Raw genomic sequence first — 57,671 nt, 5'->3', positions numbered from 1 at the left:
AAGCAGGCGAGATGGCCGGCTACGTGCATGGCAGCACTGAACTTGAACTGCTCGTGACAGAGACGGGCATCAACCAGACGATTCTCCAGTCGGTGCTGGATCAGATCAGGAATGTCAGCGCGTCCGGCATCCCTTTCCAAAATTTCGACTATGATCAGGAGTACATCATTCCGAACAGCCAGAATGCTGAACCGGAAACCGTACTGTTCTATGCATTGATCAGCATGATCTCCATCTACGGCATGTTTTCGGCCATCGAATTCGTTTCAACAGTGCAGCCGAACTTGAGCCTGATGGGCGCACGATTCTCAGCCAGCCCATACAGCAAATACAAATTCCTCTTTTCAAGTGTCGCCAGCTCTCTGCTGCTGAATGTACTATCCAATACAGTTGTCCTCTCGGCCATCGCCATATTCTATCAGATGTCGCTCTTCACCGAGCTGTGGTCGACCCTTCTGTTGATTTTCATTGCCAACATGACCGGAATCGGCCTTGGACTGTTCATCGGTCTGATTCCAGGCATCAATGCCAATATCAAAACGACCTTTGCAGTCATCTTCATGATTACTCTGTCGTTCCTGGCCGGGCTGATGGGTCCCGAAATCAGAACAATCATCGGTGAAAATATGCCGTGGCTGAACACCTTGAACCCGCTTGCCAGAATGACGGATACGATGTACAGGATCAACTTCCTCGGCAACTACAGTGACTACCTGCCAACAATCGGTCTGCTCCTGGCATATGCACTGCTGCTCTTTGGCGTGACACTACTTGTATTGAGGAGGAAACAATATGACAGTATTTAAATCCATACTCCTCCACTTCTGGAAGTATAAGTACCTGATGCTGATTTTTCTGACCGCCTTTTTCATCTTTGCATTCGGATTTTCACAGAACAGCGGCCGTCAGACTTATGAAAGTGAAGCGCTCGACCTGAAAGTCATCGACCAGAGCCGCAGTGAAATCAGCAGAGGATTCATAGACTACCTCTCTTCGGACAATACTGTGGAGGTGGTGGATGACAGTACGGATCTTGGCGCACTCGAAGAAGAGATATTTCTTGGTATCAGTGACGGCATCATTCGAATACCTTCCAATCTCGAAGAACGGCTTGCCGATGCCGCACCGGCTGTCGAAGTCATCAGCGATCAGAGGGGCATGGCTCATCTGCAGATTGAAAACGTTGTGAACCGCTATTTCATCTTCCTGGACGCTGAACAATCGACTTCCAGTGAAGTGGACATCGAACAGATGAACGCACTCCTTGCGGATGGAGTTCCCGTAGAGCTTCACGAGTCTGTGGATGTCGCCTCCCAGAACAACTTCAGCTATATGAGTACCTTCATCAGCTTCGCAGGCTACTGGATCATGCTTTTCCTGCTCATCATCGTCGGCAACGTCATGTCCGAGTTCAATACGACAGAACTGAGACAGCGTATCGACGTCTCCCCTATGCCGACCCGGACTCTGATGGTCCAGATGATTTCGGCACAGACAGTCATCGGACTGTTCGTTGTATGTTTCATGCTTTCTGGTGGCATCATGCTGAGAGCAGGACATCTTGAAGGGATACCGCTTGTAAAGATGTTCATTGCACTTGTGCTGATTACATCATTCACCTTGTCCATCCACTATGTCATCGGAGCTCTGACGACGAACAAGTTCATCATAAACGGTCTCGCCAACTTCCTTGCCATCGGCATGGCCTTCATGTCCGGCATCATGGTCCCGCTTGAAATCATGGGAGAGACGGCTCAGAATATTGCACACTACCTGCCGCTCTACCATTTCACCCAGATTTACGCAGAACCGGATATTTCATGGACTGACAGCAGCTTTCCGATATTGATTGTCGTCCTTTATACAGCGGCATTCCTGATTATCGGGATGATTCTCGAGAACAAGAAGAAAATCGCTTCATAGACAATGAACGCCCCTGGAGCTTTGCTCCAGGGGCGTTCATTCTACTGTTGTACTGCTTCGGGCAATTCTATCTCACCTACATCATTGAAGGATGTGAACTCGACATCTCCGGAGAGTTCATATGTACCTTCCGCGTCTTCACCTTGCGCTTCATAAGTGATCGACTGGATGAGTGAATCGTCTTTGCCGACAACAATTTCTACATCGTTCTCCACTTTTGAAGTATCGATATTTCCGAATTCCACTGCAAACAGTTCTTCGAACGTTTCAAACACTTCGTTGCTCTGTCCTTCAAGCGTATAGATCACCTGGTCTCCATTTTCCTCCGATTCAAGTTCACTCTTGATATCGGCAAATGACAGGATTGCGTTCCTGTAGGTGACGTGATAGAGCTGATCCACATTGACCGAATCGGATATGTCGATCCAATCCGTACCATTATTGTAGAATGTCGTCCCATTCTTTGAGATTGTACGGTCCTCACCTTCAGACATCAGATGAAGGGATGGTGGTTCTTCATCCTTGAACCTTACCTCCGCTTCGAGCATTTCAGGCTGTCCGCCATCGACAACAGCAGTAAGGTCAAGTGTCGCCTGATAGCTTTCGATCGTCTCGGCCTGCTCGAGAATCGCCGACAGCGACGCATCGTCCGTCTCTATTTCCGAGAGCTGCCTGTCTTCCGTTTCCGCTGTCGCTGTTTCGGTTGTTTCCTGTGCCGCTTCACCTGATGTCTCCTCTATATCACCCTGCTGTGCATCCTCCTGGCAGCCGGCAAGAATGGCCGTTGCCGCCACGGTGGCAAGCAGATACTTTGGTACATTCATATTTCCTTACTCCTTAGAACGCTGATTTCCATAAATCATATCACGATTTTTTTCAATTCACTAATAATATGCTAGTAGCCCGCGCGCCTTCTCGGTGTTTTTCGAGCCTGGCTGCGCATTTCCCTGAATCGGCTGAATGTGTAGAGCGCAAGCCCGCCCCATATGAAGATATAGGCAACGGTATGGATATCCGTAAAGGCCTCTCCATACATGAAGACACCAATCAGAAGCATGATTGTCGGTGCAAAGTACTGCAGAATGCCGATCAGTGACAGACGGATGCGCTGTGCACCGAGTGAGAACAGCAGCAGCGGGATTGCTGTGATGACACCTGTACCGATCATGATGAGACTGTCCATATTGATGCCGAAGCTGCCGACGCCACTGCCTTCGAGGAACAGGATATAGATCAGCGCAAATGGCGCCAGTACAAATGTTTCGACAGCAAGTGCAAATACGGCGTCCATATTGATGACCTTCTTGATCAGGCCGTAGACGCTGAATGACAGTGCCAGATACAGCGAAATCCATGGCGCTGAACCAAGACCGATTGCAAGATATGCCACCCCTGCAAAGACGATGATGATTGCAACCCACTGCAGCTTTGAAAAGCGTTCACCGAGAACGACGAAACCGATCAGAATGCTGATCAGTGGATTGATGTAGTAGCCGAGGCTCGCATCCAGAATATGTCCATTATTTACAGCGATGATGTACATCAGCCAGTTCGAGGTGATGATGACCGAAGCCGCAAACAGCGCAATGATCTTCTTTTTTTCTTTGAAGATGAATTTCAGATCTTTGTAGAATAGATGCATCCTGTTTGTCACGATGATGAAGACGATCATGAATATGAATGACCAGAACACCCTGTGGGCGATGATTTCATATGAAGAAATATCTTCAACCTGCTTCCAGTAGATGGGCAGGAATCCCCATATCAGATAGGCTCCAAGCGCAAACAGAATGCCTTTTTTATTTTCGCTCAATTGCGCACCTCCGTTTTAGACACTACTGCAATTCTACTCCATGCACATGCCATTTAAAATATAAAAGAAGATTGAAACCGAAGTTTCAATCTTCTGAACAGGATCATACCTGAGGCTGGGCCTGGTGCTGCTGATCCAGCCGGTCACGGCCCTTGAAGTAGTAGGCTGTGATGCTGCCGACCATGAAGTACATTACGATGAGGTAGGCGATCAGCATGAACAGGACCCCGGCCGAAAGCAGTACGATGAAGGCCGTCTCTGCGAAGAAGCCGCCGAGCAGAACTGCAGCAATGATGAAAAGTGCATAGACGATGATCGGCACCACCCATAGGATCAGATTGCTGAATATCAGCTTCATGACACTCTCTCCACTGCGGAACATGACGTCCCAGGCCATCTGGAATTTTTCAGTCGTCGGTGTCAGCGGTTCATCGATGTAGGCCATATAGACCAGGAACATGTAGATGGTCACCAGCACATATGGAATGTATGAAAGCAGGACAACCAGCAGATTGAGCACGATCACTGCAACGACCGAGCCTGTCTGGCCGCCTGTAGACGTGCTTTCCATATTGGAGGGATCAAAAACCGCCAGCAGTGGTGCATTGACTGCCATGGTAAGCACCTGGACGATCATACCGACTGCGAAAGAGAAAATGAAGTAGCCGATGAGTGTCAGCAGGCCCATCTTGATGACTTTGCTGTAGTTCCCTTTGCTGAATACCTTGAAGACATCTTTGAATCTGAAGTTTCGACCGCGGTATGCGGCGGCAAAATAACGCATGATGCCGACGGCTAATGGATAGAAGACAAAAATTGCTGTAAGTATCAATAGCAGGAAGAGTGCGATGGCAGGCAGTACTGCGAGGCCGGTGTCGAGTACGAAGAATGGCACGATCATGAGCAGCCCCAGCAGGATGCAAGCCGCATAGATCAGGATAAAAACCAGTACGGATGACCAGAACGTTTTCATGTGAAGATCTCTGCCGTTGTCCTTGTAGGCGCCTTGGTATTGGAACATGGTATTTCTCCTTTATATATCATTTTTTCCAGTATAGCATGACAGTATTTGCCTTTTAAAACATAACATATGTTTTGTCACGATTTGTGTGCCAAACTCGCTTTTTGTTTATATTGTAAGCGTACACGTTACACGCTATCATTTAGTTACAAACCAATTATTCACAAGGGGGAAAACACATGTCCGAAGAAAAGAAAGGCTTTTCACGCAAAGTTCAGGCGTTCGGTTCATTTTTGAGCAGCATGATCATGCCGAACATCGCCGCCTTCATCGCCTGGGGTCTTATTACTGCATTATTCATTGAAGCTGGCTGGTGGCCGAATGAGGACCTCGCCGGCATGGTCGGTCCAATGATCACCTACCTGCTGCCACTGCTTATTGCATATACTGGTGGTAAGCTTGTCCATGATGTACGTGGTGGGGTTGTCGGCGCCACTGCGACAATGGGTATCATCACTGCATTTCCGGATTCACCGATGCTGCTCGGCGCTATGATCATGGGTCCACTGGGTGGCTATCTGATCAAGCAGCTCGACCGTGTCCTCGTTCCTAGAATCCGTCAGGGACTTGAAATGCTCGTCAACAACTTCTCTGCAGGTATCCTTGCATTCCTGCTCGCACTATTCGGTTTCTACGGGCTTGGTCCAGTCGTATCATGGCTGACCAACATGCTCGGAAACCTCGTTGACATCGTCGTCGAAGCAGGACTGCTGCCACTGGCAAGCATATTCATCGAGCCTGCCAAAGTACTGTTCCTGAACAACGCTATCAACCACGGTGTACTCACACCGCTTGCGACCGAGGAAGTGCAGGAAGCGGGACGCTCCATCCTGTTCACGCTGGAATCGAACCCGGGACCTGGTTTTGGTATCCTGCTGGCCTACATGGTATTCGGTAAAGGTACAGCCCGCGCAACAGCACCTGGTGCAGCCATCATCCAGTTCGTCGGTGGTATCCACGAGATCTACTTCCCGTACATCCTGATGAAGCCGATACTCGTTGTTGCAGCCATCCTTGGTGGCGCGTCCGGCATCCTGACATACACGCTGTTCGATTTCGGTCTTTCCGGCCCACCGGCACCAGGCAGTATCATCGCCTACGCCGCCATGACGCCAAGAGGGGATCTGCTCATCATGCTTCTCGGTGTATTCGCAGCAACACTTGTATCATTCATCGTCGCTTCACTGCTGCTCAAGTTTACAAAACAGCCTGATGACGATATTGCAGGCGCAACGCAGAAGATGGAAGCGGCAAAAGGCAAGAAGTCCACTGTTGCAGGTACACTGAGCCAGTCGGAAGCGACAGCTGATGAAGCGGTCGCAACAACGTTCGACTACAGCAAGGTTGATAAAATTGTATTCGCTTGTGACGCTGGAATGGGTTCAAGTGCCATGGGAGCGGGTATGCTTAAGAATAAGTTCAAGAAAGCAGGACTCGACATCGAAGTGACGAACTCTGCAATCAACCAGCTCAAAGGTGACGAAGACATCATCATCACCCAGAAAGTACTGACTGAACGCGCTGAAAGCAAAGTGCCGACTGCCAAACACATTTCAGTCGACAACTTCCTGAACAGCCCGAAATACGATGAATTGACAGAAGAACTGAAGAAACAACAATAGTCTGAATGAACCAAAGGAGGTACCATTATGATCAGCTCAAGAGAGAAGAAAATCATCAACGAGCTCATATATCATAATGGTACCTTTCTACTTATTAAAGAGCTCTCGGATAAACTGGGTGTGTCGTCAAGAACCGTCCACCGTGAGCTGAAGAATGTGACAGAAACACTCGAACAGCTTGGTATACAGATGATCAGGGAGTATAGGAAAGGTGTCAAGGTGATGCTTGATACATCAGAAATCGATGCACTTACAGCCTTCATCAATGCCCATGCGGACAAGGACCTGAGCAACGAGGAGAAAAAAGTGGCGCTCATCTACAACCTCATGCTGAACTCGGAGGGCATCAAAAAGAGTGCACTTGCTGTGGAACTCGGGGTCAGCGAGCATACAGTCGATGAACTGATCGGACAGATGACGGAGAGGCTTCGCACATTCGAACTCGAAATCACCAAGATCCGGTCGGTCGGCATCCGGCTTGTCGGTGATGCGCTGAACAAGCAGAATTTCCTGGCCGACATGATGGTCAATGAACTCAACTCCAACAGCATCTACTCCGTCATCGAGAACAACTTCGTGTTCAGTTCCCTCGTCAATAATAAGATTATGGGACTGCTTGAAGCCGACAACATCTTCAAGGTGGAACGGCTGCTCATGGATGAACTGGATGTGCTGCCCTACCAGCTGACCGAAAACGCTTATCTGAATCTGACGCTCCATATCGTACTGGCAATAGACCGGATCGAGCATGCCAACAACGTATCGGTAAAGCAGTCGCTGAAAGACGAATTGAGGGAAACCCAGGAGTTCGAAGTGTCCATGGCACTGACCAGCAAACTGGAAGCAGAGTTCTCGATCACTTTTCCAGAAGAGGAGGTCTACTTCATATGCATGCACCTCCGGGGCAGCCGCAGGAAGTACCAGTCGGAACGGGACACGGATTCCATCGAGTCATCGACCGAACAGTTCATCAATGCTGTCAGCCGGAGGATGGACTATCCTTTCTACGCCTACCCTGAACTCAAGGAAGGACTGATTCTTCACATCGAACCGACACTGCATCGGATGGAGTCCGGCATCATCACCGTCAACCCGCTGCTCGATACAATAAAGGAGAAATATCCGGCACTATTCGAAGTCGTCGGTGAGAGCTTCAAGCAGCACTTTAAGACACGCAAGCTGAACGAATCGGAGATCGGATTTCTGATCATCCATTTCGGCGGCATCCTGCATGCCAACCCGAAGATCGAAGTGACGACGGTATGTTCAAGCGGTATCGGCACGAGCCGGATTCTGGCGAACCAGCTGAGGACCAAGTTCAACAATATGTATATCCGACAGGAGCTTTCCATATCCGAAGTGGCGGATACCGAAATCCATGATAACGAGCTGGTCCTGAGCACCGTTCCGCTCGACCTTGAAAATTATATCCTTGTCAGTCCACTGCTTGATGACAGTGATGAAAAGAAGATCATGGCGGCCATCTCACGTCTCGATGCCGCCCCGCTGCCGAGTGTGCCGGAGAGGGAAAAAGTGGCGGTAGAGATCGATCCGGACCAGGTCATCCAGGCATCGGAACTGTATCTCAACCGGCATTATATTACAGATGAGGAGCATACCGATGCCATCGCCTCGATCCGGAATGCACTTGTCTCTGAAACACACATGTCACAGGACGACATCTCGGAAATCATCACAATGCTTGAAGAACGGTTCGAAACAACCGGATTCACCGTTGGAGAAACTGGTTTTTCCTATCCGCATATCCGATCTCCGGTCATCAGAACCCATCGGATGGTGTTTATTCACAACCAGGCGGGTATAGAAGACCGGAACTACAAAGGAGATGCAGTGACCGTCAGTCACCAGATTCTGCTGCTTGTTCCAGAAGATACACTGATTGCTGACATGATCAGCGACGTAAGCATACTCTTTGGAGAGCACCACCTCGATATCAGCCGGGTGTTTGAATCTCCGGATGAAGTGGAAAATATAATAAAAAACTATATTAGGACAATCTACAAATAGAAGGGAAATGATTTTAGATGATACAGAAGGAAAATATTGTACTGAACCAGACAGCAGGCTCAAAAGAGGAAGCAATCAGGAAAGCTGGACAGATCCTTGTCGACCAGGGGGCTGTTGAGGAAGCGTATATCGACTCCATGCTCGAGCGTGAGAAAGTGGTTTCCACATTCATGGGTAATGGGCTTGCCATCCCGCATGGTACAGATGAAGGCAAGACGTCCGTCATCAAGAGCGGACTCTCACTCGTACAAGTACCGGGCGGCGTCGATTTCGACGGCAACGAGGCTAAAGTAGTGCTCGGTATCGCCGGCAAGAACAACGAACACCTCGAAATGCTGCAGAAGATTGCTGTGCTGTTTTCAGATGAGGAAAATGCAGAGAAAGTAATCAATGCGTCATCTGCCGAAGAAATCATCGACCTGTTCGAAAACGAGGACCTTTAATATGAAGGCTGTTCATTTTGGAGCAGGCAACATCGGTCGCGGTTTCATCGGCAAAGTACTGCACGATAACGGCTATGAAGTGACATTTGCAGACGTCAATGCGGAAATCATCGATGCATTGAACACGGATCATGAATACACGGTCCATATTTCGGAAGAAAATGGTGCATCCTATAAGATTAGCGGCGTTTCCGGCATCCACACTGCCAATGACACAGCAAAGCTGGCTGAAACGGTAGCTGAAGCAGACATCATTACGACCGCGGTCGGCGTCAACATACTGCCGATCATTGCGAGAACACTGGCACCTCATCTGGCGAATCGTACGACGGACAGACCTTTGAATATCATTGCGTGCGAAAATGCAGTACTGGCAACAGATTCACTGAAGGCAGCCGTTCTAGCGGAAGTCGATGAAGTAGCACTTTCAAACGTCGGCTTCCCGAACTCTGCTGTCGACCGTATCGTACCGATACAGAAGAACGACAATATACTGGATGTAAAGGTCGAGCCGTTCTATGAATGGGTGATTGAGAGAGGCAAGTGGGCAGGCGAAAACAAGCTTGAAGGTGTAAATTATGTAGAAGACCTCATGCCGTATATTGAACGGAAGCTGTTCACGGTAAATACGGGACATGCAGCCATCGCCTACTATGGCAAGACGCTCGGCTATACGACCGTATCCGAAGCCATGGACGACGAAAAAGTCGTCGCCTACCTGAGAGAAGTACTCGGAGAGACGACGCACTACCTGACCGAGAATTATGAGTTTACAGAAGCTCAGCAGAAAGAATATATCGAAAAGATCATCGCCAGATTCAAAAACCCATATCTGTCGGATGATCTCGACCGTGTTGGACGCGGTGTTCTGAGGAAGCTCGGCCCGAATGACCGGATCATCAAACCACTTGTCTATCTGCACGAAAACAATATGGATCACGAGGCATTATCGAAACTCGTCATGTACACATTGCAGTTCGATAACAGCGAAGATCCGGAACAGGTCGAGATGAATGCCAGAATCGAATCAGCTGGAACAGACGGGTTCCTGGCCCAGCACAGTAAACTTGGCAGCCAGCTTATAGAAGAGATTAAATCCAGCATATAATATAAATTCCCGTGCATTCAGATGCACGGGAATTTATTATTTTACCCCACTTTATAGTCGATGAAACCAGGCAGCATAAATATGTGTAATCCCCTCTTGCAACTGCTAACATGGCATGGAAGATATCATTTTCCAGGAGGGCTTATCATGAATAAGAAAAAAGAAGAACTGCAGAAAAATACGATTGATAATACAAAAAAAGCGAAAATGACGACAAATCAGGGTGTACCGATCAGTGAGGACGAGTTCTCACTGAAAGCGGGTGAACGTGGTCCGACCCTCATGGAGGATTTCCACTTCCGTGAAAAGATGACCCATTTCGACCATGAGCGTATTCCGGAACGTGTTGTTCACGCGAGAGGGTTCGGGGTACATGGTGAATTCCAGGTCTATGAATCTCTGGAGAAGTATACAAAAGCCGACTTTCTTACAGACCCGAGTAAGAAAACGCCTGTATTTGTCAGATTCTCCACAGTTGCCGGCAACCGTGGATCCATGGATATCCCACGTGACGTGCGCGGTTTTTCAACGAAATTCTATACGGATGAAGGCAATTATGACCTTGTCGGCAACAACATGCCTGTATTCTTCATTCAGGATGCAATCAAGTTTCCGGACCTCGTCCATGCTGTAAAGCCTGAGCCGCATAATGAAATTCCACAGGCCGCTTCGGCCCACGATACTTTCTGGGATTTCGTTTCACAGAACACGGAAAGTGCTCATATGATCATGTGGCTGATGAGTGACCGGGCCATTCCACGGAGCTTGAGAATGATGGAAGGCTTCGGTGTCCATACATTCAGACTTGTCAACAAGGAAGGCAAGAGCCACTTCGTCAAGTTCCACTGGAAACCGAAACTCGGTGCCCATCAGGTTGTCTGGGATGAAGCCCAGCTGATAAACGGCAAGGACATCGACTTTCACCGCAGGGATCTATGGGAAAACATCGATAAGGGAAATGCCGTCGAATTCGAACTCGGACTGCAGGTCATTCCTGAAGAGGACGAGTTCAACATGGACTTCGACGTGCTTGATCCGACTAAAATCTGGCCGGAGGAGGATGTTCCGGTCCAGCTGGTCGGCAAGATGACGCTTAATCAGAATGTAGACGACTACTTTGCAGAAACGGAGCAGGTTGCCTTCCACCCTGGACATGTCGTGCCGGGCATCGACTTCTCCAATGACCCGCTGTTGCAGGGCCGGCTGTTCTCATATACCGATACACAGCTGATCCGACTCGGTGGACCGAACTTCCATCAGATTCCGATCAACCGTCCCGTCTGCCCGTTTGCAAACAACCAGCGGGAAGGCTACAATCAGATGAATATTACAAAAGGACAGACATCCTATCATAAGAATGCTCTGAATGATAATCAGCCCGAACCGGCCAGTCCGGAAGAAGGCGGCTTTGAACACTATAACGAAAAAGTCGAAGGCAGAAAGATCCGGGCCAGAAGCGAGAGCTTCAAAGATCATTTCAGTCAGGCAAAACTCTTCCTGAACTCCATGCAGCCGCATGAAAAGCAGCATATATTCGATGCCCTGAGCTTCGAGCTCGGCAAATGCAAGAGCATGGATGTCAGAAACAATGTCCTGAAGGAAGTCATCAATAAGATCGACCGTGAGATGGCTCAATATGTTGCGGATAAAGTCGGTGCGGATCTGCCTGAAGCGGTGGAGGAATCCACGTACGATAAAAGCTCCCCGGCACTCAGTATGTCCAACACCCCTGCTTCGCTTGAGACACGCACCATCGGCGTCATGATCACACCGGATGTTGCGGAGCAGACCCTGAAGGAAACAAAAGAAAAATTTGAAAAGCATGGTATTGAAGTCAGCTTCATCGGGGATAAGATCCACAGCATCGGAGACGTAAGAGTTGAAGAGACGTTCGATACTGTACACTCCGTACTGTTCGATGCCGTGGTTGTACTGAAAGGTAAAGCACAGCTGCAGCCGGAAGCAATCGAAAACCTCGCCGTCGCCTTCAAGCATAAGAAAGCGATCGGCTATGGCATCGATGAAGGAGATATTTCGGATGCGCTGCCGTTTTCACTGGATGCAAAAGGCGTCACGGATATCGAAAAGGACGTCGACCAGTTCCTGGAAGACGTCAAAGCACACCGCATCTGGGACAGATAGTCATCATAATAAGGAGACACCCTCGAGGTGTCTCTTTTTTTATTCCTTACATAATTACAAAAGTGTCACATCTTATCTTTTGACCCCGCCCCCCTCTCTCATGCTAAACTGTGGTATATTTCATTTAGTTGAGCATGCTCAACAATTAAGCGGGGCTGTAATACATGATAAGAAAAAATGATATCGTCCACAACTTGAGGGACATATACGGTTATGGATACACGCAAGTGTTCAACGATGTTACCGACTCTGTTGCAAGACTCCATATTTCCAAAACCCAGATGGACATCATCCAGTACATCTATCTGAATGGTCATGCGACGCCTTCCGCGCTGGCACTGGAACTGAATGTCCAGAGAAGTGCCATTACGCATACGGTCAAGAAGCTTGAGCGCAAGAAGCTTGTCACCATCAGGCAGAACGAGCTGACGCAGGATAAGCGCTCCAAGCTGATCTGCATGACCGAGGAAGCGGAAGAGCTGCTTGAGGAGTTCATGGATAATATTCTCGGCAAGATCAGAGCGGATGTTTCCTATCTTACGCAGGAAGAAGAAAGAAAGCTTTACGAAGCAACACTCACAATTTTGAAGTATATACCTGGAGGTACCCACGATGAAACACATTCTTAAGTTCAAATGGCCGATTACAGTATTGATGCTCATCTTTACTGTTGCGACCTACATCCTCTCGCCCAACCTGACCCAGTTGGCAACAGAAAAAGGGGATATCCAGCTATCCGATGATTCTCCAAGTGAACAGGCACGACAGTTCCTTGAAGAGTACGGACAAGATAAGGAAACAATGTCCCTGGTTCTCGAGTTTGACGATGAAGTCGATACACACGAATCCGACATTGTCTCGTACATTGAAGAAATCAGGTCCCTTGATGAAGTGGACAATGTCATCAATCCTTTTACTTATGAAGAATCTGTCCAGAGCAACTTCATCAACAATGAGAATGGTGTCATCATGATTCCGATGGATTATGTTGGTCCACTGAACGACATCAGCAGTGTTGCGGACTCGATAGAAGAAATGAATACAACCGAAGCCAGAACTTCCCTGACTTCAAATGAACTGATTCAGGCTACAGTCGAACAGGATGCCATGGAAGGCATCCAGTCCACCGAATTATTTACAGTCATCATCGTTGTCGGTGTACTGCTGCTCATGTTCCGGTCCATCGTAACACCACTTGTACCTGTAGCAGTTGTCGGTGTTGCCTATCTGCTCGGCCAGTCCTTTGTCGGATGGTTTGTACATTGGTTCGGTTTTCCGATTTCGCCACAGACACAGAGTTTTCTGATCGTCATCCTGTTCGGTATCGGTACCGACTACTGTATTCTGCTGCTCAACCGCTTCAAGGAGGAGCTCGAGCATCGTGAAAAGTACGATGCCGTCATCCGCACCTTCTCCACTGCCGGCAAGACGGTATTCATCAGTGGTCTATCCGGCGCCATCGTGTTCGGTGTGCTTTATTTTGCAAACTTTGAAATATACCGTTCCGCAGTCGGTGTGGCACTCGGTGTCGTCTTCCTGCTGCTGGCGATCTTCACACTGCTGCCGGTACTGATGTACCTGCTTGGCAGATACATCTTCTGGCCGAACATCAAGAAGACGGAATTCAAGGAAAGCAGACTATGGACACCACTCGGCATATTGTCGTTGAAGTATCCGACACGGATCATCTTCTCCATTTTCGCAATACTGATTGCGATTGCTCTATTCTATGATGATGAAGTGAATTTCGACTCCATCGAAGAGCTGGATGATGGCTACTCCACCGTGCATGCGACCAATGTCGTCAGTGAAAATTTCGACGAGGGACAGCTGTTCCCGGTAGAAGTCATCATATCCAATGGCGATGACCTGCTGAATCAGGAAAGCCTGTCGAGGCTGGATGCCGTAGCTTCCACAGTAGCAAGTCTTGACGGTGTAAAAGAAGTGCAGACGCTTACACGCCCTGCCGGTGAAGCAATTGAAGATCTCAATGTGCGCAATCAGCTCGAGCAGACAAATGAAGGTATTGCTGACATGCAGGATGGCCTGGCGGAAATATCCACTGGTCTGACTGAAGCAAGTGACAGCCTTGCCAATACAGGCACATCAGGCGGTGACCTGTCGCAGCTTGAGACGGGAATCAATGACATCAACAGCAATATCAGCCAGATCACCCAGTATATGACCCAGACAGGGGATGCCGAAGGAGCCGCACAGCAGCTTTCCCAAGTACAGGATGGGCTGACGACGCTATCCGAGGAAGTGGCTGCTGCCAATACCCAGCTGACTGAACAGCAGGCTGCAGCAAGCGAGCAGCTGACCGAACTCAGCAATGGCCTTGCAGATTCGGCCGCAGGCATCGACGAGATCCAGAACGGTCTTGAAGAAGTATCCACCCTGCTTGAGGGCATCAGCACCAATGAGGCCGTTGACCAGACCGGCATCCACGTGCCCCAATCCTTTATAGATAATGAAGAAATTCAGGACGCGGTCGACCAGTATGCATTCGGCGACAGCAATGAAGCGCTCATCATGAACGTCGTTCTTGCCGTCGATCCATACAGTCATGAAGCCATGTCGACCTTGAATGATATCGAAACAACGGTGGAGGATGAGCTCCAGCGTCTTGGTCGCGAGGATACTGACGCATACTTCTCGGGCGTCACAAGCATGAACCGTGATCTGAACCAGATTTCAAATGATGACTACAACCGTGTTGTAACGATATTCATACTGACGTTATTCGTTGTACTGGCCATCATTTTCAGATCCCTGATCCTGCCGATCTCAATGATCAGCTCGATCTTCATCACCTATTTCGCGTCCGTAACCATTACACAGTGGCTGCTCGGATTCTTCGGATATGGTGAACTGAACTGGGCGGTACCATTCTTCAGTCTGATCATATTCGCAGCACTCGGCATCGACTACTCGATATTCATCATCGACCGCTTCCGTGAAGAATTGACCGGGCGCAGCATCCGCGATGCAATCGAGCAGTCCATCAGACGGATGGGTGGCGTCGTCATTACGGCAGTCATCATCCTGTCCGGTACATTCGCCGCACTGCTTCCGTCCGGCATGATCATACTGATCCAGGTCGCAAGCATCATCATCTTCGCCCTGCTATTCTACGCATTCATCGTACTGCCACTGCTCGTTCCCGCATTCGTCATCACATTCGGACGCGGCAACTGGTGGCCATTCAGAATGCCTGGTGGCAGAGCGCGAGAGGACAAGTTTAAAGACAAGGAATAAAGGGTATGTATAATCTGTTAAGAAAACTTGAGGAGTGAAAACATGCCTTCACAGAAAAGTTCCGGTGTCGCAGCTGTCCTGAGTGCCCTGATTAACGGACTCGGGCAGATATATAATGGCCAGATCCTGAAAGGGATCATCATCATTCTTATCCAGATGGTAAATGGTGCTCTGACTTTTGTACTTGTCGGCTATATATTCCTGCCGATTGTCTGGATTTACGCTGTTATTGATGCATACCGCAGTGCCGAGAAAATAAATGCCAGAAACTACCGTAGATACGGCAGATAAAGTAGGCCTTCGGGCCTGCTTTTTATTTTATGGTATTCTCGAGATATGGTATAATTTCACTGAAGGATGTGAATAAACATGGAAATAATTGGTCTTCTAGCTGGTCTTGCCATCGTCGGTATACTGCTGTTCATCTTCTTTTCACTGATCGGCCTCGTCAAATGGCTGCTGCAGGGATATTTCCTTTTCCGCGTTGCTGAGAAAAAGAATCTTGATATGCCGCTGCTTGGATTTGTTCCTTTCGGTACATTCTATCTTGGCGGTCAGATGTATGATGGACATGTCATCGACCGGGGCAGGTTCAATCCTAAAACCATCGGAGTCGCATTTGCCATCATCGGTATCGTCGTATATCTGATGGGACTTTCGATCGGCGACATCGCCATCACTTACGTTCTTATGGAATCCATTGCGTTCCTCGGTATTTTCAAAGCCTATACGAAGAACTTTGGTACAGCTGCCCTGCTTGCTCTCTTGAACATGCTCACTGTCGGTATCGCAGCCATCATCATCCTCTTCCTCTACAATCGTAAACTGGAAGAAGATGCGATGGGCATCGTTGATGAAAGCAGCATAAACGAAGAGCAGTATAAGAGTATATAATCAGAAAAATCCTGGACTGTGTCCAGGATTTTTCTATTCCAGCGGTATTTCAAGCAGTCGCATGCTGCGAGCATGATCACCAGGATGAAGACCGCGCATCTCTTCCCCATCCCTTCTTTCATGGAGTTATTGTGCATTCACAATGGCACGGTACAGTATTTCAGTACCATTCTGCATTGCCGAATGTTCAAATGACATGTACGGATGGTGCAGACCCGGCTTGAGGTCGCAACCGATGCCGATCATCGCCCCTTTCAGATTTGGCAGTTTGACAGTGTAGTAATGGAAATCATCCCCACCGCTTGTCACAACCGGCTCCAGGCATTTCTCTTCCCCGAGTACATCCACAATGGATCTGCGCAGTATTTCAATCGCATCAGGATGACTCTCGCTTGCGACGATTCCAGAAAACTCCTTATCTTCTATTTTGACGTCGTAGAATTCCTCGATGTATTTGAGGATATTGAAGACCCGCTCCTTCAGCTTGTCCATCTGTTCATTTGTCTGGGCACGCATATCAATGCCGCATTCCGCCACACCCGGTATAATATTCAACGACTTCCCGCCGGCGAGAAACTTCGTCATTTTGACTGAAGAGGGAATGACCGGATTGATGTGTATCTTGGACAGCATATTGACGATATCCGCCCCGACCTCAATCGCATTATGGTTCAGATGCGGTCTTGCGCCATGCGCATCTTGACCGACAATCCTGAACTTCAGCGAACCGGCAGCACCATGCTCGATGCTCGGAGTGGCAAAACCGTTCGTCGCCTCCTCGATCGGTCTCAGGTGGATGCCGAAAAAGTAGTCCAGATCGTCTATCACCCCTTCATCGACAACAGAGAGTGCTCCTGTCCCGACTTCTTCGGCAGGCTGGAAAATGAAACGGACACCTTTTGCTTCAAGCGCCGGATCGTCTTTTATCTTCAGCATCGTGCCGATGACCATTGCGGTATGTGCATCATGCCCACACGAGTGGTTCGCCTGCTTGATGCCGTTCACTTCCTGATACAGTGCATCGATATCCGCTCTGATGCCGACGATCAGGTTTCCGTCTTCAAAGCTGCCGACATCACAGTAGAGTCCTGTCGTATTGCTGAACTTGACGGGTTCAAAACCTGCCTCTTTCAAATAGTTGTATATGTACTCGGTTGTCTCCGTCTCCTCATAGCTCAGTTCCGGGTGCTCGTGTATATGTTCAAATACTTCCTGAATGTTGTCTTTCAGCAAAATAAAACTCCTTCCATGCAACTTATTGAATAATCATTCACTGTCTACTATAATATATTTAATTGCTTGAAAATTCAAATAGGAGGTATTTTATGACGGATAAAAACAGATCCACTGAAGAAAGTGAAGTGAAACAAAGGAAAAAGAGAGGATTCCGCATGCCGGATGCCTACGCCATACTATTCTTCTTCCTTGTCCTTGCAGCTGTCGCTACATACATAATCCCAGCAGGTACGTTTGAAACGGAGGAGTCATCGGAAGGCATCGATGTCATCATACCCGGCACGTTCAGTATCATCGATTCCAACCCGGCCGGATTCCTCGATGTCTTCGGCGCCATCGTCGAAGGGCTTGTCAGTACCTCGAATCTCATATTTCTCGTTCTGATCATCGGCGGTGCGTTTGCCGTCATCGAAAGAACGGGCGCCATCGATGCGCTGGTAACGAAAATCATCCGCATCACTAAAAATAAGGAATGGCTGCTCATTGCGCTCGTTATGATCGTCTTTTCCATTTTCGGTACGCTCGGCATCATCGTAAATGCCGTCATCGCCTTCATTCCGCTCGGCATCATTCTTGCGCGCTCCATGAAGATGGATGCCATCATCGGCATATCCATCATCTATCTGGGTGCCTATGTCGGTTTCGGTGTCGCCGTACTGGACCCGCTGACGATCGGCTTCGCCCAGCAGATTGCTGAAATCCCGCTCTTCTCCGGTGCACGAGAACGTGTCATCATGTATGTCATTGCACTGATTGCGACCATGGCATACGTCATCTGGTACGCAAACCGTATCAAGAAGGATCCGAGCCGCGGTATTCTGAAAGAGAATCCATTTCCTAAAACACCTTCAGAGGGACAAGAGCTCGGCCAGCAGGACATGAAATTGAAGCACATCCTCGTACTGCTGGCATTGGCAGGCGGAATCGGTGCCTATGTCACTGGTGTGTTTGTTGCCGAGTGGAGTCTCGGTGAAATGTCTGCGGTTTTCCTCATCATCATGGTGGCTGCAGCCATCATCGGCAGAATCCACGTCAACGACATGATCTCCACCTTCATCGAAGGGGCCAATACGGTGCTCTACGGTGCTCTGATCATCGGGATGGCCCGTTCGATCGTCGTCATCCTCGAGCAGGGTATGGTACTGGATAGTGTCGTCAACTTCATGGCGATCATCATGGAACCATTCTCCAGCACGACCGGTGCCATCATCATGTTCCTGGCCAATGGACTGTTCAATCTTATTGTCACATCAGGCAGTGGCCAGGCAGCAATAGTCATGCCGATCATGGCCCCGCTCGCCGACATCATGGACTTCCCGCGACAGGTCGCTGTACAGGCCTATACGATGGGGGACGGCTTCACCAATATCATCACCCCGCTCTCCGGTGTACTGATGGCAAATCTCGCCATTGCCGGTGTACCATATACAAAATGGGTCAAATTCGCCCTGCCGCTCGTCCTTATATGGTATGTTCTTGGTATCATCTATTTGATTGTGCTTGTCGCAATCAACTGGGGACCAGTATAGGAGGAAAATGAATGAAGATTACAGAAATCAGACTGCATCAGCTGTCGATGAAGATGAAAACACCATTCACCACAAGCTTTGGTACACAGCAGGACCGCTTCATTACGATTGTGGAAGCCATTGATGAAACAGGCCGCTCCGGTTTCGGGGAGTGCGTGTCCGGGGAGGATCCACTCTACTCGGAAGAGTTCATGGATGCATCCATCATTGCGATGAAGAAGTATTTTGCACCGATGATCATCCACAATGAAATAGATCATCCGGACGAAGTCTGGGAACTGTTCAAGCCCTTCAAAAAAAACAATATGGCAAAAGCAGCCATCGAAGGCGCCGTATGGGATCTGTACGCCAAGCAGAACGATATGACACTGGCTGAAGCCATCGGTGGACAGAAGACTCAGGTTGAGGTCGGAATTTCACTCGGTCTCGAGGAGACTGATGAGCTGCTGCTCGAGAAAGTCAAGGAGAAGGTGGATGAGGGCTACAAGCGCATCAAAGTGAAGATCAAGCCCGGACGAGATGTCGATATGATCCGCAGGATCAGAGACCGCTTCGGTGATATCCCGCTCATGGCCGATGCCAATTCCGCCTATACGCTGGATGACATCGAAACTTTGAAGGCACTCGATGCATTCGATCTGATGATGATCGAGCAGCCGCTTGCTGCCGGAGATCTGATCGACCACGCCAAACTGCAGAAACAGATCTCCACTCCGGTATGTCTCGATGAAAGCATCGATTCCTATCAGGCCGCCCTCGGTGCCATCGAGCTTGGCAGCTGCAGGATCATCAATGTGAAAGTTGGACGTGTCGGCGGCATTACACAGTCCATAAAAATCCACGACCTTGCACAGAAGCATGATATTCCATTATGGTGCGGCGGCATGCTTGAAGCGGGTGTCGGCCGTCTGCACAATATCGCCATCACGACACTTGGCAACTTCACACTGCCTGGTGATACGGCATCATCAAGCAGATACTGGTATGAAGACATCATCACGCCTGAGGTCGTTGCCAAAGACGGTGTTGTACAAGTCAGCAGCGCGCCCGGCATCGGAGCAGAAGTCGATTTTGACAAGATGCAGCAATACTTGAAGCAGACCGACGTGATCACAGAGGCGGATGTCCCGGACATGAACTTCTATAACTGATTTCAAATGCATGAAACCCGTAACCGGGAAACCCGGTTACGGGTTTATTTATGCTTATGAATATTGTCCATCAGGCGTCGAGTGCAGTACGGATTCCGAACAGGATGAGTACGACGCCGGCACCTTTGGCGAGCCAGTTCTGGAACATCCTGCTTTTGAGCCATTTTTTCATGATGTTGACGAGTTCGACGACAAGCAGGAACCATAGTGATGAGATGCCGATCAGCAGGCCGGCCAGTATGACCAGCTGCTGGTTCTCTCCAATACTGCCCCCGACGGTCATGAACTGCGGCATGATGGTGATATAGAGCAGCAGCACTTTCGGGTTCAGGATGTTGCTGATCAGCCCCTGCCGGAACGCTTCGCCCAACTGCCCTTTCGCCTGCTGCTGCTTCTCTTTCAGATCATCCACAGAGACAAGCTGGCCTGCAGTGAAGCTTCTGATGCCGATATAGATCAGATAGGCGGCCCCGATATATTTTATGGTACTGAACAGTATGATCGAATTCGCAATGACGACAGCGAGGCCGATGACGGCGATGAACGTCCAGAACAGATGACCGAGGACGATGCCGAGGATCGTCACCCTGCCTGCATTGCTGTTGATGTTGAGTGTATTCTTCATGATGATCATCGAATCGGCACCTGGCATCATTGCGAGCACGATGACGACCGCTATATATGCCATCAAGTTGTCCATTACTCCGCCCCCTCCGTGCGCTTCAGTTCCATGACGACGATCTCCGGACGGTTGAATACACGGAACGGGAAGCGGCTGTTGCCGAGCCCCCGGCTGACGACCATGCTGGTACCATCTTTTTCATATACGCCTTCAGTATACTTGGGAAGTACACCCTGGTGCGGCGCGTAGAGCCCTTTGACGATCGGCAGGCGGATCTGCCCGCCATGGGCATGACCGGTGAACACGAGGTCGATCGGGAAGCGTGTATACATATCAAACAGTTCCGGACGGTGCGACAGTACAATGGTGAAGCGATCGGGCCTGTTCTCGAGTCTGTGTTCGAGATCCCGTCTGAAATCGGCTGTCACCTGGTGATCACCGTCCGTGCCATAGAACCAGAGATCCTCCATACCGATCACCCTGATATATTCATGACCGATATTGATCCACTCATTGCTTTTGCTGATATTCTTCATGCCGGAGGCATCGATTGCCTGCTCGAGCTTATCGAATTTTCTATAGTGGGCTTCATGGTTGCCCGTCACATAGTAGGTCGGCAGAATACCGACTAACTGGGTGATCAGCTGCATAGACCGCCTGAAGTTCGGTGTACGCCGGTCGATCACATCGCCGGTGACAAAGATGACATCGCCATCGATCTTCTTTATTTCACGGATCAGTTTGGCAGAACGGAAGCCGAACCAGGCATTATGGAAGTCCGACACCTGGATGATCTTGAAGCCGTCGAATGCCGGGGGTACCCGGACGGATGCATGTGTATGGTACGTTGTGATGATGTCCTTATCCTGCTTATAGAGAAAGCGCGCCAACGCAATGGAAAAGCCTAGTACAATCTGGGAAATCTTCATATGACTACCTCGATTTTTCTTTCCATTATAGAGCAAATCGGCACGCCTTGAAACTCATATTCTATTTTTCGTCATCTATATATCTACCGTGCGACGGTTTCGCCACTTCATCGAAGTTTTCAGCAAGCGTGTTCAAGCCTTCACGCAATTCTTCACCCTTCAGTGCCTTGCCATGGCCGAATACGGCTGTTTCCGGTTCAATGGATGCCAGTTTCTCCACCGATGCCTTTGCCGCTTCCCAGTCGTTTGTAAAATAGACCGGTGGTCCATGGATCTCCTTTTTCTGCACCATCGTCTTGTAGAGTGAATCCTGCTGCACAGTGACGAATGCATCTCCGACAATCAATGTACCATCCGATGCACGGTAGAATGATACATGTCCGTCGGAATGTCCTGGTGTATGGATCCATTCGAATTCCGGCAGATACGGTACTGTGCCGTCCGCCGGCAGCGGATGCACGTTCTCCGCCAGATCAACCGGCTCTTTCGGATAGATCGAGGACATTTTGGCCATCATGCCCCCCTCCACTGTCGGATCTGGATCCGGATAAGGTGTCCTTCCGGTCAGATAGGGAAGCTCAAGCTTATGTGCGTAGACCGGGACGTCCCAATGCTCGATCAGTTCGATGATGGAGCCGACATGGTCGAAATGGCCATGGGTCAGAACGATGGCCCCGGGCCTCGCCCCTTCTCCGAAGCGGTCCTCCACCACTTTGATGATTGCTTCCGCCGAATTGGTCAGCCCGGCATCCACCAGTACGAAGTCCTGCGCATCCGGGTGGCCGACCATGTGCAGATTGACGATCTTGTTCGTGTAGGTGCAAAGGTCCGGGAGCACCTCCGTCACGTTGCCGCTCTCTGTCGAGTACGTCGGGATATTCTTATAGTCACTGCCATACTGCATTCTGCTCATCGTAATCCCCCTTGAAATTTAATGTCTACAGCATTCATTTACCCTCGCATACACAACTTCATTCCAAAAATATCGGGTCCCCGGAGACAAGTCCATCATTTCAGCACCTGATGAAAGCGACATGCATCTTGTCGTCCAGCCTGTTATCTCTTATATGTTAAAATGAATGTGAGGTGATCAATATGGATAGAATCAATCTCGGAGGTTCGGAACTCGAAGCTTCAAGAATCGTTCTTGGCTGCATGCGCATTTCGGAAATGAAGACGGATGCACTGGCCAGACACATCAGCACAGCAATCGAACACGGCATCAACCTTTTCGACCATGCAGATATATATGGCCGGGGGGAATGTGAACGGAAATTCGGCAAGCTGCTGGCAACCGAACTGGACAGGAAGGATATCCTGATTCAGAGCAAATGTGGTATTCGTCATGAAAGAAAAAAAGACGTCCAGTATTATGATCTATCGAAGGCGTATATTATTGACGCCGTTGATGGCATATTGGAAAGGCTTGGTACCGACTACCTGGATCTACTCATGCTGCACCGCCCGGATGCACTGATGGAGCCGGAAGAGATTTCCGAGGCATTTGACAGGCTTCATGATACCGGAAAGGTCAGACACTTCGGACTCAGCAACTTCAATGCCAACCAGTTCGACTTTGTCCAACAACATACATCACACAAGCTCATCACCAACCAGGTACAGTTCGGACCTGCCGCTGCTCATTTGGTCAACAGCGGCATGCAGGCCAACACACCTTTTGAAGGGGCCGCAGACAGGGATGGCGGGCTGCTCGAGCAGTCCCGTCTGAATGATGTAACGCTGCAGGCATGGTCGCCTTTCCATTACGGCTATTTTGAAGGCATCATCATGGACGACCCAAAGTTTGAAAAACTCAACAAAGTGCTTGAGGATATCGGCCAGTCCCATGGCATTACAAAGAACGCGGCTGCGATAGCCTGGATACTGAGACATCCTGCCACCATGCAGACGATTGTCGGCACAACCGACACATCGAGGCTTGAAGATATCGCCAAAGCCGGAAATGTCAGACTCAGTCGTGAAGAATGGTATCAGATCTATGCGACAGCCGGTAATATGGTGCCCTGACGATAGTTCGATTGCCGGAACGAAGACCACCCATCGGTTTGGCCGAGGGGTGGTCTTTAAACGTATATTCAGCTCCTACCGGCCATTATCTGCCGGGTACATGATACTGGCGCTTTTTCTGGCCTCCTCGAATGTTTCCATGACATTTATGGAGTGGTTCAGCCACCCGGACGCCGACTGATGATCACCATTATCGTAGATCTCCTTGAAATCCTCAAGTTCAGACACCATGTTGTTTTCATGCTGTCCCAGGTCGATCGTTTCATCGTAATCATCAGTCTGGATTTCAACGGAATCGATGATGTTCGCTGAGCCATTGACTTTGATGTATCCCTTGTCCCCCTGCAGCAGAATGCTGTTTTCGCTTTTCGTATCCTTGGATCCGATGCACGTCGCGATGCTTCCTACATATTTCATCACACATACGCCGGAAGTATCGATGCCATTTTCAAACTTGTTCGGCAAGTAGAAGACATCTTCAGGCTTCCCGAGCAGTCCGATGACGAAATGGAGGTTATAGATGTTCAGATCCGCCAAGGCACCACCCGAAAATTCCAGGTTGAAGACATTCGGCACTTCCCCGGATTTCAGTGCATCATAGCGGCTCGAGTACTGCGAGTAGTTCGCCTGGACCACTTTGAGGTCCCCCACTCTGTGCAGATTTTCCTTTACCACCTTGTAGTGCGGCAGATGAATGCCGGTGACCGCTTCGAACAGGAACAGCCCCTTCTCCCGACTCAAGGCAATCAGGTCCTGCAGCTCCCGCAGATTTGAAGTGAACGGCTTTTCACAGATTACATGCTTGCCATGTTCGAGTGCCTGTCTGGCATATTTGTAGTGCAGATTGTTCGGTGAAGCGATGTAGACCGTATCGTACTGGTCATCGGTAAGCATTTCTGCCACGTCCGTGAAGTAGTTGTCGATTCCATGTCCTTCTGCGAACAATCTGGCGCGTGTTTTCGTGCGGGAATGCACGCCGTATACTTTTACCCCTTCAACCTGCTCCGCGGCTTCTATGAAGCGGTCTACGATGAATCCCGTGCCTATCGTTGAAATTTTCAATTGAACCCTTCCTTTTCCTGATACTTTCCTATAGTCTACCATATAAAAAAGACGCACATCCAAGCGGATGTACGTCCTCTATTCACTTTCCTCTTTCACTATATCCACTTTACGGATCATCTGGTCTTCCATGACCATCACTTCGAACTTCAGGCCATCGTAGCGGAGCGTGTCCCCTTCTACAGGGAAATCTTTGAATTCTTTCAGCAGAAATCCTGACAGCGTATCTTCCTCCTGTGGAATATCCGTGTCGAATATGGCATTGAGCCGATGCAGTGTAATCTTTCCGTCACAGACAATTCTTGTCTCACTTATGGATTCCACAAGCGCATCGTTCCTGAGATCTGTTTCATCCTCAATCTCAAAGCCGAGCATTGCTTCTATAATATCTTCATGGGTCAAAATACCTTCCGTCCCCCCGAATTCATCAATAACGACTGCGAGATGACGCCGTTCCTTCGTCATTTTACGCAGGACGTACTCGACCGGCTGGAACTCATGGATGATCAGTGGATCCAGGTCACAGAAGTCCATGAGCTTTTTGGACGGATCGACCGACCACTGGAGCAGGTATTTGGAATGGAATACACCGATGATGTCATCCATGTCTTCAGCATATACAGGATAGCGTGTATACATATGACGGATGACATGATCACGCGTTTCCTCATATGTTGCCGTGGAGGATATGACCTCCATTTCGGTCCTTGGTGTCGTCAGAACGTCTTTCACGTTCAGATTACGGAACTCCAGTACACCTTTGATACGGTATGACTCATCCTTCGCGAGCATCCCTTCGGAATCTGCGATATCGACGATCGTTCGCAGTTCATCCTTGGAAACAGATGCAGCGCCTTCCAGTTCACCTTTTGAAAGTATTCTGGCAAGTGCATCCGTCAGCCAGTTGAGCACAACGGTGATCGGCTTGAAAATGACCACAAAAAAGGTGATGACAGGTGCCACGGCCATGGCAATCGGTTCCGGGAATGTTGCCGCTACCGACTTCGGGATGACCTCGGCAAAGACGATGATTGTAATGGTAAGTACAGCAGAAGCAATCGCAACATTGACTCCGTACTCGAGCGCCATCGTCGTGACAAGTGTCGGCAGCAGAATGTTCGCTATATTGTTGCCGATAAGTATTGTAGTAATAAATACACTCGGTCTTGAAACCAGTCTCAGAAGGCGTTTTGCAGAAGCATCCCCTTTATTCGCCCTGGACTGTAATCTCATTTTATTGACTGCTGTCAGGGCTGTTTCGCTGCCTGAAAAGAACAGTGAGACGAACAGCAGTATGATGATCGCAATGATCAATTTTTATCCTCCTCGAATATATCTCTGATTATCTTAATATGTTTTTTACACAGATTCTTTTCATTTTACCATTTTTTGATGTGAATGTGTACTGAATTATCTTATCGCCTATAGAAAAATACCTGCTCTCTAAAGAGCAGGCAGAATTTCGTCTATGCCGACACATTATAGCCTTGATCTTCTATCGCTTCGTTCATGGCAGATTCCGTCACCTGCGATTCATCATATTGTACGTCCACTTTGTTCGCATCGAGATCGACGCTGGCAGAGTCTACGCCTTCCAGTCCTGATAGCGCGCCTTCGACGGCACTTCTGCAATGTTCACAGGTCATACCTTCCACCATGATTGTTTTCTGAGCCATGTAAACTCCCCTTTGCCTGATAATTTTGCTTCGCCTTCCATAGATGTACCCTTTCCACCCACTGTGGATGCATCTGGATACCTATTTGGAAAACTGCTTGAGCACTGCCATCAGTTCTTCGATGGATGTCTCACCTTCACCTTTATTGATTGCGTCTGTGACGCAATGCTTCATGTGACGCTCAGTCACAGAGTATCCAACATTCTTGAGTGCCGACTGTACGGCACTGATCTGGACAAGAATATCCACACAATAGCGGTCTTCCTCCACCATTTTCTGGATGCCCCGTATCTGGCCCTCGATCCTTTTCAATCGATTCATCACCTTGTCCTTTTCCTCATCCGTCCGCGGGATGACAGCATGTTCATGCAGATGTTCATTCATGATCATTTCACTTCCTTCGATTCTCTGAAATCTTTCACTATATTTATCGTACCCGCGCCGGGTATGTTTTTCAAGATAAATAGTCTGAAGCACTGCCCCGGTGCGGGCTAGAGGAACCGGAAGTTGTTTATTTTCACCTTATCATTCGGCACTGCCGGAATATCGTTGAACTCGAAGCTGAAATCCTGTTCCGGCACGTCATATTCCAGATCATTGACAAGGAAATCGAGTGTCGTCCGCATCATGACAATTGTTACGAATTCTCCGGCACACCGGTGGCCGAAGTCGTAGCTCCCCCCGCCCTGCGGAATGAAGTTGAACGGCGTCTGGTGCCACCCCCGGAAGCGTTCCGGCATGAACGTATCAGGCTCCACCCAGTCCGAAGGGTGGCGGTTGGTACCATAGAGATCGAGCAGTGTGAGTGTTCCGGCTTCAAAGAAGTAGCCCTGCCACTCGAAGTCGGTATCCGTCCTTGCAGCAGCGAAAGGGAAGAATGGATAGTAGCGCCGCACTTCCTGGATGAACCATTCAAGCTCGATATCATCGGCACCTTTCAGTTTGCCCTTTTCCTCAGGAAATTCATGCAGGGCAAGACCGATCATTGCCACCCATACGCTGACAGCGTTCATCGGCCGTATGAGATTCAAGATTTCAACCGCTGCAGTCTCCTTATCCAGCAGGCTGCCCTTTTCATCCCTGTGCCAGGAAAAGGTATAGAGGGCTTTGCCCTGATCCACTTCGATCCGGCCTTCCCTGACATCCTCTACGAGACCTTCAATCCAGCTGTCAAGTTTCGAACGGGAACGCCGGCCTTTCCAGTGCTGTATCCCGAGCGCAGCCGGTGATTCGTAAAGGTCGGAAATCTGCGTCGCAAGCGATTCTGTCTCGGATTCATCGAGCGGTACACCTGTCCACTTGCAAGCGACCTGAAGAAAGACCACTTTCGCAGCTTCATACAGCGACACGGTCTCAAGACTTTCAGCTTCTTTAAAATAAAGATGCCAATACTGGTGCACGAGCATACCGATTTCGTCCATTGCTTCATCATCCATCAGAGACATGAACATGGCTTTTCTGTTGCGATGCGCCTCCTGATCCAGCGTCTGTATGCCACCTTCACCAAACAGTGTCTTCTTCACTCTGGCAGGCGCCGCATCCCGCCGTCTGAAGCGGGTATCATCATAGAACAGCTCCGCCGCTTCGCTGCCTGTCAGACAGATGGCCTTCTCTCCCATGATCCGTGTTTCAAATACATCCGTATTCAATGCTTCGCGCCTGTTCATTATGAATCCGTATCCTTCTTTAAGCACGCTCAGCGTCCGATCGAACCCTTCATCTTTCGGCATGTTCTGTGCCACCATATCCCTCCTATGAATGCGTTGCTGGTAACCTTCTCTTCCCCTTCTCCTGAGCTTTAAGCATATGAAGCAGTACAAGAAAACAGATCCTGGTTCAGGTCTGCTTCTTATCGTCCCCTGGTCTGAATACAAAGTAGTTCGTCACTGCAAAAAACACGCCGGCAAGTACGCCGAACAGCCAGTTATCAAATCCGATCCCCACCAGCAGCAGAAAAAATATTCCTGACGCCAGAGCAATGGCAATACGCATATATCTTCACCTTCCAGATGTGAGACGCCCTACAGTTACAGTGCACTGATTATGCCTTTTATCATTCTTGCGATGAGTCCGAATGAGTTCAGGAACATTTCGAATAGAAAGGTGTACCAGGCTTCATTCTTATGGAATGGCGTCTCATTCTTTTTATTTCCTTTTGACATGGATATTCTCACCCACCTGCATCATTTTAATGGTCCATACGCTTAATCACAAGGAACTACTGGTGCTTTTCCAGAAACTCGAGCATGGTCTTATACACTTTGATTTCATTCTGCTTCTTGGAGAATCCGTGGCCTTCATCATCCAGCACAAGGTAGTCGATCTCTCTGCCCGCACCTCTCAGCTCTTCGACAATCTGGTCCGACTCCTCTTTGACGACCCTCGGGTCTTTTGCCCCCTGGATGACGAGCATCGGCTTTGACATCGTATCAAGATAGGTGATCGGCGAATCTTTCTCGAACCTTTCCTTATCCTTCTGTGGATCGCCGACCCAGCGTTCCATGATCGGTTTCCAGTGGTCCGGCACCGAGTTGTAGAAAGTGAAGAGGTTGGACACCCCGAATATGTCGACGACCGCCTTGAAGTACTCAGGATGTCTGCCATGCAGCAGAAGTGCCATGTATCCGCCGTAGCTCCCACCGACAAGGAAAAGCTTCTCTGGAGATGAAATGCCGTTATCAAACAGCCATTCGACAGCCGACACATTATCAAGTCGTGGCCCATGGCCCCAGTCCTGCTCGACAAGCTTTACAAATGAAGACCCGTAGCCTGTGCTGCCTCTGAAGTTCGGACAGAAGATATTGTATCCGTGGTTCAGGAACATCTGGAACATGGCACGGTAGAACTTGCGCTCTGCGGCCTGCGGTCCGCCGTGCGGCCAGAATATCGTATAGCCGTTGCTGTTTTCGGGCTTCGCACGGAACAGCAGCGCTTCGATCGGCAGTTCATCATAGGAACTGTACCGGATGGTTTCAGGTTCCACCATATCGTCCGGCGTTACACCGAGCACACGGTTTTTCGTCAGAGGTGTCCATTTTTCCTGACTGTATTCCCAGATGTTGAACGGCTGTGTTGCGCTGCCGCCAAGTACGTAGAGGTTCCCGCTCTTCACTGCAGCAAGCTGCCTGATGGAGTCGAACGGCAGAGTGATTTCATCAGACTGATCATGATTGAGATCATAGTAGTAGAGCTTATCCACAACCCCTTTCTCCGTTACGATGTACAGCATATTCCTGTCACGGTTGAACTGGATATCCGTCACCGATTCATAGCCGAAGTCCATGACTTTCGCAAATTCCTTGCGTGTCAGATTGTATTTTGCCAGATAGCTGTACTCGCTCTCGTAGTCGGTACTGAACCAGACTTCGTCATCCTTTACGAATGTCATCCCGCCGACCGTATGCACCACGTCCGGATTCGGCGTAATATAGTCGATGTCCGAACCAATTTTGATGAAACCAAGAATATAAGTATTGGCCAGCACCTGGACATGCGCCGTGTTCTGTTCATCGAGTGATACATCAACCAGGTAGGTCGGCCCCCGCTCCCCTTCATGCAGTGTCCGCATTTCACCTGTCCCGATATCGTACACCTTGGTGTCGAGGAAACTCTCGTTCCCTTTTGAAGTCATATAATAGATCTTATTGCCATCCTGGGACAGCTTGCCGAAGAAGTACTTCTCGTCCGCTTCACCAGTAATCAGCGGCTTCGGCACGCCACCTTCCGGTCCTACAGCATAGATCTGGTAGTTTTCATCCCCGTCATGGTCATATCCGGCAAGAACATAGCGCGCCTTCGGATCATATTTTATGAAGCTCGTATTCTCATCCTTCTGTGCGAAAAGAAACGGATATGTTTCCGTAGTATCCATCGCCCAGATGTTCACTTTGCCATTCAGGTTGGTACTGAAAAGAATCTTCTTCTCATCCGGACTCACTGTAAAATTGTTGATGTTATAGGATGTAAAGAACTGCTCCACCGTCGGTTTTGGAAATCCAATCATTATACAGACCCCTTTTTTATTTAAATGTATACTTTCCCCCATTGTAGTCGAAAATCATTTTTGTGACAATTCAGACATATCCGGGATGGGTTGCCTTGTCGGTTTTGTCACCTCTTGCTCATGACACCCTACCAAGGCGAATTAAACCCCTATCTCTCCACAAAAAAACAGCATGCACTCGATGTGCATGCTGTCCTTCGCATAGCTTTACTTGATGTTGATGACGACATCATCGTTGTTTACTTTGCCCAGTTCTCTTGCTGCAATTTCTGTACCGGCTGGTCCGGTGATGATGATTGGTGTGATGTCGCTCTTCGCGTTCTGTCTGATGTGGTCGAGGTCGACCTCCATCAGTACATCACCTTTTTTGATCTTGTCACCAGTCGCAACTTTCAGATCGAAGCCTTCGCCTTTCAGGTTGACTGTATCGAGTCCGAAGTGGATGAGGAGTTCGAGTCCACCTTCGTTGACGAGGCCGAGTGCGTGCTTGGTCGGGAAGTCAGTGACGATTTCTCCATCGAATGGTGCTCTGACGATGCCGCTTGATGGCTTGATCGCAACGCCATCGCCCATCATCTTCTCACTGAAGACCTGATCCGGCACTTCGGAAAGGTCGACTGCTTCACCTTCGATTGGTGAATAGACGTCTTTATTTTCATCGGACATCATCTGTGAGTCCTTGGCCGCTTCCATATCATCGTCTGTGGATTCCGTCACTGTTGTTTCGGATGGTGATGAAATTTCTCCATCGATGATACGCTGCATGTCATTTCTGATCTGGTCGGATTTCGGTCCGAAGATCGCCTGCATATTATTGCCGACTTTCATGACACCTGAAGCACCGAGTGCTTTCAGTTCCTGCTCATCAACCGCAGCAGTATCGGCTACTTCCACTCGGAGACGTGTGATGCATGCATCGAGATGCTTGATGTTCTCTTCTCCACCCATAGCAGCGAGTACGTTGAATGGCAGTTCCTGTGCTGTGGAGATTGTTGTTTCTGAAGTTTCGTCTTCTCTACCTGGTGTTTTAAGGTTCAACGCCTGGATGAGTACGCGGAAGACCACATAGTAGATGACCGCATAAGCTGCACCGACGATGAGTACCCACCACCATTCGGTACGATTCTGAAGAATACCGAATAGGAAGAAGTCGATGAAACCGCCTGAGAATGTGTAGCCCAGATTCAAGTCAAGCAGGTACAGGATCAGGAAGCTGAGTCCATCGAGTACTGCGTGGATGAAATAAAGCAGTGGCGCAACGAACAGGAATGAGAACTCAAGGGGTTCTGTGATACCTGTCAGGAAACTTGTCAGCGCTGCTGAAATCATGATGCCTGCAACGTATTTCTTACGTTCCGGGCGTGCTGTGTGATACATGGCAAGGGCTGCTGCCGGCAGACCGAACATCATGACCGGGAATTCACCCTGCATGAAGTTACCTGCAGTCAGCTCAACACCGTCACGCAGCTGTGCGAAGAAGATGTTCAGGTCCCCACGGACAATTTCCCCTGCTGCGTTCGTGTAGGTTCCGAACTCGAACCAGAATGGGGCATGGAAAATGTGGTGCAGTCCGAAAGGAATAAGTAGTCGTTTGATCATACCAAAAGCAAATACGCCGATTGCCGTATTTTCTTCCATCAGCCAGAGTGATATTTCATTCATGGCACCCTGGATCGGCGGCCAGATGATGAACATCGCCAGACCGATGATGAATGCTGCTGCTGCTGTCACAATCGGCACGAAGCGCTTTCCGGCAAAGAAGCCGAGGAAGTCCGGCAGATTGATATTATAGAACTTGTTGTAGGCCCAGGCAGCAAGTATACCGATGATGATACCACCGAATACACCGGTCTGGATCGTTGGAATGCCAAGAACATTGGCATAGGCCGGGTCATCTGCTGCCAATTCCGGTGTCACGCCTGCAATCTGACCCATCGTAACGTTCATGATCATGTAGCCGACAAATGCTGCGATTGCTGCGACACCGTCACCTTTCGCGAGACCGACGGCGACACCTAGTGCGAATAGTAAGGCCAGATTATCAAATACAACTGCACCTGCTGCCTGCAGCATGTCGGATAAGGCAACAATCCAACCGGCTTCCAGGAACGGCAGCCATTCAACCATCGCTTCAGTCTGCAGTGCAGCACCGATACCGAGCATCAGACCGGCAGCCGGCAGGATCGCAACCGGAAGCATCAATGCTTTACCGATACGCTGAAGCTGTCCAAAAAGCTTTCTGAACATAGTAATTTCCTCCTAATGAAAAGATTTTGTTTTATGAAAATGACACAGAAAAAGACATGAGAATACAGGGATAGTTAAATAAACCATTCCTGTAGACTCATGCCCTTACCGGTAACACGTCTATTTAGAATAATGTCTGAAATGCTGTATGTGCATCGTAAGATAGACGACTTCCGAGTCGTACACCTTGCGCTGCAATTTATTCTGTATCATCTTCATAATTTTTACAGCTATATTATAGCACATCGGATATTGCGCTTTCAACAGCAAATCGAATTGTTCCTGTGAAGGGACACTTTCACCGTTCATTACCCGCTGGACGCAGAAGCTGATATGCCGCACGAAGCGGTCATACTGGATGGAAGACTGGTCGATTGTCGTCTCGAGTCCGTATTCGATGATGACGATGGCCTGGTGCACCACTTCCGACAGTACATTCATATCATGGAGTGAACGGTTGTATATGGACGAATGGACATGAAGCGCAATGAAACCCACTTCCGCTTCCGGCAGATGGATGCCATATTTCTTGTTGAACATTTCAACGACTGCTTCCGCAATCCGGAATTCCTTCGGGTAGAGTGCCTTCGTTTCATTGACGAAAGGATTGGTAATCTCTATGCCCTCCTCCTGCCGCTTCATCGCGAAAAGCAGATGGTCCGTCAGTGACAGCAGAATCCTGTTGTTGATGTTTTCCGTCGTCATCTCATCGATCAGTTCGATGGCTTCAAGTGTAGACTGGAATAGACGCTCGTCCGCCATGGTCAGAAGCGTCTGGTATCTGCTCGTATCCTGCTGGCCCTCGAGCTTGTAGACCTTATCCGCCTCTTCGATATCCAGCACATCCCCGTTCTTCTTGCCGAACCCGATGCCACGGCCGATCAGTACAACTTCCTCGAACTCATCCCTGCCAATTACTACATTGTTATTCAGAGCTTTCTCTATCGTCACCAAGAGCGTATCCCACTTTCCTCATCTGCTCATTCAAATATATATAATGCAGACGATAAGTGCAAGGTGTATATAGCCAATAAAAAAGCCGGGGCTCCCCGGCTTGAAATCCATTCTAATGTGCCTTTGTCGTAAAATTGACGAGTGAGCGTATGGCCGTTTCGATACTCTTCTCGGAAAATATGACTTCCGGACTGTGAAGGGAATAGGTACTCTTCTCTTCACCTTTGATCTTTGTGCCTACCCGGAAGGCAGCGCCGATATAATCCTGCATATAGAAAGCGAAATCTTCAGAACCCATGGAAGGCTCCTTCAGCTCATGAAACTTTACATCTTCACCACTATTGATGAAATCATTGACAAGTTCCTTATTATTGATGACAGGCGGGCAATAGCGACTGTATTCAATGTTGCAGTCGGCATCCGACATCTTCATCAGGTCGTCTGTATACTCACCCAGCATGCGCTTCGCCATGTCGATGGACTTTTCAGAAAAGCTTCGTATGCTGCCACCGAAATGAAGCGCATCCGGGATGACGTTGTTCTTCTCCCCTGCATGAATTTGTCCGACTGTGATGACAACCGGTGTCGCCGGGTCATTGAACCGTGACGCGATGCCCTGGATGAACTGGATGATGTTTGATGCCAGGTAGATCGGATCGGCTGTCGTATCGGGATGCGCCGCATGGCCACCCTTGGCAGTCAGCTTCACATCAAAAGTGATTGATCCGGCCATCATATCCTCTTCCCTGTAGCCGATCAGACCTTCTTCAAGCGTCGGCCACGTGTGGAACATGATCATCTTGTCGACCGGAATCTCAAGGCGCTTCAGTTCATCATTTATATACTTCGCCCCTTCAAGCGTCTCTTCCGCCGGCTGGAAAATGAAGACAAGATTATACTTGAGGTCTTCATACAGCTCATTGATGACTTTCGCAAAGCCGTAGATGATGCTCGTGTGGATGTCATGTCCACACGCATGCATGACACCTTCATTTTCAGATTTGAAATCGAGATCATTCTCCTCTGTAATGGGCAGAGCATCCATATCCGCCCGCACCCCGATATACTCGTAGCTCGGGTCCTTCTCCAGCACACCAATCAGCCCGGTATCCTCGGACAGTTCGTAGAATTCTATATCCGTGTCCTCAAGCCCATGTGCCACAAGTTTCGTCGTCTCATATTCCTTGAAGCTCAGTTCCGGTGCCTTATGAAGTCTTCTTCTGAAATTGATGACATGCTCCAGATGATTATCTATTGCGCGATCTTTTACAGTCATTAATAAACCCACTTTCCTCTTGATTATTATATTAATAACATATCCGTATGAAACATTTTCAAACGTTTATCACGCCTCGTAAGTTCAGCAACATAAAAAAAGCATATGAGGGCCGTGACACCCTCATATACCTCCAATATCAATCTGTCTTGCTTTTGAACCGTTCCACTATCTCTTTACCAATTTCGATCGAGCATGTCGCAGCAGGGGATGGGGCATTCAGAACATGCAGGCTTCGCTCATCCTCTTCAAAGTAGAAATCATCCAGCAATGTACCATCGGGTTTCATCGCCTGGGCTCTGACACCTGCTTCCATCGGCTGTATATGTTCTTCATCCAGGAGGGGTATCAGTTTTTTCGCTTCTTTTACAAATGCTTTTTTGTTAAATGAGCGATAGTATTCACCAATTGCCTCTTTAATATTTTTAATCCCCATGCGATATAATCCAGGGAAAGTGAGTATTTCTGTTGTTTCCCTAAAATCGAATCCGATTTTTCCGTAGGCTTCCTTCTTGAAACCAAGTACTGCATTTGGTCCGACATCTACGCCGCCACCAATCATGTTTGTGAAATGGACGCCAAGGAATGGCAGTTCAGGATTCGGTACTGGATATATCAGCGTACGGACGTAATGTTCGACACTCTCATCGAGCTTGAAGTACTCTCCCCTGAAGGGAATGATACGGACTGCGGTGTCAATGCCGCAAAGACGTGCCAGCTTATCACTGTAGAGCCCTGCACAGTTGATAAGGTAATCCGCTTCATAATGTTCCTGGCTGGTCTTGATCATGAGATGATTGTCTCTTCTCTCGATGTCTTCCACCTGTGCACTGTAATGTATGATGCCACCACCCGCTTCAAAAAGTTCTCCGAACTTCTCTGTCACAAGCCTATAGTCTACAATGCCTGTGTCTTTGACAAGGATTCCGGCAACTGTCCGGACAAAAGGCTCAATTTCGCGCACCTTCTGACCATCGAGCAGAGTGACATCCAGGTGATTTTCCAACCCACGTTCGTATAGCGCCTTAAGCCGTGGTATTTCCGCTTCACTGGTTGCTACGATCACTTTACCGCACTGGTTGTACTCTATGTCATGTGCTTTACAGAAGGCGATCATCGACTTGGAGCCATTGCGTGCAAACTGTGCTTTATAGGATCCTGGACGATAATATATACCGGAATGGATGACGCCACTGTTGTGTCCGGTCTGATGAGTGGCTGCTGCTGCTTCCTTTTCAACAACTGTAATCTGCTTATCCGGATACTCCTTTGAGAGATGATAAGCCGTACTCAGGCCGATAATGCCGGCACCTACAATAAGAATATCTGTTTTCATCCTTCCATCACCCCACAAGCTTCTGCTACAACTTCAACTATATGCCTGACTTCGATTTCCCTACTCAACCCTTCGCGTTCCACACCAAGCTTCATCTGTATGTGGCAGCCCGGGTTGGAAGTGATGATCAGATCAGGACGTGTCTGCTTGACGTTATTCATTTTCATATCCAGAATCTGCATGGATTCATCAAAATGAAGAATATTATAGACACCTGCCGAGCCGCAGCATAGTGACTTTTCATTCATTTCCACATAATCGAGTCCCGGGATCTTTCTGATGATATCCAAAGGTTCACTGAATACTTTCTGTACATTTTCCAGGTGGCATGATGGCTGGTACACTGCTCTGCGATTGACTTCGTTTGAGAAATCAAATTCTATCATGGCCATGATCTGGGAAATATCACGCACTTTGTCTGTAAATGCTCTGGCACGATCATGCCAGTTCGTACCAGGCACAAACAGTTTGTCATACTCTTTCAATGTTGCCCCGCAGCCGCCAATGGTGTTTACGATGTAATCGAAATCATATTTTTCATATGCCTCGATATTCTTCATTGCCAGCTCCAGTGTACGATCTGCTTCCCCTGCATGATGCTGGAGTGCGCCACAGCACGTCTGCGTCGGAATATTCGTTACCTGAATTCCGTTTTTCTTCATTATTTTCATAGCCAGCGAGTTAATATGCGCAAAAAAAGATTCCATTATACAGCCTTGAAAGAACCCGACTGACATTTCTTTATTCCTGAATGGATTGACGCTTCTTGAAATCCTTCGACTTAGAACGACATCGGGCATCGCTTTATTCAGCTGATTGAATTTGTCTACAGGTTTCAGCAGATTTTTTTTATTCACCAATCCCTGTACACCTGACAGCTGATAAGCATATAAACCTCTGTTGATGAGACGCAGCACTTTTTTATGCTTCAGGGCAATTCCGAAAGCAGATGTTCGAATACCTTTTTCTATAACACCTGTGCTTTTATTCTCTTCAAGTACTTCCACTGCGGACATCAGAATGTCTCCATACCTTACATTAGTTGGACAGATGGTTTCACACGCTCTGCATCCCAGACAAAGATCGATGCCTTCTCGCATATCTTCAATGGAAATTTTCTCTTCCGCTGCCATCTTGACAAGATTGATCCTGCCTCTTGGTGAGTGTTTTTCTTTCTTGAATGCAAGATAGGTCGGGCATACTGGCAGACAGTAGCCGCATTGTACACAGTCAAAAGTGGCACGATAGTCCAGTTTATCTATTAATGTCTCAGTCATTTTGCAACACTAACCTTTTTTCTCCAGGTTCAGGAAAGATTTTGCCTGGATTAAGAATATTTTTTGGATCCAATGCTTTCTTGATGGCTTTTTGAAAAAGCACGCCATCATCACTGATTTCGTTGGCAAGAAACGCTTTTTTCATTGTTCCGATACCATGCTCACCTGATAAGGTACCGCCAAGTTCGATGGCATATTTAAAAATTTCCTCGACAGCGTCTTCAACTCTTCCGACTTCATCAGAGTCCCTCATGTTCGTATTGATGGTTGGATGCAGATTGCCGTCCCCCGCATGACCGAATACAACAATGTTCAAATTATACTTGCGCTTGATTTCATCAATTTTCCTGAACATATCAGGAATTTTACTGAGAGGCACTGTCGCATCCTCTGATATTTTCGTATAGCCACTTGTAACAATAGCGGGCGAAACGAGTTTTCTGACTTGCCAAAGCCTGGCTTCTTCCTCTTTATCACTGGCTATCTGGATGTCGTCCACTCCTATCTTTTTCAAAGCTTCCTGCACAATATCGAGCTCTTTTGACAGGACATCAGGATCCCCATCCACTTCCACCAGCAGAATTGCTGCTGCCTCCCTGGGTAGATCAAGCCCTGCATAATCGACCACTTTATTGATTGCGTTTCTATCCAGTATTTCCATTTTGGATGGTCTTACCCCGGAAGTAAGTATTTTTGATATGGATTGTCCAGCCGTGTACAGATCATCAAATATGATCATGGCTGTTCTGGTATCCAGCGGCTTTGGTATGAGACGTAATGTCGCTTCTGTAATAATGGCAAGCGTTCCTTCAGAACCGATGATCAGCTTGGTAAGGTCGTATCCTGTCACATTCTTGACCGTATTCCCTCCAGTCTTAAGCACCTTGCCATCCGCTGTAACTATTTCCAGCCCAATGACATAATCTTTTGTCACCCCGTACTTCACCCCTCTTGGTCCACCTGCGTTCTCGGCAAGGTTGCCACCGATGGTACAGATGGAAGAAGAGGAAGGATCGGGTGGATACATGAGGTTGTAAGATTCGGCCAACTTGTGGATATCACCTGTTATGACTCCCGGACTGGCTTTGATGATAAGGTCTTCAGGATAGATCTCGAGCTTGCTGTGCCACTGTGAGAAATCCAGCACAATTCCCCCATGAACCGGGAGTGGCCCGCCTGACAGACTGGTGCTTGCCCCTCTGGCATATAGAGGGATTTCATATTCGTTGGCAATACATACAGTCTGCTGCACTTCTTCTGTGGACAGGACCTGTACTACGCAGTCCGGTAGATATTGACCAAAAGAACCGTCATATCCGTACGACACTCTTTCATCAATTTCCGTCAGAAGACGGTCACCCATAAAATTTTTCAGCTTTTCCATAGCATTATTATTCATACTCCAACCCCCTATACTCTTTCATCACCCAGTTTTCTTCTCATGTTATACAAGTGCGCTTTCATGCTTTCTTCTGCTCTTAGTGAATCCTGGTTTCTAATTGCATCAAATATATTTTCATGTTCCGAAAAGACCTGCTCCCGTTTTGCCGGTCTCCCAACATTAAGCTTCAACGAAAATTCCAAAGCATTCTGGTGAATGTTTTGCAGGTTACTGAATGTCTGGATCATAAACGCGTTTCCTGTAGCCAGTACGATTGCTTCGTGGAAATCATAATCCGCCTTGACTCCGATCGCCTTCTGATCGACTGTGATTTTTCTGAAGTCATTGAGTGCTGCTTCAATTTTTAACAGATCTTCATCTGATCTTCTAATGGCGGCCATTGATGCTGACTGGACTTCGATCACCGTCCTCATTTCCAGCAGATCGAAAAGTTCCTTCGTATCGAACCCATCAAATGTGAACTGCATCATTTCATCAGTTATCATACTGTTTTTAACAAAAGAGCCTTTACCCTGATTCGACTCCACATAGCCCCAGGAAGCGAGTTTACTGATCGCCTCCCTTACAGGCACACGGCTTACATCATAATATTTTGCAAGCTGATTCTCCGAAGGCAGTTTATCCCCTATGCCGTATTCTCCACTTTTTATCGATTCCGCAATGTCATTGAAAATAAGCTGTGACAGGTTTTCCTTCTTAATTGGTTTCATCCAGTTCTGTTGCCTCCAATATTTTTCTGGTCCTGGCATAGTGTACAATTATAACTATGATGAACAATCCAATACCAATCAGATCAAACATCTGGTTTGTGGTAATCAGCAGGAAGGCGACTGCAATCATTGCCATTCTTTCAACTATATATAACCTGGCCCTTATGAAGTTTCCCATACCGACTGCCAGAGCATATACTCCAACTATGGCTGTTGCAAAGGTAATCAGTAATGATCCATAGTTTACCGGACCTTCCGAAGCATCCATCAGAAGTATCGGATCATATGCAATGATGAAAGGTATGATGAATCCAGGCAACGCCAGTCTAAGCGCGGTCCAGGATGTTTTCATCGGATCAGAGTCAGCTATACCGGCACCTGTATAGGCTGCCAGGGCTACTGGCGGTGTAACATTGGACATTGCACCAAAGTAGAAGACGAAGAAATGGGCTGCCAGAGGCGTAATGCCTGCCTGGACCAGCGCAGGTGCAGCAGTGACCGCTACTACAATATAAAGTGCTGTTGAAGGCAAACCGAAACTGAGGATGATGCATGTAACCATCACCATAACAAGAATCAGGAACAGATTCCCTCCAGCTATGTCAATTACGTTGTATGCGAGCATTGAGCCCACACCACTCATTGATACGACTGCAATGATGATGCCTACAGACGCACAGGCAATCGCCACCTGTATTGAACCTTTTGCACCATCTACAAGAGAACCAAAAAATTTCTGTATCGTAATTCGATTTGTTTTGTCTTTAGTCAGATAAGAAGTGATAATGACAGCGATAATTCCTGCAAAACCAGCAAAAATAGCTGTCCTTCCAGTAAGCAGTACACCAAATACAATGATGATTGGCAGAAGCAGAGCGCCACGTTGAAGCAGGACTGCTTTCACTTCAGGAATATTATCTTTGCTGAGACCTTTGAGCCCCATTTTCTTCGCTTCAGCGTCCACTGCAAATATAAGAGCAATATAGTAGAGAAGTGCCGGAATGATACCTGCGATGATGACAACTGTATAAGGAACACCAAGGAAACCCGCCATTATGAAGGCTGCAGCACCCATAATCGGGGGCATGATCATCCCGCCTGTTGAAGCGGCCGCCTCAACACCTGCCGCGAACCGCGACTTCAGACCGATGCTCTTCATCAAAGGAATCGTAAAAGCACCTGTTGTTGCTACGTTTGCAACAGCACTACCATTCAGGGAACCTGTCAGTGCACTTGTTATGACCGCTACCTGCGCAGGTCCGCCCCTTCTCTGCCCGGCAATTGCCAACGCCAGATCATTGAACAGCTTGCTTGCCCCACTCGCGCTCAGAAACGCTCCAAAAAGAATGAACAGTACGATATATGTGGATGCAATGGATAGCGTGCTTCCGAATATTCCATTTGAAGTCATGTATACTCTGTAGAGCAGCCGATCCAGACTGAATCCCGAGTGGGCAAAATCAATAGGGAAATAGGCTCCGTATACTGCATAGATCATCGCCAGGACACTGAGTATGGGGATGAACCATCCAATTGTCCTTCTTGTAATTTCGAAAACTACAAGTATGCAAAGCACCGCAAATATATAATCCGTCGTATTTGCCTGCGACATTCTTTCTACATGCAAGTTCGTATAGTTTACTGTGATGTACCCGATTGAAATGATTGCAAGTATTATCAGAGCAATATCCATATAGGAAAATTTCTGATCCGGCTTCTTCTTATTGGGTGCATAGAGGAAAAAGCCAAGTACGACAATCAGCGTTATAAAAATTGTATTTCTGTAAAACTCCTGGATGTTCAGGTAGCTGGAGGTGAGCAGAACAAATATGGATAGGACGATTGCAACTAAAGCGGCGGTTTTGGCAGATACACCCTGCAGTCTGTCATTTTCCATCTTTCCAACTGGCGTGTCCGAAGTTTGGATCTGATTCGTCTTATCATTCATTTTGAGCGCCTCCCTCCTGTATTTCTTCAGGAATCAGTTTTTCGTCTATTTCCAGCCCCTGCTCTTTGAAATATCTATAGGCCCCCGCATGAAGCGGTGTATTGAGACCTTCCAGAGCGGTTTCAATCTGCATTTCCCTTGCTGAGTTATGAACACCGATCATAAACTCACGATTCTCAAATAGAATTCTGGTCAGATTGTAGACCATTTCTTCATCCATAGCTGTTGATGTAACCAGTATATTCGGCTGTGCAATTGTTTCTATGTCTTCAGTCTGCCTTGGATAGGTTCCTTCTTCTATAGTGTATTTATACCAGGCGTCCACAATAGAATTCACAGCTTCGAGCTGTTCGTCCGTTATGCTGAGTATTTCGGCATCCAGCCCACTCGCAAACATATCGGTAATGGCTGAGACCGGCGTACCGGCGGGGAGTGATCCCCCCTCAAGCCTCCCATCCCTCATCGAGGAAATCGTATCGTCGTACCCCAGATATTCCGGCCTTATGCTGTTCTTATCAAGGCCAAGGCTTTCCATTATCGTCAAGGTCGACTGCTCAGTCCCACTTGCCTGAGGACCAACAGAGAAGGAGTTCCCTTCTATATCAGAAATGTTTCCAGTCTCCACTTCACTTGTCATCAGTACAAAGTGTTCGACATTCGGCCAGATCATTCCGATGGCCCTAAGGTCTCCATAGGCATCGCCTTCATAAATACCACTGCCCTCTGATGCTTGTGTAGAAATCAAGTTTTGCAGAATGGCCATGTCCGCTTCCCCATTTTTAAGCAGATCAATATTTTCAACGGAACCCGCAGAAGACTGACCATTGAATTTGATATTCTGTTCCTTGTATTGCTCTGTCCAAAGCTGTCCCATCCCGACACCAATTGGATAATATGTACCACCGGTTGATGCTGTCGCAATATTGTAGACTTCCTTTTTTTCAAAGTTGCAGCTCGATAAGACCATCATGGTTACAATTAGAAGTATTGAAGCAACGCTCTTCTTCACAAATTATCCCCCTTATTTACTTATGAATGCGCTTTCACTTGTAATACAATATCATCATGTTATAACATCAATTCTGAAAGTTCAATGTTTTTAGAGGAATTTTTGCTATTTATTTGCATTTTTATTACATAACTTTTCCCAATTTGGTTGTAAAACGCATATAAAGGTGGGTATAATATTACTCAAGGAGTGATGATATGGACTATTCGATCTGTCCAAAATTAGAAAATGCAATGGGTGTGCTCGGTCAACGATGGACAGGACTCATCATCTATCAGCTGATGGCTGGTCCGAAGCGTTTCTGCCATCTGGAATCATCCATGGGTGTCAGTGGCCGTGTCCTCTCGGAGCGCCTTAAAACGCTTGAAAAAGAAGGTATTGTAAAAAGGGAAGTCTATCCGGAAACGCCGGTCAGAATCGAGTATATGCTCACTGACAAAGGTAAAGCCATGGAGCCGTTCATCAAAGAACTGCAGAAATGGGCTGAAGCGTGGTCCGAAGTTCCTCAGGAAGTTTAATTATCCAATGATCTAAAATAGCAAAAGGGGTATGTTCTTCTGAACACACCCCTTTTTTCTATATTCTGCGGCGTTCATATCTGCCATAGACCATGTAGTACACGATGATTCCCAAGACGACGAGTACAACCATCGAGCTGTAGAGTCCGCTGTAGCCGAGGGTCGGTACCAGTGTGCCGAGAATGTAGGAACCTACGCCAAGGCCGAAATCCAAAGCGATGAAATAAGTCGAAGTGGCAAGGCCGACATTTTTAGCATCCGCCACTTTGATGCACAGCGCCTGGGTGATCGACTGGAAGTTGCCGTAGCCGAACCCGAGGAGCACACCGGACAGCAGCAGCATGAAACCGGAAGACGTCTGTCCGAGCGCCAGATAGCCGAGCGCGAGCACGGCAAACGAAGGATAGATGACGATATTGGCACCACGCTGATCCATGATTCTGCCTGTAACGGGACGTGTAATCAGAATGATGGATGCATAGACAAGGAAGAAGTAGCTCGCAGTGGCAACCAGATTCTGTTCTTCTGCAAAGAGTGAAATGAACGACAATACTGTCGAATATGTCATGCAGATGATCAGCACAACGACGCCGATCGGCATGGCATTCTTATCAATCCATTCAAACTTGGGCTTCGGCTCTTTCGACAGGTCGACCGTCGTATTGTCCGTCTTGACGAAGATGGTGAAGACACTGGCAATCAGTACAAGCCCGAACACAATCATGAACAATGTCTGATAAGTGATATGCTGCAGCAGGAAGAACGCCATGAACGGACCGAGTGCTGTGGCCATGACAAAGCTCAGACTGAAGTAGCTGATGCCCTCTCCCCGGCGCGACTTCGGCAGTGCGAGTGCTGCGATGGTCCCGACTGCTGTCGTTGCGACCCCATTGGCCAGTCCATTGAAGAAGCGGACCAGCAGCAGCGTGGGCAAGTTTCCTGCGATGAAATAAAGGCCGTATGTGACGATGAACATCGCCGTCCCGATATACATGATCTTCTTCGCACCGAGTAGACTCAGCTGATGGCCGGTCAGAATCCGGCCGATCAGTGAACCGACGATGAAGATGCCGGCTACAAGCCCTGCTGTGCTGGTGGATACATTGAATTCATCCACCGCGTAGCCGCTGATCGTGACCATCAGCAGAAACATTGCGAGCATGATGAAGAAGTTGAATATGAATACAATGACAAAGTCCTTAGTCCAAAGACGTTCTTTTCCCATTTGACCATTCCTTAATATGTATGACTATCCCGCTATTCAATCCACATCATACCATATTTGATGAAAACACAAAAAAGCCGGTCATAGAGACCGGCATTCCATTTATGAATGGATTCTGTTCTGTACAGCAAATTTATGTGCGGCACGAGCGACTTCGCGCCCTTCTTTTATTGCCCATACAACGAGGCTCTGGCCGCGTCTGGCATCTCCCGCAGCGAATACTTTTTTGCGGTTCGTCTTGTAGTCATGGTCATCTGCAGCAATCCTGTTGTTTTCAAGATGCAGCTGGAATGCTTTCGGCAGCGCGCTCTCCACGCCTTCGAAACCGATGGAAAGCAGCACAAGATCTGCCTTGAAATAGCGTTCCTGATCTTCCATCGTTACATCCGTAAGCGGCTGCTGGCTGAGCACCTGTGTCTGTATGCCGTTCAGGTCGCCGACCAGATCGACATCATATGCCATCGTCTGTACTCCGTATGCACGTGGCTCCTGGCCAAATCTGCTTTCATATTCCGCATGGGCGTAGTCCAGCTTGAATACCTGCTTCTGCAGTGGCCAGAACGGGTTGCCGTCGACCTTGTCCGGCAGACGATCATACTTGTTCAGCTGGAAGACGGATTTGCATCCTTCCCTCAAAGCCATTGCCACACAGTCGGCACCTGTATCCCCACCACCGATGACGATGACGTGCTTGTCCTTGGCAGTGATGGATGGCGATTCGATCTCATCGAACTGATACTGGATCTGCTCTGTGAGATAGTCCATCGCAAACTGGATATCCTTGCTCTGCCTGCCTTCAAGCTTCAGATCCCTCTGCTTGCGCGCGCCTGTGGCAACGATGATGGCATCATACTTTTCGTCCAGCTCCTCATACGTCACGTCCTTGCCGACCTCGACATCGCAGATGAAATTGACACCGGCTGCCTCCATCAGTTCGACTCTGCGCTCGACGACCGCTTTATCAAGCTTCATGTTCGGAATGCCGTATCTCAGCAGCCCGCCCGGTTTGAAGTCCCTCTCATATACATCCACGTTGTGTCCCCATGCGTTCATCTCATCCGCTGCTGTCATCCCTGCCGGACCGCTGCCGATGATGGCGATGCGTGTCTCGAGTCTATGGTTCGGTGTCCTCGGCTCGACCCACCCCTGCTCGAATGCTTCATCGATGATGGTGCGCTCAATGCCTTTGATCGCAACCGGGTCGCTGTTGATGGACAGCACGCATGAAGATTCACATGGCGCCGGGCATACATTTCCGGTGAATTCCGGGAAGTTGTTGGTTTCCATCAGACGTCTGTAGGCTTCCTTGAACTGGCCTTTATATACAAGGTCGTTCCATTCAGGAATGTAGTTGCCGATCGGGCAGCCGACCGTTTCCTTGCCGACACTGGAACCCGTCTGGCAGAAAGGCGTGCCGCATTCCATGCAGCGCGCGCCTTGTTCACTTGCCTCCTCATTGCAGAAGCGATGCTGGAACGCTTCGTAATTGGAGAGCCTCTCTTTCAGGTCCGCTTCCGCCAGCGCTTTTCGGCTGTAGTTCATGAATCCTTTAAATTCGCCCATTTCACACCGCTCCTTTCTAGAATATATTCATCTTATCCAGTTCTTTGTCTTCGAAGACCAGTTCTCCGTTGAATGCTTTCAGTTCCGCTTCCGCCTGGGAGTGCTTGTTTTCCAGACCATAGCGGATTTTCTGCTGCATTTTCCTATATTCAGTCGGGATGACCTTGATGATTTCCAGTTCCCCTGCTTCTATTTTCCTGATTGCGTCACTTGCTCTGCCACTATTGGTGAATTCCTGATGGTCATAGAGCATGTGCATCACTTTTGCGAGCTCTTCCCTGTCTTCCACAAGGCCGACTTCAATCATTTCATGGTTCATGTTGACCTGGTTCTCGATGACGGACTTCTCATTGATGATATAGGCGATGCCACCGCTCATGCCTGCAGCAAAGTTCTTGCCGATGCTGCCGATGATGACGACACGGCCACCTGTCATATATTCAAGCCCGTGGTCACCGATGCCTTCGACAACAACTTCCGCGCCACTGTTCCTGACACCGAAGCGCTCACCCGCGACACCATTGATGAACACCTGGCCATCGATTGCACCGTACAGGCAGACGTTGCCGACGATGATGTCACGGCTTCTTTCCGCAACGGGCGCCTCGACGATGATGCGTCCACCGGAGATGCCCTTGCCGACATAGTCGTTCAAGTCTCCGATGTGGTGCATCGACAGACCTTTCGGTATGAATGCACCGTAGCTCTGACCGGCATGACCGAATGTGTTCACGCTGTATGTGCCGGTATCGAGCGTCGTCATGCCCTGCTTCTTTGTGATCAGGCTGCCAAGCTGGGTACCGATGTTTCTGTGTCTGTTCCTGACATGGTATGCCGCTTCATGCGGCTCGCCTGCAGCCACCTTCTCTTCGAAGTCAGGCAGCAGGTTGAGGTCATCGAGTGACCATTCGAACGGGTGCTTCTGGACGTCCACCTTTCTTCTGGCGCCATCAATCGGCGTCAGCAGTGGAGACAGATCGAGCTCACCGAGATGATGGTTGGCCGTCTTTTCGGTATCCACTTCAAGGTGCTCGACCGCACCGACGAGATCATCCATGGATTTCAGACCAAGCTCGGCCAGAATCTCCCTGATATCTTCAGCAATAAAGTGCATGAAGTTGACCACGTGCTCCGCCTTGCCGGTATAGAGCTTGCGCAGATCGCCATTCTGGGTGGCGATGCCGACCGGACACGTATCCTTATGGCAGACACGCATCATGATGCAGCCGAGTACGACAAGCGGTGCCGTCGCGAATGCGAATTCTTCTGCGCCAAGCGCGCACGCAATTGCTACATCACGACCGGTCATGAGCTTGCCGTCCGTCTCAAGCGTGACCCTGGACCTCAATCCATTCAGCTGCAATGTCTGATGGGCTTCCGTCAGACCGAGTTCCCACGGCAGTCCAGCATGCTGGATACTTGTCAGAGGCGAGGCACCTGTACCACCATCAAAGCCGCTGATGACAATCTTATCGGCATAGGCTTTCGCTACACCGGCAGCAATCGTACCGACGCCGCCTTTGGCAACGAGCTTCACCGAAATGTCCGCATCCTTGTTGGCATTCTTCAAGTCATGGATCAGCTGGGCCAGATCCTCGATGGAATAGATGTCATGGTGCGGTGGCGGTGAGATCAGACCGACACCTGGTGTCGAGTTGCGGATTTCAGCAACCCATGGATACACTTTCTGTCCTGGCAGCTGTCCACCTTCACCCGGCTTTGCCCCCTGTGCCACTTTGATCTGGATTTCCTTGGCGCTGTTCAGGTACTCGCTGTTGACGCCGAATCGTCCCGAAGCCACCTGCTTGATGGCACTGTTCAGGTTCCTGCCATCCGCTTTCGGTGCAAAACGTTCGCGGTGTTCTCCGCCTTCACCACTGTTGCTGCGTCCACCAATCTGGTTCATCGCTTCAGCAAGCGTTTCATGCGCCTCCTGGGAGAGGGATCCGAAACTCATCGCGCCTGTCTTGAAACGCTTCACGATCTCTTCCTTCGATTCGACCTGCTCGATGTCGATCGGGCGTCGGTTCTTGAACTTCAATAGGTGACGGATGCTTGAATTCTGACTGCCATGCATGTATGTCTTGTATTCTTCATACGCTTTCTTATCATTGGTACGGCAGGCGATCTGCAGCAGTCGGATGGAGTTCGGGTTGATGACATGGTCTTCACCCTGCTGGCGCCATTGAAATCTGCTTCCGGATTCGAGATGATCGAGCCTTCTATCCTGCATCTGCTTATTTCTATAATCGATATCTTCAATCGACAGGCCGCCAATCTTGGACGGTGCACTGCCGAAGTAGTCGTGCATGACGGATTTGCCGAGACCGACGGCTTCGAATACCTGTGCGCCATGATAGCTCTGGACAGTTGAAATGCCCATCTTCGCCATGACTTTGATGAGTCCTTCCGTCAGTGCCTTGTTGTAGGCAGCAACAGCCTTTGTATCTCCTCCGGAGACCGAAACGAGGGTCTCCTGTGCAATGTACGGCTGGACCGCATTGGCACCGAATCCGATCAGTGTCGCAACGTGATGCACTTCCCTGACTTCAGCCGTTCTTACGACGATGCTCGTCTTCGTGCGGCATTCACTATTGATGAGCGCCTGATGGACTGCACTTGTGGCAAGAAGTGATGGAATGGCATATCTGCCCGGCTCCTCCAGAATGCGCTCATCAGTCAGCACGATGACACCGTGCTTCTCAGCCTGCTCGGCAGCCTGATACTGGATAGATGATAGTGCATCCTTGAGTGAACCTGTATATGTTGCGTCTATTTCGATGACGCCGAGACGTTTTACATCCTCACGGTCCATGACGCGCTGGTCGATGACCGGAAGCTCCAGCTGGACACGGTCGACCGCCTTTACACCCGGTGCCAGCAGATGGCCTTCCTTGCCGAGGTAGGTGATTTCACTCGTTACAATCTTCTCGCGATAGGAATCGAGCGGCGGATTTGTCACTTGTGCAAAGTGCTGCTTGAAGTAGTCGAACAGCAGCTTTGAATGGCTCGACAGGAATGCAAGCGGCTGGTCGAAGCCCATTGCACCGATCGGATCCTTCACCTCACGCGTCAGCGGCTTCATATATTTCTCGATATCTTCTTTCGTATAGCCGAAGCGGACGAGCACTTCATGCAGTGTGTCCTTGTCGACCGGCTCACGTTTGAATGGCGCCGGCTCTACATGCTCACTGCGCTTCTGTGACATCCATTCGCTGTACGGTTTCTGTGTGGCAATGTCATGCTTCAGTTCATCGTTCTCGATGATCTTCGACTGGTCGAAGTCGACCAGCAGCAGCTTGCCTGGGCTCAACTGCCCTTTATAGAGTACTTCCGACTCTTCGACATCAACGACGCCGACTTCGGAGGAGTAGATGATTTCATTGCTTTTTGTGACATAGTAGCGACCCGGACGCAGACCGTTGCGGTCCGTCAGTGCACCAAGCTTATGGTTGTCACAGAAGCTGATCATTGTCGGGCCGTCCCACGGTTCCATCAGATAGCTGTAGAACTCGTAGAAATCCTTGACGGACGGGTTGTCATAGTCCTGATACTTCCAAGGTTCCGGAATCATGATCATCGCCGCCTGCTCCGGTGACATCGAGAGACTCATAAATTCCATGACATTGTCGACGATGGCCGAGTCACTGCCTGATTCATCGATGATGGCTTCTATTTTTCTGCCCTTCTCACCGAATGTATCCACCAGCCACTGCTTCGTGCGGGCTTTCATCCAGTTCATATTGCCTTTGATGGTATTGATTTCACCGTTATGCATCAGCAGGCGGTTCGGGTGCGCACGCGCCCAGCTCGGGAATGTATTCGTACTGAAGCGGGAATGGACGGAACCGAACTTCGACACATAGCGCGAATCATTCAAGTCCACATAGAACTGCTTGATCTGGCCGGCACGCAGCCACCCTTTATAGACGATCGTCTCATTTGAGAATGAAGCGACGTAGTGTCCGATATGTGCGGCCTCGAGGTTCTGCTCGATCATTTTCCTCATGTAATAGAGGTCAAGCGCCTCGTGGCAGTCTGTGACCACCTGCATGAACTGGGGCACCGTTTCACGGACGTTGTCCGCCAGCACATCGTCGTTGACCGGCAGATCCCTGAAGGCGATGACACGCTGGCCTTCTGCCGATACTGTCTCCTCTACGACTTTCTTGAAAGTGTCGAGAGATGCCCCGGTATCGATCAGATACATGCCGACGGAATATTGACCGAATCCGGGGAGACCATCAACCTCTTCCTGCAGGAGTGCATGTGGTATTTCAGTCATGATACCAGCGCCATCACCTGTCACACCATCATTACCGACACCACCCCGGTGATCCAATCTCTCGAGCATTTCAAGAGATTTGATGACGACACCATGGGAACGGATATTATCCATATTGGCATAGAAACCGATGCCGCATGCGTCGTGTTCGTCCATATAATGATATAAACCTTTTTGTTTGATTGGCTGATACAGACTCATACCAGGTCACCTCTTTTTCAGAATATTTTAGTAAGTCTATATTATCATCCGAACCACCTATACAATCAATATATCAATGATATAATATTAATATCAAAATTAGATTGGTGATGAAAATATGGAGATTAAACAGCTGAAATATTTCATCGAAACGGCCAGGCAGGAGCATATGACTGAAGCCGCATTGTCCTTGAACGTTGCCCAGTCGGCACTTTCCAGGCAGATCAATATGCTGGAAGGTGACCTTGGGGTCAAACTTTTCAATAGGGTCGGCAGAAATATCAAGTTGACCGATGCAGGTAAACTATTTTACGAAGACGCCGTAAGCATCATCGATGCCGTCGAAAGATCTAAAGAAAAGATCAATGAAGAGAACATATTGAAAAAATATACACTGAATATTCATATCACACGATCCGACATGACTTCGAAGGTGCTCCAGTCCCTGAACCAGTTTCTGAAACAGAATGAAGAAGTTGAATTCGCCATCCATACACTGGATGAAGCGAGCGTCGAGGAAAAACTGCTGGATGAAACACTCGACATCGTCATATCAGCAAACAGAGCCGATCACCACAACATCCAGAGTGCCCTCCTTTTCGAACAGAACTACTATTATGTATTCAGGGAAAGCAACAGCGTTCAGCTGCCCACCCGCGCTTCCTTCAATGAGCTCGAAGAGTTCCCGCTGGTCACCTATGATCCGGTATTCGACAGCAGCCAGCTGTTCAGGCGTGAGGATATCGGCACCTACAAGGACATGACCATCATCCAGCACCTTCTGATCGATCATGGACATGTCGCCATACTCACCCGCGAAGAGACGAAGCAGCTCACCTACAGCTATCCGAACTTCACCGTCCACAGTCTGAACCATCTGAACATCAAGCACCCGATGTACGTCAGCATGCGGAAGGACAACCAGAAGACATTTGTAAAGAGATGGTACAACCAGTTGCACCAGTCATTCAGTCCGTTATTTCAGCCATATTCAGATTAGATTCGATGATAAAGGGTAGAAGTGACATAGTTATAAAATAGGAGGGAATTTCATGAATAGAGAAGACTTCAAAAGCACTTTGAAAGAGATTCTGGACAACAATAAGATTGGGACCCTGGCTACCATCCGTGACAACAAGCCGATCAGCCGCTACATGTATTTCTATAATGATGGGCTGACATTGTACACGTATACAAAGCAAGACACGTATAAAGTGGAAGACCTTGAAGAAAACCCGCACGCCCACGTACTGCTCGGCTATGAAGAGAGGGACGACCTGGGTGAAAGATATGTAGAGATTCAAGGTCAAGCAAGCTTGCCGGAGGAAGTGTCATCGGATGTGGACAATTTGCTTTCAAATTTCGGCAAGCGTTATGAAAAGCTGAAAGAGGAAGGCGACCTTCAGATCATCAAGATCGATATCGAGGCCGCAAGAATTATGAATGATGACGATACAGAACCGAGGACTGTAGAACTATAAAAATGAATATAAGGCATCAGAGCTGAAAACGACCTGCTTCCATCAACCGGAAGCAGGTCGTTCATTCTATATGATGCCCTGTATTCTCAATACAACTTCGGCAATCAGGGCAGAGCCAAGAAATGTCCCAATGAACACGAGTATCGCAACAATAAGGGATTTCCAGCCCATCTCCTTGAAATCCAGCCAGTTCCTGCCGATGGATATGCCGGCATAGGCAAGAATCGGTGTTGTGATGGCAAGCAGTTCTATTTGGCTCGTCCAATCGACGATGTAGGCAGAACCGGGGAACCATGGTACGGAAATGATGATGCCGATCAGTGCGATATAGCCGACTGCCGGAATATTTACAGGTATGTATTCTTCCATGATCATGCCGAGCAGCGCGATGGCAATCAGCACAAGTATGCCTGGAACAGCGCCAAAGCTATAGATGTCGTAGCCAATCATGTTGCCAAGCAGGGTGACGCCTGCAAATATGAGAAGGATCAGTGTCCAGTCCATTATTTTTCTCATCATCTACTCTCCTCCAGCCTTGTTTCTATTCATCAGCGCATAGATCTTGTTGGCCAACGGGAGTCCAATCAGCATACTGACGTAGAGTCCGGTGGCAAGAGAGATCAGGTTGCTTGCTCCGGCTAGTGCGATGATCTGCGACTCGAGTTCCGGGTAGGCTGCTATCAATGTACCGCTGCCTGCTGCCATCATGCTGCCGCTGCCCACGCCGGATGCGAGCGCAAAGGATAGCGGGTGGATCGGTGTCACTGTCGCCAGCAGACCTGCAATCAGTCCGAGGAAGATGGCACCGAACACCGTACCGAAAATATACATTGTCATGACGCCCCGTCCTTCCGGGGAATCGAAACCGTAGCGGTCCATGATCAGACCGACGTTCGGCTCCCGTCCGATGGAGTGCGTCATGCCGACACTTTCACGCTTCATACCAAGCCATATCGCCACCGGAAGCGCCAGCAGGATCGTCCCGAGATTACCGAGCTCCTGCAGCAGCAGTGCCGGCCCGACCGCAATCAGGTCTTCGATCTGTGGACCGATGACAACACCGATTTTGGCAATGAGTACGCCGACACCCATGACAATCAGCGGTTCTGCGTTCTTCGACTGCTTCTTTTTGATGACCGGCGTAAAATAAAGACCGAATCCGATTGCCAGTGCATACAGCATCGGCAGCAGCAGTATTGCACCCGGTCCGACAGGAATCGAAATCTGGCCAATGAATTCGGTCAGTATGACGATGACCAGCACGACCGCATGCAGCCGCCAGTCTTTCAGGATGGATTTCAGTTCCACTTTCTCGCTCATAAAATACTCCTTTTCCCAATCAATGGTTTCATTTTCATAAGCACTCTTATGATTAAACTGAATATTATCACAAGCAATAAATAACAACAAACCTATTCTGAATAATAAAAAAAATGATCCGCACCCAGGCGGATCATTCCTCATCACTATCTATGATTTTGTTTTAAGCCTTCTGATCAGTTCATCCACCACGTCATCGGTCTGCCTGTCCCCACCAACGTCAGGTGTCAGGAATCCATCTGCCGTCACCTGCTCCATCGTATCGAGAAGCAGACTGCCCATCTCCTCTTCGCCGTGGTGATCGAGCAGCAGCTTTGCGGTCCAGATCTGTCCGATCGGATTGGCGACGCCTTTCCCGACGATGTCCGGTGCGGAACCGTGTACCGGCTCGAACATGGACGGATGCCTGCCGTTCAGGTTCAGGTTGGCTGAAGGCGCGATGCCGATGCTGCCCATGATGCCGGCGCCGATATCCGTCAGCACATCACCGAACAGGTTGCTTGCGACGATGACGTCATAGCGTTCCGGGTGTGTGACAAACGTCGCTGCCAGTGCATCGATGTGCTGGGAAACCGTATCGATATCTTTATATCCGGCCGCCGTCTCTTTGAACACTTCATCCCAGAACGGCATGGAGTGGAAAATGCCGTTGGATTTCGTTGCGCTTGTCACATGTCTGCGGCGTGACTGTGCAAGCTTGAAGGCATGCACCATCGCCTGTTTCGTCGCACGTTTCGAGAATACGTTGTTCTGGATGGCAATTTCATTATCCCCATGGTACATTCTTCCGCCGACGGAACTGTATTCCCCTTCGCTGTTCTCTCGTACAACGATAAGGTCGAAATCTTTCGGGTTGCGAAGCGGTGACTGGATGCCCTTGAACACCTTGGCCGGACGGACGTTGATCTCGAGTTCGAATTCCCGTCTGATCTTGAGCAGCAGCCCCCATAGTGAAATGTGGTCAGGCACTTTCGAAGCATCCCCGACAGCACCGAGGAATACACTGTCCGACTCCCTGAGACGGTCCATTCCATCTGCTGCCATCATGTCACCATGCTTGAGATAGTAGTCGCATCCGTAATCGAAATGTTCATATTCGAACGACAATCCACCATGCATTTCTGCAACCGTATCGAGGACTTTCAAAGCGTGGGGAACAACTTCTACACCGATGCCGTCCCCAGGTACTACAGCCAACTTGATCTTCTTCATATACATCCTCCTGTTGTTAAATCAGATTAAGGCCAAAAACCGATCCATCTCCAGTAAGTATACGCGATGGTAACCATAATTACGATGCTTGCGAGTGTCAGCCAGAGCCCGGGCCACAGGAAATCCTTCTGGCTGACCCGTCCGGTTCCATGCACGACAACGTTCGGCATCGTTTCGACAACCAGCAGAAAACCGAGCATCATTGCCATCGCGGAGGCCACGACGATCACCACCGGATCCACCCCTGCCTGCACCGACAGGCTGATCAGTACCGGCATGAGGGTGATGACAGCTGTCGATACATTGGTCACACCGAGGTGGTAGACCTGCGACAGTATGATCGCGATCGGAATCGCCAGCCACGGATTGCTGAATATATCAAGTACAATCTGCGGGGAGATCAGCACTTCCAATAGATCGATTGCCCCCGACTCTATTAATGAGTAGCCGAGAGAAAGCGTTGCACCGATCAGCAGCACGATGCCTAAATTGATGTCGAGCATCTTCTTCCAGTCTGCAAAGCCGGTCCCGGGAAGCGACATCAGTACAACCGCAAGCAGTGCAGCAAACGTCGGATGGTAGCCATGCCAGGATTCAGTGAACCAGATCAGGATTGTGACGGCCAGGATCGCAGTACATTTCTTTTCTTCCACAGTCAGCCTGCCGAGCGACTGGTATTTGCCCTGCATCTTATTTTGCAGCCGATCAAAAGAATGCGCTTCAGGCGGGTAGCTTCTCCAGACGATATACATTGTTGCCAGTACGAGCACCAGCCATACTGGTGCTGCATAGATGAACCACTGGAGATAGGAGATCGAGACACCTTCATACAATCTTAAGATTTCTATGGCCAGAATATTGCCGATGCCGGCAGTCAGGACGACAATTCCACTGACATTCCCGCCGAAAGCCGCACCGATGTACATCAGCTTGTTGAAGTTCGAGCGCGCGTCGACCCCTGTTTCCTCGATGATGTTGCTGAGTACAGGAACCATGAGCGATGCCCGGACAGCTGTCGCGGGAATGAAGAATGCCTGGATCTGCATCAGAATAAAGAAGCCCACGTAGATCCCCCTGGCCGTCCCTCCCATTCGAGCCAGCAGAAAGTAGGTCATCCGTTTGACAAGGAGTGTCTGGTTCACGCCCACCGCCATCATCATGCCACCAATGATCAGAAAGACGGCCGGCGAAGCAAATCCACTCAATATAACATCCATCTCAGTGCCCTTCATCGCGATGAGCAGTATAAGGATGATGATTGAGGTCAGATCGATCGGAATCGGCGCAAATGCCCAGAGGACCAGTCCAAACAGCGTAATCGCAATCGTACTTCTCGCTGGCCATGATACCGACTCCGGCAGAAGCAGGAGGACGGCAAAGAACAGGACGACAGCAGAAATGAACACAGCAATCCGGCTCCATTTCATACGACTGGTCCGCTTATCCCTGTCCCTCATCCGACTGCCTCCTCTGATATCCAGAATCCATTTGAATCAATTATATAAAAAGGCTCTGCCGAAGCAAAGCCATTCACTGCAATATAATTTGAAAGAATCAATCCACTCACACCGGCAACCCGCTTCATTTTCATTCCAGACCAAGATCTTCCGAATTTGCCTTCCGGATTTCTTTCAGCAAGGTACTGTCTTCTATCAGGGAGTGTCCGTATGAAGGAATCATCTCCTTTATTTTAGGCTCCCATTTCTCCATATACTGCGGGAAGTTCTTCTCAAAGACCTCGAGTGCAACAGATACAGATGTAGAAGCGCCTGGAGATTCTCCCAGCAAGGCCATGACGGACTTGTCCCGGGAGTGGACAACCTCTGTTCCAAATTGAATATATCCCTTTCCATACTCTTTTGTATCTTTGATCACCTGCACACGTTTCCCGGCTATGATCAGATCCCAATCCTCGTCTTTTGCTTCAGGTACAAATTTCCGCAGCTCCTTCATCCGGTCTGCCTTGTTCATCATGACCTGCTGGATGGAATACTTGACCAGCGGAACGTTCTTCACACCGGCAGACAGCATGGTCAGTATGTTGCCCGGATTGATGGATCTGAAAAGGTCAAGGTTGGAGCCATTCTTCAGGAATTTGGGACCTATAGCTGCAAAAGGCCCAAACAACAGACTCTGGTCCCCTTGAATATACCGTCTATCCAGATGCGGCACTGTCATCGGCGGCGTATTGGGTGGCTCTTTCCCGTAGACTTTGGCACCATGCCGCGCTACTATTTCCGGATTCCTACACACTAGAAATGCACCGCTTATCGGGAAACCACCGAGATTCCTGCTCTCCGGAATTTTTGTTTTCTGCAGCATGGGAATTGCGTTGCCGCCGGCACCAATGAATATATAATCTGCGACATGATATTCAACCTCATCTTCTTCAAGGTTACGTACCTTGACGCCCCATTTGCCATCCCTTCTTCTTTCGAAATCAAGGACCTCGTGATTATAATGCACTTCTGCGTTATCGTGTCCACTGATGCTTTTCATCATTTTTCGAGTCAGTTCACCAAAATTGACATCGGTTCCCGTGTCCATCTTACTCGCAGCAACCACTGCATCCGATGCACGTCCTTCTGTCATCAGAGGGATCCACTTTTCCAGTTGCTTGAGGTCCTCCGAATACTCCATGCCTTCAAACATCGGCAATGGGGATAATGCCTCATACCGTTTCCTCAGGAAATTCACATTATCTGTGCCCTGTACAAAACTGATATGAGGTAATTGACGGATGAATTCCTCCGGGTTCTGTATCTCCTTATTTCTGACCAGATAGGACCAGAACTGCATGGAAACTTCAAACTGTTCATTTATTTCTTTTGCCTTTTCAGTATCTATGGAACCGTCTTCCTGTTCGACCGTATAGTTCAATTCACATAACGCAGCATGGCCTGTGCCGGCATTATTACTTTCGTTGGAACTCTCTATCGCCGGCTTATCCAGTCTTTCAAACACCTTCATGTTCCAGTCCGGCTCTATATTCTTTAGAAATGAACCAAAAGTACTGCTTAGAATACCAGCACCTATCAGTATGATTTTTTTCGGTTCTGTATCTTTCATTTTACAATCACCTTTCCAATTTATAATGATTTGCTTCAATAGCAATTTTCTTCTAATTTGTTTCTGCACGCTTCTGGGAACGTAAGATCATTGTGAGCAGGACTGTCAATACAGCGATGATAAGGAAAATCCCTATATTCAAGCCCAGTC

Annotated in this window: 50 protein-coding genes (2 of these 50 running past the window's edge); 17 read left to right on the top strand and 33 right to left on the bottom strand. The window is 48.8% G+C overall.

What is annotated here, in order from left to right; genetic code table 11:
• Together J4760_RS07385 and J4760_RS07380 are read left to right on the top strand one after the other, a co-directional pair.
• On the top strand, positions 1-806 hold the 3' portion of the coding sequence (locus J4760_RS07385) for an ABC transporter permease (protein WP_145289279.1). Its footprint begins 253 nt before the window's first position; 806 of the gene's 1,059 nt are visible here — the last part of the coding sequence; its start codon lies beyond the left edge, outside the window; the stop codon is at positions 804-806.
• On the top strand, positions 793-1,923 hold the full coding sequence (locus J4760_RS07380; RefSeq protein ID WP_237605287.1) for an ABC transporter permease: 1,131 nt from the start codon (positions 793-795) through the stop codon (positions 1,921-1,923). The genes J4760_RS07385 and J4760_RS07380 overlap by 14 nt, the downstream gene beginning before the upstream one ends.
• 41 nt (positions 1,924-1,964) lie before the next feature.
• Here J4760_RS07380 and J4760_RS07375 read toward each other — a convergent pair whose 3' ends face one another.
• The 3 genes from J4760_RS07375 to J4760_RS07365 all read right to left on the bottom strand — a co-directional run bounded on the left by J4760_RS07375 (position 1,965) and on the right by J4760_RS07365 (position 4,757).
• Entirely contained in the window at positions 1,965-2,747 is a 783-nt protein-coding gene (locus J4760_RS07375) for a hypothetical protein (RefSeq protein WP_237605286.1), read from the bottom strand.
• Positions 2,748-2,818: 71 nt separating this feature from the next.
• Positions 2,819-3,736: an EamA family transporter RarD gene (gene rarD / locus J4760_RS07370; RefSeq protein WP_145289288.1), complete on the bottom strand. Its 918-nt coding sequence runs from the start codon at positions 3,734-3,736 to the stop codon at positions 2,819-2,821.
• A 103-nt stretch (positions 3,737-3,839) separates the two neighbouring features.
• Positions 3,840-4,757 (bottom strand): hypothetical protein, encoded by a 918-nt coding sequence (locus tag J4760_RS07365; RefSeq protein WP_145289291.1) that lies wholly within the window; start codon positions 4,755-4,757, stop codon positions 3,840-3,842.
• A 179-nt stretch (positions 4,758-4,936) separates the two neighbouring features.
• Here J4760_RS07365 and J4760_RS07360 point away from each other — a divergent pair, with 179 nt between their 5' ends.
• The 9 genes from J4760_RS07360 (at position 4,937) to J4760_RS07320 (ending at position 16,252) form a co-directional block, all read left to right on the top strand.
• On the top strand, positions 4,937-6,379 hold the full coding sequence (locus J4760_RS07360) for a PTS mannitol transporter subunit IIBC (protein WP_237605285.1): 1,443 nt from the start codon (positions 4,937-4,939) through the stop codon (positions 6,377-6,379).
• A 27-nt stretch (positions 6,380-6,406) separates the two neighbouring features.
• A complete protein-coding gene (locus J4760_RS07355; protein ID WP_237605284.1) occupies positions 6,407-8,407 on the top strand; it encodes a BglG family transcription antiterminator in 2,001 nt (666 codons plus the stop codon).
• Positions 8,408-8,424: 17 nt separating this feature from the next.
• The gene (locus J4760_RS07350) at positions 8,425-8,850 is read left to right on the top strand and encodes a PTS mannitol transporter subunit IIA (RefSeq protein WP_145289302.1); all 426 of its coding nucleotides are present in this window, start codon (positions 8,425-8,427) and stop codon (positions 8,848-8,850) included.
• Between the two features lies 1 nt (position 8,851).
• Positions 8,852-9,958, top strand: coding sequence for a mannitol-1-phosphate 5-dehydrogenase (locus J4760_RS07345; protein WP_237605283.1), 1,107 nt, complete (start codon positions 8,852-8,854; stop codon positions 9,956-9,958).
• Between the two features lie 147 nt (positions 9,959-10,105).
• Positions 10,106-12,100 (top strand): catalase, encoded by a 1,995-nt coding sequence (locus J4760_RS07340; RefSeq protein WP_237605282.1) that lies wholly within the window; start codon positions 10,106-10,108, stop codon positions 12,098-12,100.
• A gap of 164 nt (positions 12,101-12,264) precedes the next feature.
• Positions 12,265-12,729 (top strand): MarR family winged helix-turn-helix transcriptional regulator, encoded by a 465-nt coding sequence (locus tag J4760_RS07335; protein WP_237605281.1) that lies wholly within the window; start codon positions 12,265-12,267, stop codon positions 12,727-12,729.
• Positions 12,713-15,358: an MMPL family transporter gene (locus J4760_RS07330; RefSeq protein WP_237605280.1), complete on the top strand. Its 2,646-nt coding sequence runs from the start codon at positions 12,713-12,715 to the stop codon at positions 15,356-15,358. Before J4760_RS07335 ends, J4760_RS07330 begins: the two co-directional genes overlap by 17 nt.
• A gap of 42 nt (positions 15,359-15,400) precedes the next feature.
• Positions 15,401-15,649, top strand: a complete 249-nt coding sequence (locus J4760_RS07325) for a hypothetical protein (protein WP_145289315.1) — start codon at positions 15,401-15,403, stop codon at positions 15,647-15,649.
• A 78-nt stretch (positions 15,650-15,727) separates the two neighbouring features.
• Positions 15,728-16,252 (top strand): hypothetical protein, encoded by a 525-nt coding sequence (locus tag J4760_RS07320; RefSeq protein ID WP_145289317.1) that lies wholly within the window; start codon positions 15,728-15,730, stop codon positions 16,250-16,252.
• Between the two features lie 126 nt (positions 16,253-16,378).
• Here J4760_RS07320 and J4760_RS07315 read toward each other — a convergent pair whose 3' ends face one another.
• Positions 16,379-17,485, bottom strand: coding sequence for an amidohydrolase (locus J4760_RS07315; RefSeq protein WP_237605279.1), 1,107 nt, complete (start codon positions 17,483-17,485; stop codon positions 16,379-16,381).
• 92 nt (positions 17,486-17,577) lie between these two features.
• Between J4760_RS07315 and J4760_RS07310 the strand changes: the two genes are divergently transcribed.
• Together J4760_RS07310 and menC are read left to right on the top strand one after the other, a co-directional pair.
• Positions 17,578-19,017 carry a YfcC family protein gene (locus tag J4760_RS07310; RefSeq protein ID WP_237605278.1) on the top strand — a complete coding sequence of 480 codons (1,440 nt, stop codon included), beginning with the start codon at positions 17,578-17,580 and terminating at the stop codon, positions 19,015-19,017.
• Between the two features lie 11 nt (positions 19,018-19,028).
• Entirely contained in the window at positions 19,029-20,168 is a 1,140-nt protein-coding gene (menC, locus tag J4760_RS07305; protein ID WP_237605277.1) for an o-succinylbenzoate synthase, read from the top strand.
• Between the two features lie 70 nt (positions 20,169-20,238).
• Here menC and J4760_RS07300 read toward each other — a convergent pair whose 3' ends face one another.
• The 3 genes from J4760_RS07300 to J4760_RS07290 form a co-directional block, all read right to left on the bottom strand.
• A complete protein-coding gene (locus J4760_RS07300) occupies positions 20,239-20,868 on the bottom strand; it encodes a LysE family translocator (RefSeq protein ID WP_145289328.1) in 630 nt (209 codons plus the stop codon).
• Positions 20,868-21,719, bottom strand: coding sequence for a metallophosphoesterase (locus tag J4760_RS07295; RefSeq protein ID WP_145289330.1), 852 nt, complete (start codon positions 21,717-21,719; stop codon positions 20,868-20,870). Before J4760_RS07295 ends, J4760_RS07300 begins: the two co-directional genes overlap by 1 nt.
• 61 nt (positions 21,720-21,780) lie before the next feature.
• Positions 21,781-22,632, bottom strand: a complete 852-nt coding sequence (locus J4760_RS07290; RefSeq protein WP_237605276.1) for an MBL fold metallo-hydrolase — start codon at positions 22,630-22,632, stop codon at positions 21,781-21,783.
• Positions 22,633-22,814: 182 nt separating this feature from the next.
• Here J4760_RS07290 and J4760_RS07285 point away from each other — a divergent pair, with 182 nt between their 5' ends.
• A complete protein-coding gene (locus J4760_RS07285; RefSeq protein ID WP_145289333.1) occupies positions 22,815-23,747 on the top strand; it encodes an aldo/keto reductase in 933 nt (310 codons plus the stop codon).
• Positions 23,748-23,822: 75 nt separating this feature from the next.
• Here J4760_RS07285 and J4760_RS07280 read toward each other — a convergent pair whose 3' ends face one another.
• The 17 genes from J4760_RS07280 to J4760_RS07205 all read right to left on the bottom strand — a co-directional run bounded on the left by J4760_RS07280 (position 23,823) and on the right by J4760_RS07205 (position 42,647).
• Positions 23,823-24,809, bottom strand: coding sequence for a Gfo/Idh/MocA family protein (locus tag J4760_RS07280; RefSeq protein WP_145289335.1), 987 nt, complete (start codon positions 24,807-24,809; stop codon positions 23,823-23,825).
• Positions 24,810-24,887: 78 nt separating this feature from the next.
• Complete coding sequence (locus J4760_RS07275) at positions 24,888-26,123, bottom strand: hemolysin family protein (RefSeq protein WP_145289338.1); 1,236 nt, start codon at positions 26,121-26,123, stop codon at positions 24,888-24,890.
• A gap of 152 nt (positions 26,124-26,275) precedes the next feature.
• Positions 26,276-26,485, bottom strand: a complete 210-nt coding sequence (gene copZ, locus J4760_RS07270) for a copper chaperone CopZ (RefSeq protein ID WP_145289341.1) — start codon at positions 26,483-26,485, stop codon at positions 26,276-26,278.
• Between the two features lie 81 nt (positions 26,486-26,566).
• Positions 26,567-26,869 carry a metal-sensing transcriptional repressor gene (locus tag J4760_RS07265; protein WP_145289344.1) on the bottom strand — a complete coding sequence of 101 codons (303 nt, stop codon included), beginning with the start codon at positions 26,867-26,869 and terminating at the stop codon, positions 26,567-26,569.
• A gap of 107 nt (positions 26,870-26,976) precedes the next feature.
• Positions 26,977-28,227 (bottom strand): cytochrome P450, encoded by a 1,251-nt coding sequence (locus J4760_RS07260; protein WP_370637546.1) that lies wholly within the window; start codon positions 28,225-28,227, stop codon positions 26,977-26,979.
• 94 nt (positions 28,228-28,321) lie between these two features.
• Positions 28,322-28,477 (bottom strand): hypothetical protein, encoded by a 156-nt coding sequence (locus tag J4760_RS07255; protein WP_237605275.1) that lies wholly within the window; start codon positions 28,475-28,477, stop codon positions 28,322-28,324.
• Between the two features lie 35 nt (positions 28,478-28,512).
• On the bottom strand, positions 28,513-28,647 hold the full coding sequence (locus J4760_RS13260; protein WP_255695344.1) for a hypothetical protein: 135 nt from the start codon (positions 28,645-28,647) through the stop codon (positions 28,513-28,515).
• A 56-nt stretch (positions 28,648-28,703) separates the two neighbouring features.
• A complete protein-coding gene (locus J4760_RS07250; protein WP_237605274.1) occupies positions 28,704-30,488 on the bottom strand; it encodes a S9 family peptidase in 1,785 nt (594 codons plus the stop codon).
• Positions 30,489-30,695: 207 nt separating this feature from the next.
• The gene (ptsG, locus tag J4760_RS07245) at positions 30,696-32,735 is read right to left on the bottom strand and encodes a glucose-specific PTS transporter subunit IIBC (protein WP_145289352.1); all 2,040 of its coding nucleotides are present in this window, start codon (positions 32,733-32,735) and stop codon (positions 30,696-30,698) included.
• Between the two features lie 120 nt (positions 32,736-32,855).
• Positions 32,856-33,686, bottom strand: a complete 831-nt coding sequence (glcT, locus tag J4760_RS07240; RefSeq protein ID WP_237605273.1) for a glucose PTS transporter transcription antiterminator GlcT — start codon at positions 33,684-33,686, stop codon at positions 32,856-32,858.
• Positions 33,687-33,801: 115 nt separating this feature from the next.
• The gene (locus J4760_RS07235; RefSeq protein ID WP_145289357.1) at positions 33,802-34,965 is read right to left on the bottom strand and encodes a M20 metallopeptidase family protein; all 1,164 of its coding nucleotides are present in this window, start codon (positions 34,963-34,965) and stop codon (positions 33,802-33,804) included.
• Between the two features lie 139 nt (positions 34,966-35,104).
• Positions 35,105-36,301 (bottom strand): L-2-hydroxyglutarate oxidase, encoded by a 1,197-nt coding sequence (gene lhgO, locus J4760_RS07230; RefSeq protein WP_237605272.1) that lies wholly within the window; start codon positions 36,299-36,301, stop codon positions 35,105-35,107.
• A complete protein-coding gene (locus J4760_RS07225; RefSeq protein WP_145289364.1) occupies positions 36,298-37,578 on the bottom strand; it encodes a (Fe-S)-binding protein in 1,281 nt (426 codons plus the stop codon). The genes lhgO and J4760_RS07225 overlap by 4 nt, the downstream gene beginning before the upstream one ends.
• Positions 37,571-38,962 (bottom strand): FAD-binding oxidoreductase, encoded by a 1,392-nt coding sequence (locus J4760_RS07220; protein ID WP_370637548.1) that lies wholly within the window; start codon positions 38,960-38,962, stop codon positions 37,571-37,573. The genes J4760_RS07225 and J4760_RS07220 overlap by 8 nt, the downstream gene beginning before the upstream one ends.
• Before the next feature lie 26 nt (positions 38,963-38,988).
• The gene (locus tag J4760_RS07215) at positions 38,989-39,690 is read right to left on the bottom strand and encodes a FadR/GntR family transcriptional regulator (RefSeq protein WP_186365539.1); all 702 of its coding nucleotides are present in this window, start codon (positions 39,688-39,690) and stop codon (positions 38,989-38,991) included.
• Positions 39,677-41,638 carry a TRAP transporter permease gene (locus tag J4760_RS07210; RefSeq protein WP_237605271.1) on the bottom strand — a complete coding sequence of 654 codons (1,962 nt, stop codon included), beginning with the start codon at positions 41,636-41,638 and terminating at the stop codon, positions 39,677-39,679. The genes J4760_RS07215 and J4760_RS07210 overlap by 14 nt, the downstream gene beginning before the upstream one ends.
• A complete protein-coding gene (locus J4760_RS07205; protein WP_145289377.1) occupies positions 41,631-42,647 on the bottom strand; it encodes a TAXI family TRAP transporter solute-binding subunit in 1,017 nt (338 codons plus the stop codon). Before J4760_RS07205 ends, J4760_RS07210 begins: the two co-directional genes overlap by 8 nt.
• Positions 42,648-42,844: 197 nt before the next feature.
• Between J4760_RS07205 and J4760_RS07200 the strand changes: the two genes are divergently transcribed.
• On the top strand, positions 42,845-43,165 hold the full coding sequence (locus tag J4760_RS07200) for a winged helix-turn-helix transcriptional regulator (RefSeq protein WP_145289380.1): 321 nt from the start codon (positions 42,845-42,847) through the stop codon (positions 43,163-43,165).
• A gap of 58 nt (positions 43,166-43,223) precedes the next feature.
• Here the strand turns inward: J4760_RS07200 and J4760_RS07195 are convergent, their stop codons facing one another.
• From J4760_RS07195 to gltB, 3 genes are all read right to left on the bottom strand, one after another.
• Positions 43,224-44,390, bottom strand: a complete 1,167-nt coding sequence (locus J4760_RS07195) for an MFS transporter (protein ID WP_237605270.1) — start codon at positions 44,388-44,390, stop codon at positions 43,224-43,226.
• A 102-nt stretch (positions 44,391-44,492) separates the two neighbouring features.
• Complete coding sequence (locus tag J4760_RS07190) at positions 44,493-45,953, bottom strand: glutamate synthase subunit beta (RefSeq protein ID WP_237605269.1); 1,461 nt, start codon at positions 45,951-45,953, stop codon at positions 44,493-44,495.
• A gap of 16 nt (positions 45,954-45,969) precedes the next feature.
• Complete coding sequence (gltB, locus tag J4760_RS07185) at positions 45,970-50,439, bottom strand: glutamate synthase large subunit (RefSeq protein ID WP_237605268.1); 4,470 nt, start codon at positions 50,437-50,439, stop codon at positions 45,970-45,972.
• Between the two features lie 118 nt (positions 50,440-50,557).
• On the opposite strand from gltB, the gene J4760_RS07180 reads away from it, so the two are divergent.
• Positions 50,558-51,439, top strand: coding sequence for a LysR family transcriptional regulator (locus J4760_RS07180; protein WP_145289391.1), 882 nt, complete (start codon positions 50,558-50,560; stop codon positions 51,437-51,439).
• 52 nt (positions 51,440-51,491) lie between these two features.
• Positions 51,492-51,920, top strand: coding sequence for a pyridoxamine 5'-phosphate oxidase family protein (locus J4760_RS07175; RefSeq protein ID WP_237605267.1), 429 nt, complete (start codon positions 51,492-51,494; stop codon positions 51,918-51,920).
• A gap of 66 nt (positions 51,921-51,986) precedes the next feature.
• Here J4760_RS07175 and J4760_RS07170 read toward each other — a convergent pair whose 3' ends face one another.
• From J4760_RS07170 to J4760_RS07145, 6 genes are all read right to left on the bottom strand, one after another.
• Positions 51,987-52,439, bottom strand: a complete 453-nt coding sequence (locus tag J4760_RS07170) for a hypothetical protein (protein WP_237605266.1) — start codon at positions 52,437-52,439, stop codon at positions 51,987-51,989.
• Positions 52,440-53,240 carry a DUF3100 domain-containing protein gene (locus tag J4760_RS07165; RefSeq protein WP_145289398.1) on the bottom strand — a complete coding sequence of 267 codons (801 nt, stop codon included), beginning with the start codon at positions 53,238-53,240 and terminating at the stop codon, positions 52,440-52,442.
• 150 nt (positions 53,241-53,390) lie between these two features.
• Positions 53,391-54,452, bottom strand: coding sequence for a tartrate dehydrogenase (locus J4760_RS07160; RefSeq protein WP_237605265.1), 1,062 nt, complete (start codon positions 54,450-54,452; stop codon positions 53,391-53,393).
• 26 nt (positions 54,453-54,478) lie between these two features.
• Positions 54,479-55,909: an SLC13 family permease gene (locus tag J4760_RS07155; RefSeq protein WP_237605264.1), complete on the bottom strand. Its 1,431-nt coding sequence runs from the start codon at positions 55,907-55,909 to the stop codon at positions 54,479-54,481.
• Between the two features lie 130 nt (positions 55,910-56,039).
• Complete coding sequence (gene mqo, locus J4760_RS07150; RefSeq protein WP_237605263.1) at positions 56,040-57,521, bottom strand: malate dehydrogenase (quinone); 1,482 nt, start codon at positions 57,519-57,521, stop codon at positions 56,040-56,042.
• 52 nt (positions 57,522-57,573) lie between these two features.
• Positions 57,574-57,671, bottom strand: partial view of an L-lactate permease gene (locus tag J4760_RS07145; RefSeq protein WP_237605262.1) — the final stretch only. It continues 1,645 nt past the right edge of the window; only the last 98 of its 1,743 coding nucleotides appear in the window; its start codon lies beyond the right edge, outside the window — the gene reads right to left on this strand; it ends in the stop codon at positions 57,574-57,576.

It is taken from the genome of Salinicoccus sp. ID82-1 (assembly GCF_021991715.1).
Lineage (GTDB): Bacteria > Bacillota > Bacilli > Staphylococcales > Salinicoccaceae > Salinicoccus > Salinicoccus cyprini.
Note: the sequence above shows the minus strand (reverse complement) of the source record. Positions and strands in the feature narration are given on the sequence as shown.

What these genes read in the sequence shown, in the direction of transcription:
- J4760_RS07380 (WP_237605287.1), top strand. Translation starts at nt 793, where the DNA reads ATGACAGTATTTAAATCCATACTCCTCCACTTCTGGAAGTATAAGTAC.
- J4760_RS07375 (WP_237605286.1), bottom strand. Translation starts at nt 2,747, where the DNA reads ATGAATGTACCAAAGTATCTGCTTGCCACCGTGGCGGCAACGGCCATT.
- J4760_RS07365 (WP_145289291.1), bottom strand. Translation starts at nt 4,757, where the DNA reads ATGTTCCAATACCAAGGCGCCTACAAGGACAACGGCAGAGATCTTCAC.
- J4760_RS07360 (WP_237605285.1), top strand. Translation starts at nt 4,937, where the DNA reads ATGTCCGAAGAAAAGAAAGGCTTTTCACGCAAAGTTCAGGCGTTCGGT.
- J4760_RS07355 (WP_237605284.1), top strand. Translation starts at nt 6,407, where the DNA reads ATGATCAGCTCAAGAGAGAAGAAAATCATCAACGAGCTCATATATCAT.
- J4760_RS07350 (WP_145289302.1), top strand. Translation starts at nt 8,425, where the DNA reads ATGATACAGAAGGAAAATATTGTACTGAACCAGACAGCAGGCTCAAAA.
- J4760_RS07345 (WP_237605283.1), top strand. Translation starts at nt 8,852, where the DNA reads ATGAAGGCTGTTCATTTTGGAGCAGGCAACATCGGTCGCGGTTTCATC.
- J4760_RS07340 (WP_237605282.1), top strand. Translation starts at nt 10,106, where the DNA reads ATGAATAAGAAAAAAGAAGAACTGCAGAAAAATACGATTGATAATACA.
- J4760_RS07335 (WP_237605281.1), top strand. Translation starts at nt 12,265, where the DNA reads ATGATAAGAAAAAATGATATCGTCCACAACTTGAGGGACATATACGGT.
- J4760_RS07330 (WP_237605280.1), top strand. Translation starts at nt 12,713, where the DNA reads ATGAAACACATTCTTAAGTTCAAATGGCCGATTACAGTATTGATGCTC.
- J4760_RS07325 (WP_145289315.1), top strand. Translation starts at nt 15,401, where the DNA reads ATGCCTTCACAGAAAAGTTCCGGTGTCGCAGCTGTCCTGAGTGCCCTG.
- J4760_RS07320 (WP_145289317.1), top strand. Translation starts at nt 15,728, where the DNA reads ATGGAAATAATTGGTCTTCTAGCTGGTCTTGCCATCGTCGGTATACTG.
- J4760_RS07310 (WP_237605278.1), top strand. Translation starts at nt 17,578, where the DNA reads ATGACGGATAAAAACAGATCCACTGAAGAAAGTGAAGTGAAACAAAGG.
- menC (WP_237605277.1), top strand. Translation starts at nt 19,029, where the DNA reads ATGAAGATTACAGAAATCAGACTGCATCAGCTGTCGATGAAGATGAAA.
- J4760_RS07300 (WP_145289328.1), bottom strand. Translation starts at nt 20,868, where the DNA reads ATGGACAACTTGATGGCATATATAGCGGTCGTCATCGTGCTCGCAATG.
- J4760_RS07295 (WP_145289330.1), bottom strand. Translation starts at nt 21,719, where the DNA reads ATGAAGATTTCCCAGATTGTACTAGGCTTTTCCATTGCGTTGGCGCGC.
- J4760_RS07290 (WP_237605276.1), bottom strand. Translation starts at nt 22,632, where the DNA reads ATGAGCAGAATGCAGTATGGCAGTGACTATAAGAATATCCCGACGTAC.
- J4760_RS07285 (WP_145289333.1), top strand. Translation starts at nt 22,815, where the DNA reads ATGGATAGAATCAATCTCGGAGGTTCGGAACTCGAAGCTTCAAGAATC.
- copZ (WP_145289341.1), bottom strand. Translation starts at nt 26,485, where the DNA reads ATGGCTCAGAAAACAATCATGGTGGAAGGTATGACCTGTGAACATTGC.
- J4760_RS07265 (WP_145289344.1), bottom strand. Translation starts at nt 26,869, where the DNA reads ATGAATGAACATCTGCATGAACATGCTGTCATCCCGCGGACGGATGAG.
- J4760_RS07255 (WP_237605275.1), bottom strand. Translation starts at nt 28,477, where the DNA reads ATGCGTATTGCCATTGCTCTGGCGTCAGGAATATTTTTTCTGCTGCTG.
- J4760_RS13260 (WP_255695344.1), bottom strand. Translation starts at nt 28,647, where the DNA reads ATGTCAAAAGGAAATAAAAAGAATGAGACGCCATTCCATAAGAATGAA.
- J4760_RS07250 (WP_237605274.1), bottom strand. Translation starts at nt 30,488, where the DNA reads ATGATTGGATTTCCAAAACCGACGGTGGAGCAGTTCTTTACATCCTAT.
- ptsG (WP_145289352.1), bottom strand. Translation starts at nt 32,735, where the DNA reads ATGTTCAGAAAGCTTTTTGGACAGCTTCAGCGTATCGGTAAAGCATTG.
- J4760_RS07235 (WP_145289357.1), bottom strand. Translation starts at nt 34,965, where the DNA reads ATGACTGTAAAAGATCGCGCAATAGATAATCATCTGGAGCATGTCATC.
- lhgO (WP_237605272.1), bottom strand. Translation starts at nt 36,301, where the DNA reads ATGAAAACAGATATTCTTATTGTAGGTGCCGGCATTATCGGCCTGAGT.
- J4760_RS07225 (WP_145289364.1), bottom strand. Translation starts at nt 37,578, where the DNA reads ATGACTGAGACATTAATAGATAAACTGGACTATCGTGCCACTTTTGAC.
- J4760_RS07220 (WP_370637548.1), bottom strand. Translation starts at nt 38,962, where the DNA reads ATGGAAAAGCTGAAAAATTTTATGGGTGACCGTCTTCTGACGGAAATT.
- J4760_RS07215 (WP_186365539.1), bottom strand. Translation starts at nt 39,690, where the DNA reads ATGAAACCAATTAAGAAGGAAAACCTGTCACAGCTTATTTTCAATGAC.
- J4760_RS07210 (WP_237605271.1), bottom strand. Translation starts at nt 41,638, where the DNA reads ATGAATGATAAGACGAATCAGATCCAAACTTCGGACACGCCAGTTGGA.
- J4760_RS07200 (WP_145289380.1), top strand. Translation starts at nt 42,845, where the DNA reads ATGGACTATTCGATCTGTCCAAAATTAGAAAATGCAATGGGTGTGCTC.
- J4760_RS07195 (WP_237605270.1), bottom strand. Translation starts at nt 44,390, where the DNA reads ATGGGAAAAGAACGTCTTTGGACTAAGGACTTTGTCATTGTATTCATA.
- J4760_RS07190 (WP_237605269.1), bottom strand. Translation starts at nt 45,953, where the DNA reads ATGGGCGAATTTAAAGGATTCATGAACTACAGCCGAAAAGCGCTGGCG.
- gltB (WP_237605268.1), bottom strand. Translation starts at nt 50,439, where the DNA reads ATGAGTCTGTATCAGCCAATCAAACAAAAAGGTTTATATCATTATATG.
- J4760_RS07180 (WP_145289391.1), top strand. Translation starts at nt 50,558, where the DNA reads ATGGAGATTAAACAGCTGAAATATTTCATCGAAACGGCCAGGCAGGAG.
- J4760_RS07175 (WP_237605267.1), top strand. Translation starts at nt 51,492, where the DNA reads ATGAATAGAGAAGACTTCAAAAGCACTTTGAAAGAGATTCTGGACAAC.
- J4760_RS07170 (WP_237605266.1), bottom strand. Translation starts at nt 52,439, where the DNA reads ATGATGAGAAAAATAATGGACTGGACACTGATCCTTCTCATATTTGCA.
- J4760_RS07165 (WP_145289398.1), bottom strand. Translation starts at nt 53,240, where the DNA reads ATGAGCGAGAAAGTGGAACTGAAATCCATCCTGAAAGACTGGCGGCTG.
- J4760_RS07160 (WP_237605265.1), bottom strand. Translation starts at nt 54,452, where the DNA reads ATGAAGAAGATCAAGTTGGCTGTAGTACCTGGGGACGGCATCGGTGTA.
- J4760_RS07155 (WP_237605264.1), bottom strand. Translation starts at nt 55,909, where the DNA reads ATGAGGGACAGGGATAAGCGGACCAGTCGTATGAAATGGAGCCGGATT.
- mqo (WP_237605263.1), bottom strand. Translation starts at nt 57,521, where the DNA reads ATGAAAGATACAGAACCGAAAAAAATCATACTGATAGGTGCTGGTATT.